43 protein-coding genes, 1 tRNA gene and 3 pseudogenes (1 of these 47 running past the window's edge) are annotated in these 57,671 nt (G+C 66.3%); 11 read left to right on the top strand and 36 right to left on the bottom strand.

The window, feature by feature from the left end; genetic code table 11:
- Nucleotides 1–155 precede the first annotated feature (155 nt).
- The gene (locus ACWA15_RS09300) at nucleotides 156–401 is read right to left on the bottom strand and encodes a hypothetical protein (RefSeq protein ID WP_464054777.1); all 246 of its coding nucleotides are present in this window, start codon (nucleotides 399–401) and stop codon (nucleotides 156–158) included.
- Nucleotides 402–596: 195 nt separating this feature from the next.
- On the opposite strand from ACWA15_RS09300, the gene mobF reads away from it, so the two are divergent.
- The 3 genes from mobF to ACWA15_RS09285 all read left to right on the top strand — a co-directional run bounded on the left by mobF (nucleotide 597) and on the right by ACWA15_RS09285 (nucleotide 6,411).
- Nucleotides 597–4,142: a MobF family relaxase gene (gene mobF / locus ACWA15_RS09295; RefSeq protein ID WP_464054776.1), complete on the top strand. Its 3,546-nt coding sequence runs from the start codon at nucleotides 597–599 to the stop codon at nucleotides 4,140–4,142.
- A gap of 17 nt (nucleotides 4,143–4,159) precedes the next feature.
- Complete coding sequence (locus ACWA15_RS09290; protein ID WP_464054775.1) at nucleotides 4,160–4,567, top strand: hypothetical protein; 408 nt, start codon at nucleotides 4,160–4,162, stop codon at nucleotides 4,565–4,567.
- Nucleotides 4,568–5,265: 698 nt separating this feature from the next.
- A complete protein-coding gene (locus ACWA15_RS09285; RefSeq protein WP_464059353.1) occupies nucleotides 5,266–6,411 on the top strand; it encodes a hypothetical protein in 1,146 nt (381 codons plus the stop codon).
- Between the two features lie 1,128 nt (nucleotides 6,412–7,539).
- On the opposite strand, the gene ACWA15_RS09280 is transcribed toward ACWA15_RS09285, so the two are convergent.
- From ACWA15_RS09280 to ACWA15_RS09235, 10 genes are all read right to left on the bottom strand, one after another.
- Nucleotides 7,540–7,911, bottom strand: a complete 372-nt coding sequence (locus tag ACWA15_RS09280) for a hypothetical protein (RefSeq protein ID WP_464059352.1) — start codon at nucleotides 7,909–7,911, stop codon at nucleotides 7,540–7,542.
- 365 nt (nucleotides 7,912–8,276) lie between these two features.
- Nucleotides 8,277–10,196, bottom strand: coding sequence for a DUF4365 domain-containing protein (locus ACWA15_RS09275; protein ID WP_464059351.1), 1,920 nt, complete (start codon nucleotides 10,194–10,196; stop codon nucleotides 8,277–8,279).
- A gap of 197 nt (nucleotides 10,197–10,393) precedes the next feature.
- The gene (locus tag ACWA15_RS09270) at nucleotides 10,394–11,326 is read right to left on the bottom strand and encodes an ArdC-like ssDNA-binding domain-containing protein (RefSeq protein WP_464059350.1); all 933 of its coding nucleotides are present in this window, start codon (nucleotides 11,324–11,326) and stop codon (nucleotides 10,394–10,396) included.
- Nucleotides 11,327–11,447: 121 nt separating this feature from the next.
- Nucleotides 11,448–12,782 (bottom strand): transglycosylase SLT domain-containing protein, encoded by a 1,335-nt coding sequence (locus ACWA15_RS09265; protein WP_464059349.1) that lies wholly within the window; start codon nucleotides 12,780–12,782, stop codon nucleotides 11,448–11,450.
- Entirely contained in the window at nucleotides 12,770–14,656 is a 1,887-nt protein-coding gene (locus tag ACWA15_RS09260) for a type IV secretory system conjugative DNA transfer family protein (RefSeq protein ID WP_464059348.1), read from the bottom strand. The genes ACWA15_RS09265 and ACWA15_RS09260 overlap by 13 nt, the downstream gene beginning before the upstream one ends.
- Nucleotides 14,653–15,789, bottom strand: coding sequence for a DnaB-like helicase N-terminal domain-containing protein (locus ACWA15_RS09255; RefSeq protein WP_464059346.1), 1,137 nt, complete (start codon nucleotides 15,787–15,789; stop codon nucleotides 14,653–14,655). Before ACWA15_RS09255 ends, ACWA15_RS09260 begins: the two co-directional genes overlap by 4 nt.
- Nucleotides 15,790–15,794: 5 nt before the next feature.
- Nucleotides 15,795–17,135: an ATP-binding protein gene (locus tag ACWA15_RS09250; protein ID WP_464059344.1), complete on the bottom strand. Its 1,341-nt coding sequence runs from the start codon at nucleotides 17,133–17,135 to the stop codon at nucleotides 15,795–15,797.
- Nucleotides 17,132–18,568: an SCO6880 family protein gene (locus tag ACWA15_RS09245; RefSeq protein WP_464059343.1), complete on the bottom strand. Its 1,437-nt coding sequence runs from the start codon at nucleotides 18,566–18,568 to the stop codon at nucleotides 17,132–17,134. The genes ACWA15_RS09250 and ACWA15_RS09245 overlap by 4 nt, the downstream gene beginning before the upstream one ends.
- Nucleotides 18,565–19,749: a type IV secretion system protein gene (locus ACWA15_RS09240; protein ID WP_464059342.1), complete on the bottom strand. Its 1,185-nt coding sequence runs from the start codon at nucleotides 19,747–19,749 to the stop codon at nucleotides 18,565–18,567. The genes ACWA15_RS09245 and ACWA15_RS09240 overlap by 4 nt, the downstream gene beginning before the upstream one ends.
- Nucleotide 19,750: 1 nt before the next feature.
- Nucleotides 19,751–20,068 carry a DUF6112 family protein gene (locus ACWA15_RS09235; protein WP_464059341.1) on the bottom strand — a complete coding sequence of 106 codons (318 nt, stop codon included), beginning with the start codon at nucleotides 20,066–20,068 and terminating at the stop codon, nucleotides 19,751–19,753.
- A 594-nt stretch (nucleotides 20,069–20,662) separates the two neighbouring features.
- Between ACWA15_RS09235 and ACWA15_RS09230 the strand changes: the two genes are divergently transcribed.
- Nucleotides 20,663–20,788: a hypothetical protein gene (locus tag ACWA15_RS09230; protein ID WP_464059340.1), complete on the top strand. Its 126-nt coding sequence runs from the start codon at nucleotides 20,663–20,665 to the stop codon at nucleotides 20,786–20,788.
- 202 nt (nucleotides 20,789–20,990) lie between these two features.
- Nucleotides 20,991–21,257, top strand: a complete 267-nt coding sequence (locus ACWA15_RS09225; RefSeq protein ID WP_464059339.1) for a hypothetical protein — start codon at nucleotides 20,991–20,993, stop codon at nucleotides 21,255–21,257.
- Between the two features lie 276 nt (nucleotides 21,258–21,533).
- Here the strand turns inward: ACWA15_RS09225 and ACWA15_RS09220 are convergent, their stop codons facing one another.
- From ACWA15_RS09220 to ACWA15_RS09130, 19 genes and pseudogenes are all read right to left on the bottom strand, one after another.
- Nucleotides 21,534–25,244, bottom strand: coding sequence for an NACHT domain-containing protein (locus ACWA15_RS09220; protein WP_464059338.1), 3,711 nt, complete (start codon nucleotides 25,242–25,244; stop codon nucleotides 21,534–21,536).
- A 411-nt stretch (nucleotides 25,245–25,655) separates the two neighbouring features.
- Nucleotides 25,656–28,382 (bottom strand): LysM peptidoglycan-binding domain-containing protein, encoded by a 2,727-nt coding sequence (locus tag ACWA15_RS09215; RefSeq protein ID WP_464059337.1) that lies wholly within the window; start codon nucleotides 28,380–28,382, stop codon nucleotides 25,656–25,658.
- A gap of 380 nt (nucleotides 28,383–28,762) precedes the next feature.
- Entirely contained in the window at nucleotides 28,763–29,209 is a 447-nt protein-coding gene (locus ACWA15_RS09210; RefSeq protein WP_464059336.1) for a pilus assembly protein TadG-related protein, read from the bottom strand.
- Complete coding sequence (locus ACWA15_RS09205; protein ID WP_464059335.1) at nucleotides 29,206–29,658, bottom strand: TadE family protein; 453 nt, start codon at nucleotides 29,656–29,658, stop codon at nucleotides 29,206–29,208. The genes ACWA15_RS09210 and ACWA15_RS09205 overlap by 4 nt, the downstream gene beginning before the upstream one ends.
- Nucleotides 29,655–30,074 carry a TadE/TadG family type IV pilus assembly protein gene (locus ACWA15_RS09200; protein WP_464059334.1) on the bottom strand — a complete coding sequence of 140 codons (420 nt, stop codon included), beginning with the start codon at nucleotides 30,072–30,074 and terminating at the stop codon, nucleotides 29,655–29,657. Before ACWA15_RS09200 ends, ACWA15_RS09205 begins: the two co-directional genes overlap by 4 nt.
- A gap of 18 nt (nucleotides 30,075–30,092) precedes the next feature.
- Nucleotides 30,093–30,302, bottom strand: a complete 210-nt coding sequence (locus ACWA15_RS09195; protein WP_464059333.1) for a hypothetical protein — start codon at nucleotides 30,300–30,302, stop codon at nucleotides 30,093–30,095.
- Nucleotides 30,303–30,340: 38 nt separating this feature from the next.
- Nucleotides 30,341–31,255: a hypothetical protein gene (locus ACWA15_RS09190; protein WP_464059332.1), complete on the bottom strand. Its 915-nt coding sequence runs from the start codon at nucleotides 31,253–31,255 to the stop codon at nucleotides 30,341–30,343.
- Nucleotides 31,252–32,160 carry a type II secretion system F family protein gene (locus ACWA15_RS09185; RefSeq protein ID WP_464059330.1) on the bottom strand — a complete coding sequence of 303 codons (909 nt, stop codon included), beginning with the start codon at nucleotides 32,158–32,160 and terminating at the stop codon, nucleotides 31,252–31,254. The genes ACWA15_RS09190 and ACWA15_RS09185 overlap by 4 nt, the downstream gene beginning before the upstream one ends.
- Nucleotides 32,160–33,614 carry a CpaF family protein gene (locus tag ACWA15_RS09180; protein WP_464059329.1) on the bottom strand — a complete coding sequence of 485 codons (1,455 nt, stop codon included), beginning with the start codon at nucleotides 33,612–33,614 and terminating at the stop codon, nucleotides 32,160–32,162. The genes ACWA15_RS09185 and ACWA15_RS09180 overlap by 1 nt, the downstream gene beginning before the upstream one ends.
- Nucleotides 33,611–34,387 carry a hypothetical protein gene (locus tag ACWA15_RS09175; protein WP_464059328.1) on the bottom strand — a complete coding sequence of 259 codons (777 nt, stop codon included), beginning with the start codon at nucleotides 34,385–34,387 and terminating at the stop codon, nucleotides 33,611–33,613. The genes ACWA15_RS09180 and ACWA15_RS09175 overlap by 4 nt, the downstream gene beginning before the upstream one ends.
- Nucleotides 34,384–35,073, bottom strand: a complete 690-nt coding sequence (locus ACWA15_RS09170) for an SAF domain-containing protein (protein ID WP_464059326.1) — start codon at nucleotides 35,071–35,073, stop codon at nucleotides 34,384–34,386. Before ACWA15_RS09170 ends, ACWA15_RS09175 begins: the two co-directional genes overlap by 4 nt.
- Nucleotides 35,074–35,103: 30 nt before the next feature.
- Nucleotides 35,104–35,619: a hypothetical protein gene (locus tag ACWA15_RS09165; RefSeq protein ID WP_464059325.1), complete on the bottom strand. Its 516-nt coding sequence runs from the start codon at nucleotides 35,617–35,619 to the stop codon at nucleotides 35,104–35,106.
- A 389-nt stretch (nucleotides 35,620–36,008) separates the two neighbouring features.
- Nucleotides 36,009–36,638 (bottom strand): hypothetical protein, encoded by a 630-nt coding sequence (locus ACWA15_RS09160; protein ID WP_464059324.1) that lies wholly within the window; start codon nucleotides 36,636–36,638, stop codon nucleotides 36,009–36,011.
- Nucleotides 36,639–36,924: 286 nt separating this feature from the next.
- A complete protein-coding gene (locus ACWA15_RS09155) occupies nucleotides 36,925–37,812 on the bottom strand; it encodes a hypothetical protein (RefSeq protein ID WP_464059323.1) in 888 nt (295 codons plus the stop codon).
- Between the two features lie 838 nt (nucleotides 37,813–38,650).
- Nucleotides 38,651–40,306, bottom strand: coding sequence for a hypothetical protein (locus ACWA15_RS09150; RefSeq protein WP_464059322.1), 1,656 nt, complete (start codon nucleotides 40,304–40,306; stop codon nucleotides 38,651–38,653).
- Nucleotides 40,303–40,797 (bottom strand): hypothetical protein, encoded by a 495-nt coding sequence (locus ACWA15_RS09145; protein WP_464059320.1) that lies wholly within the window; start codon nucleotides 40,795–40,797, stop codon nucleotides 40,303–40,305. Before ACWA15_RS09145 ends, ACWA15_RS09150 begins: the two co-directional genes overlap by 4 nt.
- Nucleotides 40,794–40,970 carry a hypothetical protein gene (locus tag ACWA15_RS09140; RefSeq protein ID WP_464059318.1) on the bottom strand — a complete coding sequence of 59 codons (177 nt, stop codon included), beginning with the start codon at nucleotides 40,968–40,970 and terminating at the stop codon, nucleotides 40,794–40,796. Before ACWA15_RS09140 ends, ACWA15_RS09145 begins: the two co-directional genes overlap by 4 nt.
- A 106-nt stretch (nucleotides 40,971–41,076) precedes the next feature.
- Nucleotides 41,077–41,389, bottom strand: a pseudogene (locus ACWA15_RS09135) (integrase core domain-containing protein); the annotation flags it as partial.
- A 7-nt stretch (nucleotides 41,390–41,396) separates the two neighbouring features.
- A pseudogene (locus ACWA15_RS09130) lies at nucleotides 41,397–42,750 on the bottom strand (IS30 family transposase).
- Nucleotides 42,751–43,143: 393 nt separating this feature from the next.
- On the opposite strand from ACWA15_RS09130, the gene ACWA15_RS09125 reads away from it, so the two are divergent.
- Nucleotides 43,144–43,428, top strand: a complete 285-nt coding sequence (locus tag ACWA15_RS09125; protein WP_464059317.1) for a helix-turn-helix domain-containing protein — start codon at nucleotides 43,144–43,146, stop codon at nucleotides 43,426–43,428.
- A 224-nt stretch (nucleotides 43,429–43,652) separates the two neighbouring features.
- Here the strand turns inward: ACWA15_RS09125 and ACWA15_RS09120 are convergent, their stop codons facing one another.
- Entirely contained in the window at nucleotides 43,653–44,531 is an 879-nt protein-coding gene (locus ACWA15_RS09120) for a helicase associated domain-containing protein (protein WP_464059316.1), read from the bottom strand.
- Between the two features lie 243 nt (nucleotides 44,532–44,774).
- On the opposite strand from ACWA15_RS09120, the gene ACWA15_RS09115 reads away from it, so the two are divergent.
- The 4 genes and pseudogenes from ACWA15_RS09115 (at nucleotide 44,775) to ACWA15_RS09100 (ending at nucleotide 49,803) form a co-directional block, all read left to right on the top strand.
- Nucleotides 44,775–45,170 carry a hypothetical protein gene (locus tag ACWA15_RS09115; RefSeq protein ID WP_464059314.1) on the top strand — a complete coding sequence of 132 codons (396 nt, stop codon included), beginning with the start codon at nucleotides 44,775–44,777 and terminating at the stop codon, nucleotides 45,168–45,170.
- A complete protein-coding gene (locus ACWA15_RS09110; RefSeq protein WP_464059313.1) occupies nucleotides 45,167–46,546 on the top strand; it encodes a hypothetical protein in 1,380 nt (459 codons plus the stop codon). Before ACWA15_RS09115 ends, ACWA15_RS09110 begins: the two co-directional genes overlap by 4 nt.
- 395 nt (nucleotides 46,547–46,941) lie before the next feature.
- Nucleotides 46,942–47,097 (top strand): annotated as a pseudogene (locus tag ACWA15_RS09105) (hypothetical protein); the annotation flags it as partial.
- A 213-nt stretch (nucleotides 47,098–47,310) separates the two neighbouring features.
- On the top strand, nucleotides 47,311–49,803 hold the full coding sequence (locus ACWA15_RS09100) for a helicase C-terminal domain-containing protein (RefSeq protein WP_464059311.1): 2,493 nt from the start codon (nucleotides 47,311–47,313) through the stop codon (nucleotides 49,801–49,803).
- Between the two features lie 636 nt (nucleotides 49,804–50,439).
- Here the strand turns inward: ACWA15_RS09100 and ACWA15_RS09095 are convergent.
- Together ACWA15_RS09095 and ACWA15_RS09090 are read right to left on the bottom strand one after the other, a co-directional pair.
- Nucleotides 50,440–51,666 carry a PIN domain-containing protein gene (locus tag ACWA15_RS09095; RefSeq protein ID WP_464059309.1) on the bottom strand — a complete coding sequence of 409 codons (1,227 nt, stop codon included), beginning with the start codon at nucleotides 51,664–51,666 and terminating at the stop codon, nucleotides 50,440–50,442.
- Nucleotides 51,667–52,384: 718 nt separating this feature from the next.
- Nucleotides 52,385–53,020 carry a DUF6338 family protein gene (locus ACWA15_RS09090; RefSeq protein WP_464059307.1) on the bottom strand — a complete coding sequence of 212 codons (636 nt, stop codon included), beginning with the start codon at nucleotides 53,018–53,020 and terminating at the stop codon, nucleotides 52,385–52,387.
- A gap of 831 nt (nucleotides 53,021–53,851) precedes the next feature.
- On the opposite strand from ACWA15_RS09090, the gene ACWA15_RS09085 reads away from it, so the two are divergent.
- Nucleotides 53,852–53,995, top strand: coding sequence for a hypothetical protein (locus ACWA15_RS09085; RefSeq protein WP_464059305.1), 144 nt, complete (start codon nucleotides 53,852–53,854; stop codon nucleotides 53,993–53,995).
- 491 nt (nucleotides 53,996–54,486) lie between these two features.
- On the opposite strand, the gene ACWA15_RS09080 is transcribed toward ACWA15_RS09085, so the two are convergent.
- The 3 genes from ACWA15_RS09080 to der form a co-directional block, all read right to left on the bottom strand.
- Nucleotides 54,487–54,563 (bottom strand) — tRNA-Pro (locus ACWA15_RS09080).
- Nucleotides 54,564–54,653: 90 nt separating this feature from the next.
- Nucleotides 54,654–56,051, bottom strand: a complete 1,398-nt coding sequence (locus ACWA15_RS09075) for a UTP--glucose-1-phosphate uridylyltransferase (RefSeq protein WP_464059304.1) — start codon at nucleotides 56,049–56,051, stop codon at nucleotides 54,654–54,656.
- Nucleotides 56,052–56,154: 103 nt separating this feature from the next.
- Nucleotides 56,155–57,671, bottom strand: the 3' portion of a protein-coding gene (der, locus tag ACWA15_RS09070) for a ribosome biogenesis GTPase Der (protein ID WP_464059303.1). Its footprint extends 37 nt past the window's final position; 1,517 of the gene's 1,554 nt are visible here — the last part of the coding sequence; its start codon lies off the right edge, out of view; it ends in the stop codon at nucleotides 56,155–56,157.

The following is a 57,671-nucleotide window of genomic DNA, read 5'->3' as shown; positions in this document are numbered from 1 at the left end:
GGCGTTCAAGAATCCATGACACGTCTGGCATCTCACCTTCCCGCCGGAGCGTCATGACCGCTGTGGCGCGCCAGACACCAAACCCCGACCCGATTCGCCGGACCTAGTCGTCGGCCGGAACCAGCCCATCGAACGTGTCTCGCGGTCGTTCATGGTCACAGCGGCTGGACGTCACCGGCTGGGACCCAGGCGAGCCACGCAGGCCATCCCGTCGCGCTCTGGCGGACACAGACGTAGCCGCGCACGGTACTGACCGCCTCGAGCACGAGAGATTCGATGGTTCCGCCATAGGTGCGTGTCGTGACCAGCACCGGGCGAGGTGGATCGAGGCCCTTCTGGTGGCTGAACTCACCGCAGTTGACGACGAGCATCGAATAGTCGGGCGTCAGGGGTCGCTCCATGCCGTCCACACTGGCACGAGCAACTGACAACCCGAGCCCACGTGCCCTCCGGAACCGGGCCGCTCCCCGGTGTCCCGTGCCCATCGGCATACCTCCAGGCATGAGCACTGCCCACGTCACCGAGACCTCCCAGATCGCGCCAACGCTCGATGAACTTGCGGTCTCGTCTCCCCTACCCGGCGGGTTGCCATGGTGATGACCCTGCACCGCCTGTCCTCCGGCGCTGGTTACCAGTACCTGCTCAAGCACACAGCGGCCGGGGACTGCGACCGTGCCGGCGTCGCGCCGTTGACGGACTACTACACCGAGTCCGGCAATCCGCCCGGGCGCTGGCTCGGGAAAGGACTTCTCGGAGTGGACCTATCCTCAGATGCTCTGGTGACCGAGGCGACGATGGCGAACCTGTTCGGCGCCGGGCGCCACCCCCTCACCGGTCAGCCCCTCGGCATGGCGTACTACGTCTACGCCCCACCCGCCGAGCGCATCGCCGCCCAAGCCGCGAGCCTTCCCGCAGAGCTGGGCGCAGCTGAGCGGGAGGCTGCGGTCGCGACGATCACCCGGGTGGAACTTGCCCGCAACCGCCCGACGGCGGTGGCGGGGTTCGACCTGACGTTCACCCCGACCAAGTCCGTCTCCACCCTGTGGGCGGTGGCTGACCCGGGTACACAGCAGGCGATCTTGGATGCTCACCGGGCCGCCGTTCGGGACACGCTCGACTTCGCCGAAGAGACCGCCCTGTTCACCCGGACTGGTGCGCGCGGGTGCATGCAGGTCCCCGTCCGCGGGATGCTCGCCACCGCGTTCGACCACTGGGATTCCCGCGCCGGTGACCCCAACCTGCACACCCACGTCGTCATCGCGAACAAGGTCCAGGCATTGGATGGCCGGTGGCGGTCCCTGGATTCGCGGGCTTTGCATCATGCGGTGGTGGCGTTGTCGGAGATCTACGACGACCACCTCGCCGACCACCTCAGCGCCGCTGCCCCTGTCACCTGGAGCTGGCGCGACCTGGGACCGCGCCGCTCCCCCGGATTCGAGCTCGATGGCGTCGACGATGCCTTGATGCGGGAGTTCTCTACCCGCACCACCCAGATCGACGAAGCCATGACCGCGACCCTGGCCGAGTTCCACGCCTCCCACGGCCGCGCACCCAACCCGGTGGAGATCACGAGGCTGCGCCAGCAGGTCACCCGCGCCACCCGCCCCGCCAAACACGTCCACCCCATCGCCGAGCTGTTCGCCCGCTGGCGCACCCGTGCCACCCGTTGCACCGGCCGCACCCCCGAGCAGCTCACCGCCGCCGCTCTCGCCCGGTCCCAGACGCGTCCGGTGACGGCGGCGATGGTGGGGCCCGACGTCGTCGCCCACCTCGCGGATCAGGTGATTGGTGAGGTGATGGCTCGGAGGTCGACGTGGACGAGGTGGAACCTGCTCGCCGAGGCCGCCCGCCTCACCCGCGGCCTACGCATGGCCACCCCTGTTGAGCGACGGAAGGTCTTGGACCGGGTCAGCGACCAGGCGTTGGCCCGATGCGTGAACCTGGAAGCGCCTCAGCTGTTCACCGTGCCACCGGACTATCAGCGCCCCGACGGCACGAGCCTGTTCGACCGCCCCGGGGAGGCCAAGTTCACCGACGAACGCATCCTCGCCGCCGAACACCGCCTCCTGAACGCCACCACCGACACCTCCGCCCCCAAGGTCACCCCCGCCGCTGCGACCTTGGCCACAGAGCTGCCGGTGACCCGCGCTGGCGGTGTGCCGGTGCGCTTGACCGCTGATCAGGTGGCCGCGACCATCACGGTGACCACGTCCGGCCGGCGCTTGGAAGCGCTCGTCGGGCCGGCGGGGACGGGGAAGACCACGACGCTGGCCGCGATCAAGACCGCCTGGGAACGCGACTACGGACGTGGATCCGTCCGCGGCCTCGCCCCCTCCGCAGCCGCCGCCGGCGAACTGTCCAAGGCGCTGGGCATCGCGTGTGAGAACACCGCGAAATGGCTCTATGAGACCACCGGAGGCGGTGCCGCCAGGAGGGCTGCCCTGCTCGAGACGCTCGGGGCCAAGCGCACGGCTGCGGCCGGGGACCGGATCCGTCAGGCCACCATCGACACTGCCGCCGCCAGCCTGCAGGCCGAGGCCGCCCGGTGGGCGCTGCGCCGCGGTGAGCTGCTCATCATCGACGAAGCGTCGCTGGCCGGGACGCTCACGCTCGACGCCATCACTATTCAAGCGGCCGCGGCCGGTGCGAAGGTGCTGCTGGTGGGCGACCACGCCCAGCTGTGCGCGATCGACGCCGGGGGTGCGTTCAACCTCATCGCCGACCGCACCCACCCCGCCACGCTGTCGTCCCTGTGGCGGTTCACCCACCCCTGGGAAGCGGCCGCGACCCTCCAGCTGCGTACCGGCCAGGCGACCGTCATCGACACCTACACCGACCACGACCGGATCAGTGCCGGCCCACCCGAAGTCATGCTCGAAGAGGCCTACACCGCCTGGGCCCACGACACCGCCGAAGGGCGGTCGGCGATCCTCATCGCCCCCGACTCCCACACCGTCACCGCCCTCAACCACCGCGCCCACAACGACCTCGTCACCGACGGCACCGTCGCCCCCGACGGCATCACCACCACCACCGGGACCGTCATCGCCCGCGGCGACCGGATCCTCACCCGCGCCAACGACCGGCGCCTTCGCTTCACCGGACGACACGTCCGCAACGGCGACCTCTGGACCGTCACCGCCACCCACGACGACGGCTCCCTCACCGTCACCCCGGTCACCGACCCCAGTGCCACGGCTACCCAGGGCGGCCAGGCACTTCGCCTGCCAGCCGCCTATGTCGCCGAGCACGTCGACCTCGGCTACGCCACCACCACCCACCGCGCCCAAGGCATCACCACCGACCACGCCCACGTCCTGGCCGCCGCCGGCATGACCCGGGAGAACCTCTACGTCGCCATGACTCGAGGACGCGAGACCAACCACGCCTACGTCGCCACCGACGGCGTCGACCCCGACTGCGACCACCTCCCAAACCCGCCATCCCCCGCCGCAGGCACTGCGATCCTCGAGCAGATCCTGGCCACCAGCGGCGCGGAGCTCTCCGCCACCCAGACCATCACCGCCAACCACAACGCCGCCGAGTCCCTCACCCACCTCGAACCCATCCGCCAAGCCCTCCTGACCGACGCCGGCCACCGGCACTGGGACAGAACCCTGGCCGCCACACAGCTCGAGCCCGGGGTCGTCGACGCGATCATGGCTTCCCCGAACCGTGACGCGCTCTACACGGCCCTCAACCGCGGCACCGCCCACGGCTACGCGATGGACACGGTCATCGCCTCCGTCCTTGTGCCGGAACCTGAGGCCGTTGGTACCTGGATCCAGGCGCCCGACGCTGCAGCCGGGTTGGCCACTCGTCTCACCGAATGGCTCGCCACCCACACCGAAGACCCCTACAGCGCTCCGACGTCCGTCGACGGGCTGATCGACCCGGCCGACCCAGCCGACCCGATCATCGACGAGCTCGAAGGCCTGATCCGGACCCGCGTCGTCACCCTCGCCGACCTCGCCATCGCCACCCGCCCCTCATGGACCCACGCGCACGGCCCCGAACCAGACGACGCCGATGCTCACGGTGGTTGGCGAGCTGAGATCGAAGCCCACGCGGCCCGCATCGACTACACCCAAGGCCCCACCCACGCACCGCGACCGGCACCATCGCCGGTCATCGAGATATAGACGAAGGAGCGACGGCCATGAGCCCCCGGCGAGCCGAGTACGAACCCGAAGACCTCGACGACGACCCCTTCTTTCCACCACCGGTCTGGTCCCCGCCCCTTGGACCCTCGGGGCCCGTGCTGTGGTCGGCTCACCTCCCCCAGCACGCCCGGCTCCTTCTCGAAGACCTCGAACCCTGGGTCGACTGGCTCGCCGATCATTACGCCCTCGACCACCGGATCATCCCGCCCTGCTGGGCACAGCACTGGGAACTCATCGAAGAACTCTCAGCCCTACACACCGCCTGGCAGGACGCCTACGCCGAAACGTCCCACGGCGACGCACCCCTGACCTGGCACGAACGCTTCACCCCCGCACGACAGCGACTCACCGACTGGGTCGCCCGAACAGGCTGCCGGGCCACCGAGCACCGACAGCAGAGCTGAGGTCCGACCAGCCGCATTCGGATGGTCAGAGACTCGAGGAATCACAGTGCTGCCAGGGTCCCAGGTCGACGCCCCCGACACCTAAGGTGGTCGATCTGACCTGACGACGATCCGACGACAAGAACACCGCTGACCAACCTTCACGGGATGCTGGCAGGAGAGGGCTACGAGGTACCCGTCCGAATCGTGCTAAGACGACAACGCAGTCTCAAGAAGCCAGACTCAAGCGATGATGTCGACCGAGGCCGCCTCGCATATCCCGCCGGCGCCCGGCCCTTCCCCGCCATCCCGCCGGGAGATCGCCGGGTTGCGCGATCGACTGAGCCGCACTCACAGTCGCTCGACGTCGACCTCAACCAGCCACGCCCCGAGCGTGATCCGACCGCGGCTCGGCGCCGGCAAATTGCACCAGGACGAACGGGGCGAAGTCCCGTGCCCGACGGTGGCCACAACGACGCCGGCCTTCGTCTCCCCGCCGTCATGTTCCCACACGACGAGAGCTCACCCCGGGGACGGAGATCGCGAGGTCGTGCTGGGCGGTGCGCTCGGGCACACCTCGGCCGTTGAGGTCACGAGCCCCGAGGAGGGCTAGACGGTATGAGGGTAGGTGGCTGGGGCCTCGTTCCCACCCGTCAAATCACCCGCTCGTGCCATCCCGGATCGTGCAGCATCGGAGTCAGCTGTGGCAGTCTTCCTCCGTGGACGAACCTCAGATCGACGACGCAACGCCCGCCCCACGGAGCCGTCTGCGGGTGCGCATATGGCGTAGCGGCATCACTCACTGGGTGGCAGTCCTGATCGGCTTCGCCGTCATCGACCTGGCTGGTCGAGTGGCGATCGCCTATCTCACATCCGATCCAGCAAGTGAGGGCATCCGGTCCTTCGCCAAGAGCCCCGGTATGGGAGGGGTGTCAGCGGTGTTCGCCGCGAGCATCGCGTTTGCTGCAGTCCACTACCAGGTTAGGCACCATAGGACGGTGGCGCGGGCGGAAGAATGGTGGAAGTCCTTCGAGTGGGCAACCGACCGCGCTCTCCCCATGGACACCACCATGGCCCACATGCCACGCGAATGGTCACTGGAACTGCTCTCGCCGATGGGACAAGAAGCCACGAGTGACTTCCAGGGCAGAGCAGCCGCAGGAGTCGCCAGCAGGCTCATTGAGTTGATATTTGCAGAGACGGAAGAACCTGCAACGAATGCGAGCGAGGCAGCCGAGAGGCCGATCAGCGCACCTGGGGGGCCGATGAGCCAGGCTGAGGTGGATAGCGCCCATGCCGCCTACCTCCAAAACGAGCTCCAAGAGGCCACAAATATCGAGGCGTCAAATTTCTATAGCACTTCCCACACTTTGAGGGAGCCTACCCTGGAGCAGCGAGAGAGCATGAAGCGGTACGTCAATGCCACTCGAGACACCTCAGCCCGATCGCCCAGCGCCGAGAGGGCGGTGGCCGCGTCTGAAGCGCGCGCGGCCCTACGGTCGATCGTGGAAGGAACTGGACTGTGGATGCAACTCGGGGGGAGCCCCATGGGCACGATCTGGGCCGAGTTCAGAAGCAGCACGGGCGCGGCCCTGGTAGTCACGGGACGACCCACGCACGCTGCGCTCAGGCCCTGGAAAGAGCGGCTGAAGGATCCAAGCAACCCGCCCGCAGTCATCTACGTGGGAACTGTCGAATCGGCAGCAATAGAATGGGAAAAGGCCGGTTTCCGTGTCGAGCAGGTACCGGTGTCCGAGTGGAATGAGGAAGCTCGATACCGAGTCAGGCGGGCGGTTCGAGCGCAGATCGGCAAGTCGAACTCGACGGCCTCGCTCCTGCCCTGGACCGAACCGCACCGCGGCTGACAGCCACGGTCCTCGACTGCCCTAAGGTAGCGCGGCTCCCTCAAGCGCTACTCCCGACGTCGGGTGTCCTGTGGGTAGAGCCACGTCTCGCGCCTCGCGCGCCGTCCGTCGTCGAGGGTGACGCGGGTGAGCCCGTGGGCATTCTCCAACGCCCTGGCCTCTAGACCAGACGCGCGGGGACGGGGACGTCGAGGGCCCGCCGTGGGTCCTCGGGGAGGGGCGACGCCGTCGCGTTGGTTGACGTCCTCCACCAAGGCTCGTCAGGGAGATCACTGAGCGGACACGGCCATGGACGACCAGCTCTGCGCCCTGCGACTCGCCACAGCCCATACTCACGCAGGCGCGGCCTTCGGTCCCGGCGACCATCAGCGCGCACCGGCCGGTGCCACGGTGCCCTCTTCACATCGCCCGACGCAGCGAGACGTCAAGGCCTGGATCAGCCTGCGCTGGACCGCGCGGAGCACCCCCTCAATATCGAGTGACGACCGTCGCAGCAGGGCAGGTTCCAGCGACAACGTGCAGGCCTAGCAGACCGCCGCGGCGCAGCTGCCAGAAGGCTCACAGGTGCGTGTGCTCCTGGACGCGCTGGCTCGTGCCTTGCCCGGAGGGTCGGCGCAGCTCTGCTGGAACACGACCGCCAAGTGACACCGAATGAGGCCATAGACATGCTGGTGATGAGCCAGCCCCATCTTCGGAGCCTCATGGACGCCGGGACACTCGCCTTCACGGGTGTGGGCTCGCATCGCCGCTTCGCCGGGCAACAGACAAGTTCGTCGTCGAGGCCAGGACGGTTGCGGATTAGTCCGACGCGCGCGTCCTTTCCAGGGCGGCACCGATGTGGCGGAGTTCGACGGCCTCTGAGCAGCGGGAAGACGCTGCCCATGCAGCGTGCGTCGGGGACCAAATACGGCGAGGGCGAGGGGCTGGGACGCCTCGCACGCCGCACACGGGCAGTTCGCACGTGGCGTCGAAGCGGGGCACGAACCACGTCGAGTAGCGACTGTTGGCAGCTGACTCGGCTGGGCTGCTACGCCGGCTCTCCGCTTTCCTACTGATATTTCATAGCACTTGGCATGCGCGGCCGCTGCGCTCGGACGCAGGCTTGACAACAGTTCGCGAGATCTGAATCTACGAATACGCGCGCGAGGCCTGGACGACGGCGTACACGCCCGAGATCTGGGTCGCCGTCGACACGGGGATCTGCGTCAGATGGATCAACCCGCGCGTTAGGACGGTCACCTCGACGTATCCGGCCACGGCCATGGTCTGGGACATCATCACCGGGATCGCGAGGATCCAACCGATGAAAGGTATGCAGAGCAGGAGCAGTCCGAGGATGACGCTGCTGGTGGGCAGGTACGTGTAGGTCCAGGTCCGGTCGACCACGATCCACTGGGCGCCTTGGAGTGGTGCGGTGCCGTTGGGGGTGACGATCCAGCCGTTGATGATGCCGATGTCGCCGAGGACCGCGTCGTAGGGGTAGCTCTGGATGGTGTCCATGCCCTGATGCTCACCCCGCACCGGTCGTGACCGAAGGCCAAAAACTGAGTTCTGTGGATGAGTTGGCGCTTCCGCGACGTGTGGAAAGTGAACTAAAGCCGTCGCCGGAGCCGCGCACGGAGTCACCGCTGGCGGCCGACTCTCGCTCCCCTCGCCGCCTCGAGGTGCGTCGCGCGCGTGGGTGAGAGGTGGCGATCGACTCTCCATCGACTTCGGCCCTCGGCGTCGAGAAAGCCATCGAAGAGGCGTCCCGATCAACGTGGCGGCCACTCGCGGGAAGCAACCGGGCCCCCGTCAAACGCTTCACACTGCAGCGGATGTCGCGCGCACGGAGCCACTCGCGACTACGCGTGGCGTCACCTACGTCATTCGGTCTCAACTGAGGCCACGAACGATCTCACGTCATCGATTTGCAGTGCCACATACTCGCCCGAACCCTGCTGAGAAAGTCTCAAAACCGTAGGTGAGACCGCATCCTCTGGCAACTGCGCGTAAATGTCCTCTAGTCCGTCAGCAGATTCACCTTGCCCTTCTGACCAAAGGTGATCAATAATCGACCCCCCTGCCATACGACGGCTGCAATATAGCACATTGCCTACGACCTCGGGATCCGCTTCTGGTAACGCTTCAAATACTCTCAACCAGAGGATTGCGTCATCAACCTCTACGAGCGCTGCACACAGAAGGAGACCAAAACGAAGGTCACTGTTCGTTTCTGGAGCGTCTGCCAATGACATTAGGGCAGGACCGCACAAGGCGTCGATCGAGAGTATCGTTTGCAGCTCTTCGTACGAAAGACCTGGCACCCAGTCTGCGGCTTCGGGACGACGCACTTGCGCTCGGATGTCAGTCGCGGTAACAAGTGCGGATAGGGCAATTTTCTTCAACGACCATTCACTATCCCCTAGCTCAATACCAGCCTGTTGAAACTCATTCAAAGCACTCTCGTATTCACCATCAAATAGAAGCGAATCCGCTAAGAGAGAACGGCAATTGAGTTCACCGAGTTTGACCGCCTTGCCATAGGCATCAACTGCCGACCGAAATTGACCGGAGAAGAAGTACGCCGCGCCGAGATCGCGCCACCAGTAACTCCGTTCGAAGTAGCCGGAATCCATCGATCCAGCTTGGAGCAATAGATCTACCGCTAGCCCGGGCTGAGACTGTCGTGCAGAATTCCCGGAATTGTAATAGAAAGTCGCCGCATCATAACTACTACCTTCACCATCGTCCCGAATCGCCCATTCGTGCATCTTGGCCGCCACGGCAGCACGCTCTTCCGCCGAACTAGATTCTCCTAGCATCAGCGCCCCGACTGTCGCTCGCCAGCCAGCGTGGCGTCTACCTCGGTCTAGCATCCTCAAAGCCACCGGGAATTTCCCTGCATCTTTGAGAACTGTCATAGCAATCAATAGTGCCGAAGAGAGGCCAATCATTGTATCGTCCGCCGCGGATGACACCAACTCCGCACCTTCGCCCCCCATGCCCATGCGCCAAAGCTGAATGCCCGCAAGTAGGACTGCATCGGCTGCGAGAACTTCATCAATCGCGATGTCGCCATCTAGATCGTTAGCAACCCCAGTGTAGTGGAAATATGATGAACGAGCCCCGGTGCCTGCAGCAATGATCGCATCATCGACGACTGATATCTTCAACTCAAGGAGTGTTGACGGTCCCGTTAGCTGGAGTATTTTCGGGAGTTCCCTTGCGCGGCGGCGTACAGCCTGGACAACATTCCCTGCGCTTACCGAGCCGATTGAACCTCGCCCCGAACAACTAAAGGCGATGGGAAACACCGACCTTCCAGTACTCATTGCATATACAGCACGCGCAACCCGCTCTATTTGTGACCACGAATCCGGGCCAAGCCGGTCCGCTTCATCAAATGAAACGGTAAGTGATTTCGCCGTGTCTTTTGATGCATAGTCATCGATATCATTCGCGAACTTTACCCACGCTTGGCCGGTCTCAGCTTCCCAGAAGTAGAGCACTACTGGGAACGCTTGATCATGCCAATAGTGCAGCGTGCTGAGCTTAATTGCCCGCTTCGCCTTGCCTTGCACTTTCTCGGCGCTCTTGAGTTGTACCCCAAAGGTAATGCCAGTCGCCTGGTCATTGTCGAAGACGTTCACGAACACATCGATGCCATAGTCATGTGTTGAACGACTTGCGGTCCAATTTTCTGGAATAGAGCCTAGGAAGGCGGCGAAAGAGCGTTCTTCTAGTACGTGCGCGCGCCCACGCTGGGGGCGCCGGTACTCTGCTTCACGTCTGGAAGTTGCCATACCTGATCGTAGTGGTTCAGGCAGGTCTCTCAAGGCATAAGGCTTGACGAATACGCTCGCGCGTTGCGGGAGGCGTGGCTGCGCTGTATGCAGGAGCTCACGCCCGGGTGAAGTCCGGGCCTCAAGTCCGCCAAGTAGCGCATGACATATTTCGATCGCGCTCTCAATCTATCTAGCCCGATGTCAGTTCTTACCGGTCACCGACGGCCGATGTTCGCCTTCTGTGGATGAACTGTTGCTTCGGCGACGTGTGGATGGTGAGTTGAAGTCGTCACCGGTGTCACCGACAGAGTCACTGCCTGCGCCCGCTCCCCCACGCTCGATGCCGCCTCGAGGCCTGCCACGATCCCTCGGGCGACGGTTAGAACCTGCGTGGCGCTCTCGCGGAGCATCTGGGCGTCGCCGCCGGCCCACCCTGCGACGTAAGGCACCGTGTACCCCGTGGTGTCCATCCCTGCGCCGGTGGCCACGAGGTAGGCAATCGACTCCGCCTCGACCTCGGCGCGGCCCCGGCACAAGGCGTCCTGGTGGTAGTCGAGGAGGCGGTGTTCGTGGTCGGCGCGGATGTGGCCGAGCTCGTGGGCGAGGGTCCTGACCGCTTGGGCGGGCGCGACGTCGGCGCGGACCCTGACAGTCCGGGTGGCGAAGCTCGTAGAACCGTTGGCGCCAGCGCAGTCACCGCGTTCGAGCCGGCACCCGGCATCGCCAGTGAGGCCGGCGAGCGTGTTCCAAAGGTGGGCCGGTGCCGCTCCCTGGAGCAGGGAAGGTATGACGTCGGGCAGGGGTTTGCCGTCGGTCTGGGACAGGTCGAAGACGTGCACGATCCGGAACCCGGCCAGAACCCTGCGGGGACCCTGGTCGGTGTCCCCAGGGCCAAGTCCATCAGCGCCCACCCCACCCGAGTCCCGCACAGACGTCGGTGGTGCGTTCTCGGCCGGGGTGGTGCGGGGCCCGTAGGTGCACGGGGCGAGGATGGCGATGCCCTTCTCACCTTTGACCACGTGCCGCCCGAGTTGGTTCCAGGTCCGTAGACCGGCGACGCGGGTCGCCTCGGGTCGTTGGGCGTTGATCAGCAGGACGTTGGACGGTGAGTAGGTGGGGAACCGCGCCGCGGTGCGCAGCATCTGCATCCACGCATCCGAGGATGCCAGTTCCTCGACCGCTGACATGAGCTGGGCGTGCAAGGCTGTGAGCTTATCCTCGGCAGATGGACCGTCCCGTCTCGTGCCGGTCCCCGGAGCCATAGCCGGTTCACGTCCCTGAGGGTGCCGGGTGGCCGGTTCCGGCTGCCAGGACGGCGCCCTTGCACAGGGGGTCCGACCATCCCAGGTACCCGTCTCCGCTGAGGTATCCGGCGTTGATCTGGGCGAAGCTGACCAGGTAAACGCCGCCGTGGTTGCCGGTGGCGGAGTCGAAGATTTCGTTGGCGATGACCATGATCTTGGCCGGGTCACAGCCCGGGTCGGTTTGGACGACCATGGAGACGTGCCCGTAGGGTTGCCCGGTGTTCCAGTACACGAAGGACCCGAGCGGTGGGCATACGTCTCCGTGGCGAGCGTTGCCGACGGCGACCATCGCGTCCCACTCGGCCTTCGCGGAGGTGTACCCGGCGGATTCGTACCCGTAGGCCCGGCAGGCCAGGCGCGCGCAGAGCTGGGCCCAGCCGGAGGGCACGCCGACGTAGGACATGGCGGTGCGCACGGCCTGTTCGACGTCGTGCGGTGTGCCAGGTGGGACAGTGACCTGCCCGGTGGTCCCCAGCGTCGGCATGCACCCGAGACCATACACCGGGGCGCCCGTTGCCGGCGCTGACGGCGCAGGGGCGGCCGGAACCGAGGCCTCGGTTCCTGGTGTCACCCAGACGTCGTCCCCGAGCGAGTAGGACTCCTGAGTCGCCGCCGGGCTCGGCGCCGCACCCTGGCCCTGCTCAGGGGTGACCTCAGCTTGAGCCCCAGGTGCGGCGTCGTCGCTCCACTGGGTGACCCGGAAGTTGACGGTCGTGATGAACTTCGCGGTGACCTCGGGGATGGCGGGGTAGGTCTCCAGACGCGACTCCCCTGCGTTGTGAGCGATGATCAGCGCATCCAGGACCGGGATGGCCGACGACGCCCAGTCCGGATGAGCCACTCGGATCGTGCGGACCCCCTCCAGGCGGGAGCACAAATACCGGCCACCGGTGGCTGCAGCGATGTCGCCTTCCTTGACGTCCCAGGTGCCGTTGTTGTTGAGGTCCGCTGACCAGGGGTGGCCGTAGGCGGTGGTCCAGATGGAGTTGTTCATCTGGAACAAACCCCAGGTGCCGCCGTTGGAGTCGACGGCGTAGGCCTCGGGGTTGAAGCCGGACTCCTGCATCATCACTGCGGCGATCCACGCCTCGGGCAGGTCCGGGCACGCCGCCTTAGTCGCCGCGACCCATGCCCGTGCCTGCGCCGGAACCGGGGCGGATGCCGACAGAGGTCCCCCGGCGGACGTTTCGATGCACGCCAGCGCGGATCCCATCGTCCCGGCCGTGGCAAGCAGCGCGATCAGTGGGAAGGCCAGTACCCCCATGCCCAGTGCGCCGAGGATCGCGATCAGCTTGCCCATGAGGTGTCCCCCAGGTCCGTCAGCCCCGGCACCGGTAGATCGGTCGCCGCGGGTGCGGGTGGTGTGTGCCCGACGGCGGCGGCCGCGGTGGCCTTCTCCACCGCCTTCTGCCCGGCGATCAGCTCGCGGGCATCGGGCCGCGACGGCCAGGGCATGAGGTCGATGACGGCGGGCTTGGTCTGCCGCAGTAACAGGACCCCGGTGCCGAAGGGCAGGGTGCGCAGCACCGCCGGGGGCATGACCGGCACCATCCGTAATGAGGTGGAGGTGGACCGTTCCCCTGCGCTGCCTCGTGAGCGGGTCTCGGTGACTTCGTCGATCTCCCCGAGGAGCCGGGAGACGTCGTCGAGGTCGCGGTACTTCGCCAGGCCGCCCAGGACGATCTTGACGGTGGCGGAGTCCCAGATGGCGTCTGCGGCGTGCTCACCCCACCGGTGGCGAGCCTGGGCCAGGGACTGCAGCACCGCGAGCGTGGTGATCCCGGTGCCGCCGCCCTCGGCCATGAGCTGGGGCAGCGACGGCAAGGGCGTGAGGTTCGCGATCTCATCCAGGGCCAGCAGCAGCGGTGGGTCGAGGCGTGCCCCGGGTGAGCGGGCGGCGACGACGCGGGCGGTCTCGGTGATGTCTTCCACGAACGCCGCGACCAGCGGCGCGCACGACGCCGATGTCGCCGCGGCGGCGAGCAAGTACAAGGTTCCCGACTCGCGTAGGAAGACTGTGGGGTCGAAGCCGTCGTCGGCGGCCGGGTCGACGGCCTCGAGCACGTCCGGGTCGGCCAGCGCGGCCAGGGATTGGCGGACGCCGAGCCAGACGGAGTCTCGGGTGCGGGGGTCGGAGTGGATGGCGGCCTCGAGGGCGTCGGCCCAGCCGTCAGCGGCGCGGGGGTCGCGGTTGAGGATGGTCACGGCGTCTTCGGCCAGGACGGGATTGAGGGACCAGCGGTAGACGTCGACGGCGCGCCGCCCGTCCAGGGCAGCGGCGTGCAGCAGGCACCGCAAGGCGGTTTCGGTCTGCCCGGACCAGAAGTCCGAGTCAGAGACGCTCTTGCCGAACCCGGCCCCGGCCGCCAGTCCCCGGGCGCGCACCAGCGCGGTGCGCGGCGTCTCGCACCCACGCACCGGTGACCACCGCAACCCACCCGGCAGGCCGGCCAGGCGTTGGGGGTCGAAGATCGCCACCGGTCCCCGGCGCCCGCGGGCACCCATGGTGACCGCGAGCGTGTCGGGGCGGGTCGAGGTCGCCACGACCGCACCGGGTGCATCGAGCACCCAGGGGATGACCACATGCAGGCCCTTACCCATCCGGGGCGGGCCGACCAGGAGGGCCGAATCCTCCAGGGAGCACCACAGCTCACGCCCGTGCATCCGCCCCAGCCGGTATCCGACGTCAGTGGCCTGGGGGTGGTCGGTCGCGGAGGGGCGCACGACGGGCGCGCGGCGCAGCAGCGCGCGCTTGCCGGCGGCGTCCTGCATCTGCGCCGGGGTGGCTTGCCCAGGCAGGGACCGGATCAAGTCCGCTGGGCGGCCGGTGCCGGTCATGGCCCGGTACCCGCGCACTGCGAGTAGCGCGAGGGCGGCGACTGCCGCGATGACGACGGCGGTCACCAGCCAGTAGGCGACCGGGCCGGGCAGGTCTTGGGTGGGTCCCCACGCCTGCCCCGGTGCGCCAGGATCGGCGAGGGCGGTGATGGCAGCCAGCACCCCGCCGTCGGGCACCACGCGCCCGGTGACCAGGCACGAGGCCGCTGCCCCCAGCCACAAGACCGCACCGAGCACGAACAACCCCATCAGGGCGCCGAGCCCGAGGTTGGTGAGGTCGTACCCGGCCCCGCTCGCCCCGCGGGCCCGCTGCCGGGACGGGCGCCGGGCGGTCATCGGGACATCACCGCCGCACTGGCGCGACCCGCCGCGGCGTCAAGGGCCAGGGTGGGGACGAGGGCAAGGTGACGGTCACCGGCATCCAGGCGTTCGTGCGGCAGCGCGGTGGTGACTCGGCGCAGGGTTGTGGTGAAGGCGCGCCCGACGCGGATCACCTCCCCGACGTCGAGGATTGGGTTGCTGGCCTGGGTGCGGATGTGGAAGGTCGCGTTCTCGGCGATGCGGCGCAGCTGATCCCCGGCGACGTTCGCCGCCAGGCGGTCGGGGGCTTCCCCGTGCAGGCGCACCTCCTCCACCGCCGCGCGCACCACCGTCAGGTCCACGGGTTCCTGAGAGATGTGCACCAGCGCCTGGGTCTCCCACATCACGGTCACCGGGTCCACGCGGGTGCCGGTGCGGGTCAGGTCGAGCATCGCGGTGAACTGGGCCCGGCACGCCAGGTCGGTGAGGTTGGGCGGCGTCAACCATGCAGCCACACCGCTGATCGCACTGGGGTGGAGCATGAGGGACGCCATCAGGCGGCGTTCGTTCACCCGTTCGGCGCCGACGTCGCGCCGGGGCCCGGCGGTCACGTGGCGGTCGGCGCGTAGGAACCGGGCGGGGTCCTGCGCCAGGGCGCGCAACCGCACCGGCCCCAATCCCGGCGTTGAGGTGCGGCCGCGGGATCGGTCCCAGCGTTCCTGCACGGTGTCCAGGGCGGCGTCGACCAGGTCGCAGGTGCCGGTCATGGTGCGCGACTCCCCCGCCTGGGCGGCCCCGAGCGCGCCGGCTTCCAGGAGCACCCCTTGCAGGCCGAGTTCTCGGCGCATCCCGGTCTCGGCGATGCGGCGGGTGTAGGTGAGGGTGTCGGGGCGCTCGGGGGTGGCGTCGAGGACCTCGTGGATCCTGGGCAGGTCGGCCAGGCGCGGCTGGATCCGCTCTGCCAACGCGACGCCCAGGGCTTGGGGGGCGGTGGGGTGTCCGGCGCGGTGGAGCTCGAGCAGGGTCTTGAAGACTTCGCCGTGCCAGGGGTCGGCGAAGTCCGTGGCCCGCAGCCACCGGCTCACCTGGGTGAGGTGGTCGCCGTCGAGCATGAGCGCCCCGAGGGTGGCGCGTTCCGTGTAGGCGATGATGTCGTCTTGGAGCTGCATGCCGATCACCTCAGTCGTTCCTGGTCGCCACTGTGCTGGCGGGTGTCGTCGCGCATCGCGGCGTCGGTGTCGAAGACGGTGAGTTCGTCAGGGTGCATCCGGTGGTGGACCACCCAGGAGCGGTTCGCGAGCTTCCACAGCCCGGTCCCCCGAGGCAGGGCCGGGAGCAGGTCCCGCTCGGTCTGCCCCAGGCCGAGCGCGGTCGCGGTGGCGGCGAGCTGGTCAGATTCTTGGCGGTAGATGACGCGGGTGGAGCAGTCCGCCAGCAGCCCCTCGGCGATCATCCGGGCTTGCGACCCGGCGTTACCCACGGCGTCGAGGTCGCTGAGGCGGTGCAGGACGAGCAGGTTCGCGATGCCGTAGGCGCGCGAGAGCTTCCACTGGGCCTGCATCCGCCGGATCAGCGGGACCGAGCGCAGCACCCGCCACGCCTCGTCGTAGATGATCCACCGCTGCCCACCACCCGGTGCCCGCAGCGCCCCCTCCAGCCACGCCGACGCGCAGGTCATGGCCAAGGTGAGGGCATCGTCGTCGGACCCCAGCGCGGACAGGTCCAGCACGACCATCGGCGCGGAGGCGTCGAGCACCTGGGTGGAGGGTCCGTCGAACATGCCGGCCAGGTCCCCGCGCACCAGACGCCGCAGTCCGTGGGCGAGGTCGCGCCCATCCTCCGCACGCACCCGCGCGGAGGTGCCGTCGGCGATGGCGGCGCGCTCGTCGGGGTGGATCAGCGCATCCACGACGCCGGGGATCGAGGGTTCTGGGGCGGCCTCGGCCAGGGTGAGCGCGGCATCGAGGGCACCGTGCTCGACGGCGCGCACGTCCCGCCGCAACGTTGTCTCCGCCAGCGCGGCCAGCAGGTGCAGGCGCAGCCCGTGGCGAGCACCGGCGTCACCGGTCCCGGCGTCCAGCGGGTTGAGCCGGGTGGCCAGGCCCGGTCCCAGACGCACCACGACGCCGCCGACCGCCTCGGCGACCACCGCCCATTCCCCCTTCGGGTCGCCGGGCACGTACACGCGCCGGCCGGTGGCGATGGACCGAACAGCCAGGGACTTGGCCAGCGCGGACTTGCCCTGCCCGATCACCCCGGCCAGGAGCACGTTGGGGTTGGTGAGCAGGCCGGAGGCGTAGTGGGTCCACGGGTCGAAGCAGAACAATGCCCCGGTCAGCGCGTCGGTGCCGACGTAGACCCCGGTGTCCAGGGCCTGGGCCGCCAGGAACGGGTACGCCCCGGCCAGGGTGGCTGAGGAGGCCCGGTGGGCGGGCACCCGCAACCGCAGCCCCGGTGTGAAGTGTCCGCGACCGGTCACGAACCGTGTCTTCGTGGTCTTGGCTTGGGTTGTCATAGCAGTCCCCTGGCGAGTGGGAGCGCGGCGGCCAGGTGGGCTTGACCCTGCTGGCCGACGAGTCGGCGTAGCTCGCACATGGCCTGCGCCGCGGCCGTCTCCGTCGCTCCGCACGCAGCCTCCAGCTCGGCGACCGTCGGTGCGGCGACGGTGATCAGGCCGGTGAAGCGGTAGTCGCCGTGCCCACTGATGAGGTCCTGCTCGCGGCGCAGCACCTCCGCATAGGCCGCGTTCGCCGTCTCGTCCTCGATCTGGCCGACCTTGGCCCGGTGGCCGACATCGGCCAGGTACTCGACCTTCGCCCGGCGGATCTCACGCAACGCCCGGGCAGCCGGCATCGGCTCGGCCATCAGCGTCACCGTCCGGTGCGCACCGGGGGCGAGGATCAGGGGCTGCAGGAAGGTCTGGTGCATCGGGCTGCGAGGCCACTGCGCCACCCAATACGTCGCGTGCACCGCGGTGTCGGTGACCAGGTGATCCCAGTGCTCCTGCACGCCCATCGGGCCCTGCAGGCGGTGCGTCAACGTGGGGTCGGTGTCGTCCGCGGTGGCCATGCCGGTGGGGTCGTAGGCGCGGCGGACGATCGCGCCGAGGCCGGCCGGGGTGACCCAGGCCGTCACGTGCAGGTCCGCGGCGCCCAACGCGCTGGACAGCGACGTAGTCAGCTGGTCGAGTGCCGCCCCCTGGTCGATCGTCCGGGTGCGGCCGATGGCGTTTCGGGTGGCCTTGGTGCTGATCGCGATGAGGCACTCGTTCGCGTCACAATCTTCGCCGGCGTGGTCCATGAGGTCCGCGAGGAGGCGGGCCGCCCACGGCGCGGTCTCGGACGCGTGAGCGCGCCACCAAGCCCGCGCGGTTCCTGCACCCCCGGGTGCGGTGCGGTTGAGCACCTGAACCCGGACCACCTGGGGCTGCTGGCACATGATCCCCAGTACCCGGCCCCAGCCGGTGGACTTACGGTCCTGGGTCTGCGGGTCGTCCAAGACGAACCCGGTCGAGGACACCCGTGCGATCACGGTCACCGTGCCCGATCGGCAGTCCTCGATCATGGCCGTTCCGGCGGGCGAGCTGAGGACCTTTAATCGCCCGGCGATGCCCGGGAGCACCAGCTGGCCCGGGCCCGCGGCACTGGTGGGTTGGGTGAGGGCTCGGGTGCGCCCGGACAGGGAGCGGACCTGCCAGGCGGCGACCAGCGGGATCCACTCCACGACCGGGCGGCCCTTGACGCTGATCGTCCCCACAGCCAGCAGCGGTCCCCACAGCAGGGCGCTGGCCGCGAAGCCCGCCGCGCCTGTGGTGTAGACGGCACTCACCGCGATCAGGACGGCGACGCCGACGAACCCGACCTGCACCGGGCCCAGCCCGAGCAGAACTGTGGGCCGGTCCAGGGCACCAAACTGGGCTGCGGTAGAGGTCTGCTCGACGGCGCTCATCGCCCAGCCCCCTGCCCGGGCGACTTCGGCGCAGGGCTCCCGGCCGGCTTCGGGGGCGAGATCGGCGGAGTCGCCGCGACGGCCTTGCCGCTCTCCCCTGCGCCACCGCTTGCTCCGTTCGCCGCCCCTGTGGCGCTTGCGCTGCCCTTCCCGGCGAAGGCGCCCATGCCCTTGGTGAGCAGGACCTGCTGCCCGGCGCTCATCACGACTCGGCCGCCCTTGCGCGCGGTGGAGCTCACCGGGTTGGCTGCCATCGAGGACTGCATCACTGCGGCAGCTTCGATGCCTGACCAGTGCACGAACCGCCAGGTCAGCCAGGGCGTGAAGATGGAGATCGACAACAGCAGGATCCCCACCAGCACGTTCGAGATCCCCTGCGCGAGGCCGGGTGACTGGGCCTCGATCAGCGCACCGTCAGGTACCTGGGGCCCGGTGCCGCTGAACGCGGAGGCGCCCACGACGAACACGACGACGATGACGACCTTGCAGAACACCAGGGCCGCGACGATCTCCAGCCACCGTCGCGTCCACACCTTCGTCTGGTCCCAGGCCGACCCCGCGAACGCGATCGGCGCGAACACCGCGATCAAGATCAGCGCCGCCTTGCGGAACAGCAGCACGCCCCACAGCAGGAAGAACCCCAGCAGCAGGATCGAGCCCAGGACGAGGCTCATCGCGGGGTTGTTCGCCGTCGCGATCTGCGTCAGCGTGAAGAACGTGGCGGCAGACTCACCGATCGATGTGCCGGCCGAGGCTGCGATGTAGTTGCAGATCTCATCGACCGCCGTCAGCGCGACCTGCGTGGCTGCCAGCGCGATCGCCGACCCGACAAATGCCTTGGCCACCCCGGTCAGCGCCCGGACGAGACCGCCGGGTTCGCGGCGGATCACCGAGGAGATGACCTGGACGGTGAACAGCCCCACCACGATCGGCAGGGTCACCGACATGATCACGGCGATGTTCGCCCGCAACCAGGACACCGACAGGTCAATAGCCGTCGTGGAATCGAGCGCAGCCAACGTCAGCTCACCGATCTGCGCGGCGGCGCCAATGAACGCCTGGCCGAGCCCGCTCAGTATCGAGTCCGACGCCGCGGTCGTCGCCGAGCCGACCAGGTTGCCAGCGGCGTCGCACAGCAAGTTGATCGGACCGACACAGGGGTCAAAGGTGGGCAGGACCATGTCAGATCCCCGCGCCCACGCCGGAGAAGAACGCGATGATCGCGTTCGCCCCACCGATCAGCAACGCGCCCCCGGCGGAGACCAGGACCCCGGACTTACCGCCCGACGCCGCGGAGTAGTTGCCCTGCTGGTGACCCAGCGCCCAAATGATCACCGACACAACGAGGCCCGCGACGCACGCGACCAGACCCCAGGTCAGAAGGGCGCCGACAATGCCCTTGACGACGGTGAGCCCAGGAAGACCATCCTGATTGGGCGTCACACCTGGGTCTTGGGCCCACAGGGACCTTGCCAGTTGGCTGGCTGCTGAGATGAACATGGATCGCTCCTCCTGGCCCGGCGACCACGGAGCGTGGGCGCCTCATCAGGATGGTGTGCGGTCGAGTGCGGGAGACACGGAACAGCCTGCCTCGGCCATTTGCAAAAGGTCCTATGGACCTCCAGCCGGACTGCTTGCCCAAGGACCACAGAAAACTGGCTCATCAGAGTTGCGGTGGGAGGAGCGGGACACGTCGATGCCTACAGGATCGTTGGTGACGCAGGTCGAGGCCCTCAAGACCAGAGCAACTAAGCCACTGCTCCATACGCCCGATTCGTGCTGTTCACGCATCGACACCCTCGTCGACCTGGACGGCGTCCATGTGGTCGCCGTCGTTCGCTCGGGAGGCCGAGTGACGTTGACGCGAGAGATACCCAGGGGGGAGCCCAAGGGTGCCAGCGGTGACGGTGGCCCTCAGTCAAGAGCGCCGATTCCGGCTCTTGCGGGATATCCCACAATGTTGACGGGGATCGTGGAGCTGACCCGTGACCGGCCAGGACGCACTCGCGCCCGGCTCCTGGACCTGGTCCCCAGGCGCACCGGGAAGGCGTGCGGGGCTGGCTTGCGGGGCGCGGTGAGGAGTTCTGCGCTGGGGTGAAGGTGGTCACGCTGGACCCGTTCCGCGTCTACGCCAACCACATCAACGACCACCTCGCCGAAGCCACCCCCGCCCTTGCTGCGTTCCACGTCATCAGGCTCGGCGGGCAGGCACTGGACTAGACCCGCCGCCGAGTTCTGTGAGCCCCATGGGCCGCCGCGGCCACAAGACCCGCTCTACTCGCATCGCAACATCCCTTTCCGCGGCTTCGAGGACCCCACCCCACACCGGAGCGAACACCTCGACTGGCGCCTCGCCGATGGTGACCCCGACGATGAACCGCACGTCATCGGGCGGTGCACCTAAAAGCTGCGGGCGGCCTCCTTGGTCAAGGACACTGCCGAGGGCAAGCAGTTAGCCGGCCACACTCTGGAGTCGTTTCACACCTGCCCGATCCCCGAGCTCGCCCGCCTGGGCAAGACCATGCGACGCTGGTGCGAGCAGTTCCGCGGCAGCTTCACCAATGACCGCGCCAACAACGGAATCCTCGAGTTGCACCGGCGGATCGCCTGCAACTATCGCAACGGCGACCATCACCGACTATGCATGCTCCCGGTCGCCGGCGGACTTCTCCTCCCGCCGCAACTCTGATGAACCAGAAGACTGCAAGTCTCTCACTCTACCGACATGTCCCAGTGCGACTTGGGACACGATCGCTGCCGAACGTATCGCAGATCGCGCATCGCAACCGACTAACTTCGAAGAGTCGAGCAAAGAACAAGCCTGCATCGAGAGCCGCCAAGCATCCGAACAACCTCTCAACCAGAATGGATTTTTTACGACTAGCCCCAACACTAATCCAACGAGATTAATCGCGAGACGCAGGCAGCGTGCTGTTTGACCTACGAAATCCTGATCGCCTCGAGGCTAAGCAAATACCCACCGCTGCTCGGCCGACACCGCCGACAGAGTCTTCGGTCGGTACCGACGCTGCGCTTCAATTAGCGCGCGAGAAACCAACTCCAGCGGGTAATCTGTTGGCTCAGATAACAACGCGTCAATCAAATCAGCTTGCAGACGACCTTCGTACATGTGGCGGAGGACCCTGTGGATCCCCAGTGTCCCAAGATTCCGGAGATGATTTACCTTGCTCGCCCACAATAGAGTCTCATCCACATTCTTCCACGGAGGAGGGCTCTCAATCTCCTCAGACTTCTCTTGAAGAGACAAGAAGGCACGGAGCGGCTCCGTTCGACCCTGCCTACTCCCATAAAGAAGGCTCGACAGTGGAGCTCGGAAGGCATGTGCCACCAGGACAGCAGTCTTAGCAGAGAAAGGCTGTAGATCGATCCTCGACAGACTCTTACGATCCGCCCGAAGTTCGCGCCCAGCGGATGCAAGCGAAAGCGTGTCGCAAAGCGCGCCAAACTCGTGATCGCCTAGTGATCCAACAATGGCGTCAATCTCGCCTGAAAGACTGTATAGATTGCTTACGCTTGACCACATCACAGCAAGCCCAACCCACAGCCTGCGGTCGAGGTCCGTCGATGCTTGCTCCAGTTGCTCGAGCCACCACTTCACGCCGCCTCGGCGCAGTCTAGCCGCACGCGCACGGTCGCACAGCGGCACCGTTGTGTCGAAGAGTCGGTCAACCCCTTCCGGTGAATCAATTGGCCTCCGAATTCCCGCAATTCGTATGGCCATAGACATCGTGGACCACGTTTCCCCGAAGGTAGACCTTGCACACTCAACAATCGGACCCCAAGCCTCAGATGCCGTCCGATCGTCCAGAGGTATATCTCCGCCACGGAACGCAGAACCGGAGATAACCGACAAAAACTCCCTGACGGACTCCGGGGCTAGATCCCAGTCTTCGGTGTGCGAATTCACAAATTCGAGGTGTCTAAGGCCTCCATACCTACCCAGCGAACTCCCAAGAATGTCGGCAAACGCTCCCAGTGGAGAGAGCTGATGAATCCCATCGATGATTCCGCCATCGAGAACGCCAGCGACGAACTCGGTCACCAATTCGGGAATCCGCAGCGCGAGTGCAGATTCCATCTGAACCAGTACTGTGATTCGCCGCAACAATTGCGCACGATCAGGCTGGTCCTCAACGACGAGGTTCCACAAACGCTCGGGAACCATGCTCATGGCGGCACCGGACCTAAACATCCGGATCAACTGATACGTGCGCTGCTCTCCCGCGGTGCCGGCAAGAAGATCACAGAATTGCTCACCGAGATCCGCACCACCGTTGATGCGCAGCACATTGCACAAAAGAGATGTCCGAATATCTACAGGCCACGTCTTAAGTTCCTCGAATACGACGTCTCGGAGAGTATTGCGCCCACACGCAACATCAAGCCGTAACTCTTCAGTTGATCTCTCGCCGAGCAACAGCATCTGCGTTCCGGTTCCGGCGAGGACCGCTCGTATTAACTTGTCTTGAGTCCACTTAACATTACTAAAGACCCAGTCTTGGAGCAGGGCTAGCCCAACCCGTCTGGCGTGATTGGAGACGGTCAAATCGCCAGTCTGTATCATTTCCTCGAGACTCGCAACAAGTGTCGCCGCCTCGCCACGCTCGCATGAGCCTGCATAGAATCGACACACGTTCAGCCAGAAAGGACTTGCCGCCAGCGCCTCGAAGCGCTGCGCCCTGTCCCCGCAGAGTTCCTTGTGGCGGTACGTTCCGACTGGAGCACTAGTGTACAGATATTGGGCACAATAGAATTCACGTAGGGGCTGGACCTCGAATTCATAGAGTCCCTCGATTCGTTCGACGAGCACGAATATCCGTTCGAGGCCACCTCCAAATAGGTCGTCGGCAATAGTGACTGACTGGTCACCAGCGCGAAGATATTCTCGTGCCAAATCCTGCAACTCAATCTCCGAGATGCTCCCCGCTGACTTGGATGATTCCGCCTGGACCTGGAGAAACCAAGCCAAGTATTGAATGAATCCCAAGAGAACTTGTCGGTTCTCTCGTACCCGGACAGATTTGTCGGCTTCACGCGTCAAGAACAGATCAACATATCGACTGTACAGGTCAGTGCGCTGATCCGGGAGAGAATGGCCTATCTGATGAATCAGACTCAAGAGAATCGTCAATTGCATTAGGTTACGAGTCAGTTCGCGAATGTGAGCCAACTCGAGCTTCTCGGCGAGGATCTTCTTAACGTCTCTAACCTCGGATTGCCCCAGACCGCGCGCTACCACCCACTTCTCGGCGTACTCGTTGATCCGAGCGGAATCAATGCTCCGCAAGTTGAGAGTGATAAATCCAAACTTACCAAAATTCGGCGCTCCTCCAAATACGGATGGTCGACTTGTTACGACGACCTGGAGATCAGCTTCGAATTCCTGCCACCGGGCGAGGGCCTCTCTGATCGACGCCACGAGTGTCTTTCGTGATGCTAGGTCCGCCACCTCATCAAGGCCATCCAGGAACAACAATACCGGCGCCTCTTTGAGCACCGAAAGTACATCGAGCGGCTTAAACTCTAGTCCGCCAGAAATGTATGCTATCTGTTGCGCCAAAAATACATCAAGGGATCGCGGTTCCGATGAAGCCGCGTTCGATGAGAACGGTGAGTTCCCGTCCAGAAACGCCGCATAGTCTCGGAGGTCAACTTTGATTGGAACCCTGAGCGCTGTCTGCTTATAGAGATCCGGAATGCGTTCAATTAGGTCAGTCTTCTTCAAATACCGCACGCGATGAACCTGGCAAACATACTGAGCTAGTGTGGACTTTCCTTGCCCAGGGGCACCCTCAAGCATTACGAGCTTTATGTGATTCTGGGCGGCGTCGCTGAGCAGCAGCTCGGCCGCGCCGACCTTCAACGGTCGCGTCTCGCCGGACGCACGACCGATATACGTCTCGCCGCCGTCAGTCTCTTCGTTCACGTAGAAAGCATGATCTGACCCCAAGAAGGCGGAACGAATCTTGCGGTACTCGTCTTGAGTCGATGAGGACTGCCGCCCGACACTGTCAACCGTCTTGTGTACAAATCCTACAGGAACATCTATGAATAGATCCAAGAGATCATTGGAGAGGCTGACTTGCTTGAATTTGACGGTCTGGTCCGCATCAAACTGCGCGGCAATGAACGCTTGCATGACATCCCGCTTGCGCTCGTTGCCCATTCCGAGCACAGCGGCCAGCGCGACCTCAATTCCATCATCTAGGCTGAAGAGTTCAGAGTACTTGAGCTTCAGAGAAGCCGAGGCATCAACAAGTCGCCGATCGACGTCATCACGCCAAAGACACGTCGCAGGTATCGGAACGTTTGCACTGAGCCAAGTCTGAACTTTGTCAATCCTGCCACCGTCGAGATGCGCCGTCCCCCGCGCATTGGTGGCGATGATGTAGTTCTCGGCTCCTCGTTCCGCCAGTCGAATGATCTTTGGTAGTTCCTTCTCCAGGGCGCCGATAATCCACTCTGCGCTCTCGTCTTCATCCGAACGCCGAAACTTGACCTGGAGGACGGTTTTGGTTTCGGGGTCCCAACCATCTCGGCCGCCATCGGGCTGGCCGATAGGATAACACTGGAGTTTGGGGAAGCTCGACGTAAGCAATGACTGACAGAATTGCTGAAACCGCTCAGGATTGCTGTTCTCGTAGAGGTATCCCATGAGTCCTTAGTTTCCCCGTCAGTGATCCACGCTGGTCACTGGACGTTCGTCGCCGCCAGAATCGCGCAGGGTGCGCACAACGCATCATAGTGGTAGTGACGGGGTGCTATGACCCAATCTGAGCCTCGGGGCTCGTTTTGCGGGAGGTCGGAGGTTGGTTCGACAGGCGCCCATACGACGTAGGAGTGGAAGGCAACCGAGCCGGCGCAGCGCTCCATCGTGGATCGCTGGGCTGTGTAGTCCGTCATGACCGGTCACATCATCGGCCAACACAAGGTCGCTGTTCACCACGATCCAGCCACCCAGTACGAACTGCGGACTGAACTCGCGAGTCTCGCCCCAGGTCCGAAGATCAGTCCCCTCCGCGCCTTGGACATCGTGGGTTGGCACCTGGGAGGGCAGGTCCCAGGGTCAACCGACTCGCTCGATTCGTAAACTCGCGTCGATCTCCTTTCGCGTGCACTCTGGGTCAAGTTGACGAACCCGTTCATACAGCGCGTCGGCCACCTCCATTGCGCGGGCGGCTTCGCCGTTGGCTTTGAGCGCTTGGATGGCGTCTCGGTGCAGCGTCTCCGAGCAGGGCTCGGCGCGGATCCCGATCATGGCGGTCTCAACAGCGGCCCGGTTCTGCCCCCTTCGGAGCTGGATCTCGGCCAGTAGGTGGGCGGTGTCGGCGATGAGTCCGATCATCGCTTGTATCTCGGTCTCGGCCCAGATGAACTCTGTTCCCCCGATTCCGAAGAACGGGCGGTCTCGTACGAGGCGCAGTGCCGCAGCAAGGTCGACTGATCCATCCGCACCTGCGGTGAGGCCGCGACGGGCAAACTTTTGGAAGTCGGTCCAGTCGCAGGTCACATCGTCACCGAGGCGGTACAGCCCGCCCTCTGCGACGACGGGGAGGTGCTCTCGGCCGAACCACTGGCGTGCCCGGTAGATCAGGCTTGCCCGGGCGCGAGTATCGACGCGTTCACCGCCCCAGAGAATCTCATCGAGTTCTGGGCCGGTCGCCGGTCCGTGCAGGGCGAGGTAGACGATCAGTTCCCGCGCCCTCTTGCCTCCACCACGGGGTGCACCGTCGATCTCCACCCGGCCGAGCACCTTCACCCGTGGCGCCACTGAATCTCGACTCTCAAAGACACCGGCATGGGAGGCGAGCACGGGTATCTCGGGCGATACCACGGCGAGTGCAGATGCGAACTCCTCCTCAAGGTCTCGCGACCCATCCCGCACCTCTTCTTCGTCCTCTGTGATCGGCTCGCTCCCCAGACGCAGGAGGTTGACGAGTTCGCAGTAGTTCTCCACGGTCAGGCGTTGCGGGCGGAAGGGGATCCCGAGCGGTTCCAGCTGCGCTCGCCCATCGGGACCGATGCGCACCTCGAAGCCTTGGTCTTGCGCGGTTGCGGTGATATGGACGGAGCCGCTCCACGGTGCGACCCCAGACGGAACCTCCCTACCAAAGGTTCCGACCCCGTCGGACTCCGGTCTCGTGACCATGAAGATGACGGGGAGCCACACGTCCGGGGATGTCCCCGTGGATCGCGCCGCGAGTGTGTCGTGGATGCCCTCTGCTTTCAGCACCCGTGCGACGTCCGCGTTCCGGCCAGTGAGTTGGTCTGCGCGGCCCTCCTCGTCGTCGACGATCTGGAGCCGGACCCGATCGCTGACCGCGGCGAGGTCCGCGATCTCCTTGCCCGCGACGAGCCCGATGCTGCCGGTGAGTTCGCTTGTGAGGAGTTCGGTGGCAATGGCGCGGGCGACCTCAACCGGAGCGTTGCCGGGGCCGGTGATGCTCAGTGTGCCGGCTGCTTCGAGGTTGAGGATGAGCACCGCGTCTGCCTCGATGCCGATCGTCACCAGTGCTGGGTAGGGCTCGGCGACGTCGACGGCGGTGACTGCCTCTGCGGTGAGCAGGTCGCTGGTCGATGCGGTCCAGGTGCGGCCGTCGGTGGTGTGGAAGGGAGCGATCGGATCGTCCTCAGGGTTCGCGAGCACGAGTTCGATGTCAGTCTCGGTGAGTCGGATCAGCTGGACGCGTGGCAGCGGTCGAGCCGCCGCTCGGCATCGGGCTGCGAGGGCCAGCAGGGAGTCCTTGAGCTCGGTCAGCGTCAAGGGCTGGGGGGCTCGTCGCAACGTGGTCTCCGCGACCTGCTCCAGCGACCCGGGAGTCGGCATTGGGATGCGTTCACCTGTACGGCGAGCACGCTGACCCAGCAGGCGGCGGCGTGTCATCTCGCCGATCACCCCGGCCGCGGCAAGTGCGGTGAGTCCGAGGAATAACGACGTGGCGAAGGTGGAGGTGGGTTCAGCATTGGTCGCTTCGTCGGGCACTGTCTCGGAGGTGTTGGTGTTCTCGGGCGGCTCGTGTGGTGTGGTCTCAGCGGTCGGCACTGCTTCCGCGGTGGTTGTGGCTTCGGTGGTGGGTGCCCCGGGGGCCTGCGGTATCGGCGGAACCGCGGGGAGGTCCGGGGGGAACTCCGGCACGGGTGTTGATGGGTCGTCCGTCGTTGGCGGGGCGGATGGGGTGCTGCTCGCCGGGCTGGTGGGGATGGCGAGGAGCCACCCCGGTTGAATGAGGTCGGCGACCGCGAGCGCTCGCCCGTCTGCCTGAACACGACCGACGTTGGCGTCGAAGATCTCGACGTAGCGCAGCTCGTCGTCGAGCTCGTCGCCGGCGATCGCCCAGAGGCTCTCCCCTGGCTCGACAACATGAGCGACAGATTCCTGAGGGGCCACGGGCTCCCGCAGACCGGTGTCGGCGGCCTCTTCGACCTGCGTGGGGAGGTTGCTTGCGTCGGGAGGCAGCTGGAGCGTCCATCCGGGGTAGATCCAGTGGTCGTCGCTCAGGGCGCGTCCGTCCGCCTGGGGTGTTCCGAGGTTGAGGTCGCGGATCTCGGCGTACCGGGTTCCGCTGCCCAGGTGGTGCTCGGCCAGGCTCCAGAGAGTGTCCCCGTGGGTGACCGTGACCCGCGGTAGGTCACCCTGACTACCCAATGCCGCGGGGTTCTGGGCCGTGGGACCGGCAGCGTTCCTGCTCACGCTCAGTCCGCCCGGCGTTCCCGCTGCGACGGGCGTGGTCTCCAAGGTCACCGGGAACGGGACGTATCCCACGGCGGCATAGGCCGCGGGTGCCGTCACCACGGGCCCACCCGAGGCCAGCAGCATGGCCGAGGCGGCGACCAGCCCAGCCGCAGCGCGCTGACTCCACCCCAGCAACGGGATCGAAGGCGCGGGCACCCGACGCACGGTCGAGGCAAGTTCGGTCACGACGCTGAGGGTGAAGGCAGCCCAGGCCAGCCACGCAACGACGGTGAGGAGCCCGACGAACAGGGACCCGTCGTCGGGCTGGACAAGGCTCTGCCAGATGCCGTCCCAGTCCGGCAGCGCGGTCGGTACCGGCAGCGGCGCGACGATGACCAAGGCGAACGGAAGCCCCACAACGAGGGCGAGCAGGACCAGGAGCGCGAGGCCGGCGTGGAGCCGGTCACGAGCTCTCGTCGTCTGGCGATCGGGGTGCTGGTTCATGGCCCTTCCCCTGTCGTTGAGTGCACGAGGACCGCGGCGGCGTTGCCGTTCGCGCTGAGAGTGCTGATGCCGATCAGGGACAGGAACACCGTCCGGGAGTGGCTGGTGACGTGGACCTGGATCCGCTTCCCGTCGTCGCTGACGTCTACCGTGCCGTCGACGCCCACGCTGGTCAGGTAGGTCTGTGCGGCGCGGACGGCTTGCTCGACGTCGATGCTCAGGTCCTGTCCGTGGGCGATAGCGCGGGTGTCGATCGCTTGTCCCCCAGCGCGGGCGGCTTCGGCGGCGATGGATTCGGCGCGTTGGGTGCCGCGGAGCTTGGCGCCACCGTCGGCGATGAGGCCGGCGAGGATCATCAGGCCGATTGCGGTGATGGCCACGAAGACGGAGACCGACCCGGTCTCGTCTCCCCATTGGACGCGCAGGCGCCGCTGGCTGGTCATCGTGATCGGTACCGATCAAGGGTCGAGGTCGCCGACGCAGTCATCGTCCGGGACCCGGGCAGTCCGGGGACCGCCAGGTCACTCAGGGCGACGGTGCAGGACACCGTGACTGTGACGGTCGCCGGCTCCCCCAGCGCAGCCGCGAAGCCCGCAGCGTCGACGTCAACGGAACTCGATGCGCACGTGACCCCTTGGGCGGTGAGATCCGCCGCGGCTGTGCTCCTCGCCGCGGCGACGGCTGAGGCGGGGTCGCGGGCCAGTGTTGCCTCGCGTGCTGCCGAGGCGGCCGCATGCTCGACCGTCCCCGCCGCGAGGTCGACCCGCCCGGCCATGACGATCCCTCCCAGGAGGAGGAGCAGTGCTGGGGTGATGATGGCCAGCTCGAGGGTCGCGCTCCCCCGCTCACCATCCCCGCACGCCGAGGCGATGCGATCGGCGAGCCGGCTCATGGCGTCCCCCCAATGAACCGCTCAACGGGCCCCTCCGCGTGCTGGGACACCGCCAGCCCAGAAACACCGGGGAGCACAGACAGGGCTCGCCCGGTGACTTCGATCCGGACCCGCACCGCCGATGAACCATCGTTGACCTGGGCCTCGAGCAGTGTGTCAGAGCCGTGGGCCACGAGGAACGCCGTCGCGCGGTCAACCCCAGCCCCTGGTGTCGCCTGGTAGAGGCGCGCGGCGCTGACGCCTTCTTGCGCGGCGGCGAGGGCGAGTCCGCGGGCGTGGAACCAGAGGCCAAACTGCACCAGCGCGAACACCAGGAGCAGCAGAACCGGGAACAGAATGGTCAGTTCCAGGCTCGTCGACCCGCGCTCGGACCTACCAGAGACCAGCCTCCGGCGGATGCTCTTCACCCAGGTCATAGCAGCCCTTGCGCCGGGTTAGTTGATCTGGTCGACGCGTCGTTGGACGGCGGCGGTGATCGCGACCACGAAGAGTGTGGCGACGGCGATCAGGCCCAGGGTGATCATCACGACCTCCAGGGTCGTGGCCCCGGCTTCGCCGCCGCCTGCGTGGAGGCGCCGGTGGATGGTGGAGCGGGTGGCGGTCATGTATGCGCTGACCAGGGTGAGTGCTGCGTAGAGGTTCATCGTCTTCTCCTTCCAAGGTGTTTCGCGGTGACGTGCGGTTATCCGATGAGGATGCGGATGAAGGCGGGGTAGCCCACCAGGGCCATGAACGCCACCCCGAGCAGGGCCACGGGTACGACCATGTGCTCGGAGGCGGCGTTGGCTTTCGCCGTTGCGCTAGTCAGCAGCTGGGTGCGCAAGGACGCGGCGCGAGCGCGCAGGGTCGCGTAGACGGCGGCACCGTCGGCCCCGGACAGGTGCATGATGTCGGCCAGGTCCCCCAGCTCGGGCACGCCCATGGCGTCGGAGAGTTCACTGAGCCCATACCAGGCCGGCACGCGGGACAGTTCGGCGCGCAGCAGGGCCTCGCGGATCCGGGTGAACGAGCGTGAATCGCCGATGCTCGCCGCCCGGTCTAGGGCCTCGGTCGTGCCCGCGTCGGCCGCCCGCTCCAGCGCGACGAGCTCGAGGTACACGCACGCGGCGCGGCGCATGTCTTCGCGTTCCTCATGTGCCCGACGTCGCACGTCCAGTTCCGGGACGAAGAACAGCCCCGCTCCCAGCACCAGGGCAACGACCGTGGGAGCGGCCACCGGGACTTGCACGCCTACGAGGGCCAGCAGGAGGGCGAAGACGGTGGGGAACGCGACGCCGAGGGTGGCGTAGCCGATCTTGCGCAAGGCGAGATCTTCCGGAGTCCAGCCCACGACCCGCAGGTCAGTGGCGAACCGCTGCAACCCCAACCCCTCGGCGATCCGCGGTAGGTACCGGTCTTGCACCGCATCCACCCGCGCCGGCACAACGAACCTCCCCGTCGACGCGACTCGGGGTGCTTGAGAGGTGTCTTGGGGTCCGGCGTCCAGGCGGCTCAACGCGGCGCGCAGGCTGGGCCGGTTCGGTACCAAGGCCGCCGCGATCGTCGCGACACCGAGCCCGACCATCGCCCCTGCCACCAGAACCATCCATCCGTTCATCGCCCTGCCACCTCCCCCACGACGGGAACTGCGGCGGGTTGGCGTGCAATGAACCGAGGCGCCGGTGGTGAGATCGTCAGCGCCCTCATCCATGCCAAGCACCCGATGAACGCCACGGTGATCAGTGCCAGCACCAGCTGACCCAGCGGGTCACCGTAGGGCTCCAGGTACGTCCCGTTGAGCGCGCCCACCCCGACGACAGCGAAGGTGATGATCGTGATGGCTTTGGCCGTCGCCCTCGGCTTGGCCCGTTCAGCCTCGATCTTGCGGCGCACGCTCACGTCCTCAGCGACGGCGTCGGCCACCGCGACCAGGATCCGGGCGATCCCGGGGCCACGCCGTCGAGAGTTAAGAATCAGGGCGCTGACGATGAGGTCCCCGGACGCGTCGTCCAGGTCGTCGGCGAAAGCCCGCAGCGCGTCCTCGGTCGACCAGCGGGCCGCGAACCGCGCCGCCAACCCGCCCACTTCGCCGGCGATCGGGGGCGGGCAGATGCGCAGCGTCGAGGTGATCGCCTGTTCCAGGCCGATCCCGGCGATGAGGATGTCCGACAGGCGCCGGGTCCACTCCTCCAACGCCTCCACCCGGGCAATCGCCCGACTCTGCACCTTGGCCGTGCCCAACAGGACCGGCAGACCCCGCACCGAGGTGGTGGCGATGAGCCCGACGACCGGCCACCCGGTCACCAACCAACCCGTCATCCCGGCTCCGGCGGCGATGTACCAGCGCCACCGCCGCACATCACGACGGCTCCCGCCGCCACGACCCGGCCCAGTCCGCAGCGCCCCCGCGGTGAAGCGGCGCCATGACGCCCGAGGTGCCGTCGTCCTGCGCAGGCCGGCGAGGGCGACGAGGAGTCCGCCCACGATGAGCGCTCCGGCGAGTGCGGCGATCAGCTGGCTCATCACCGCTCCCCGAGGTCGAGGGGCCGGGTCCATGTGCCGCCCTTGTGGTCGAGGAAGGCTGGGTCGAACCCGGCGTCGGTGTAGTCCTCCAGGAATGCCGGGCGGTGCAGCGGCACCGCGCGCCCGTCCGCGCCGGGCCCGAACACGGTGGTGGTCACCGGGCGTGATCCATCACCGAGGCCGTTGAGCTCCAGGACGTGGGAGACGAACCGGTGCTTGGGTCCGCCAGAGGCTGACCGGTCCACCATCGTCAGGTGCACCACGAGGTCCACCGACCCGGCGACCAGGCGGTAGGCGAAGGCGTCGGTCATGGAGTTCCCCGACGCCAGGCACAGCGTGACTGCCCGGTCGATCGCGTGGTGGGCGGTGCGGGCGTGCAGGGTGCACATCGACCCGTCACCAGTGCTCATCGCGTCGAGCATCGGCAAGATCTCCTCACCGCGCACCTCCCCCACGATGATCCGCCGCAAGTTCATCCGCAGTGCGTCAGTCACCAGGTCCCGCAGCGTCACCTCACCAGCCCGGTCACCGTGCGCGTCCTTCTCACTCGACCCCTCCCGCGCCTCCATCGGCACCACGCGGGGGTGACGCTCGGGCAGGGAGTGCAGGTGCAGCTCGTACTCCTTCTCGATGGTCGCGAAACGTTCCGTCGGATCGAACTCACTCGCCAGCGCCCGCACCAACGTCGTCTTGCCCACGTTCTGCAGGCCCGTGACCACGATGTTCTTCCCTGCCCGCAACCCCGCACCCAAGAACGCCGCCAGCGCCGTGTCGAGTGTCCCCAGGCGCACCATGTCCGCGAGGTTCACGTCCCGCACGCGGTGGCGGCGGATGACGACGTAGGGGCGCGGCGTCGTCCACGCCATCGCCGCAAGGCGAGACCCGTCATCGAGGCGCAGGTGGAGGCGGGGGTTGGCGGAGGAGAAGGTGCGTTCAGCGGACCCGGTGCGCGCTGCCAACAACTGGAGCTGTTCGATCAGCTCGGCGTCGGACTCGGCCACCGCGGGGCCACGTTCATCGCGGCCATCCGCGTAGGAAATCCACACCTGGTCGCATCCATCAACCTCGATGTTCTCCACATCCGGGTCATCGATAAGCGGCTGCAACCGGCCCATCCCGAACAACGCCGCCATCACCGACTGGGCGATCGCCATCTCCTGATCCACCGGCCACGGGCGCTGCCCCGCGCGCACCAATGCGCGGGCCCGGCGTGAGAGGTCTTCGGCGAGCAACGCCCGGCACAGCTCACGACGCGCACTCGGGTCGGCCACCGGATCCTGCTGGAGCCGCTCCGCGAGCTGCTCAGAGACAGCCCTGCGCACCTCACGCACGAGCCCATGATCAGCGGCCACAGCGTCATACCGGGTGGACTCCGGTGGGATGACCCCATCCAGGCTCGCCGGGTCCGCACTGCCAGGGACCGAGGGATGCTCTGTGCGCAGGTCGATGGTCATGATCGCGTTCCCTCCGGCAAGCGAGTGCCCGCCAGCTGGCTGCGGATACCGCCAGCCACGGCCGCGGCGGACCGCATGAGGGAGGACCGGTCAAACCGCCACCCGGTCACCCCGCCGCCGGAGAGCACACTCGCCGCACCGCGGTCCGCGGCCAGCACCAGCAGGTCGTCCACCTCGAGCGCACGGGCCACCTCACCCGCACCGTAAGGCGCCCCATCGCCGACCAGCAGCGCGGTCGTCCGCCGCACCGGACCACGAGACTCCCGCAACGCCGCCAGCGCGGCCCGCGCAGCGACGACCCCGGTGAGGGTAGGGCGCAGCACCAGCAGGACGACGTCAGCCCCGTCGAGCACCGGTGCTGGTTCGTAGCGGTGTCCCAGGCGACCGACGTCGGCGAAGACGTCGACGCCGGCGGGGTCAAGGTCGCGGGCCGCCGAGACGAGCCGCGGCCACAGGCCACCCAGGGACGTCCCCTGGGTCGGGTTGCTGATCCCCGCCAGCAGGAGACGGGTGCCGGTGGAGTCCAGTGCCAGTGCCTCACCGAGCAGGTCATCACCGGTCAGTGGGCCACGTCGTGCGGCGAGGGTGAGCACTCCCCCTCCTGCGGGGATGGCGGCCTGCAGGTACCCGGGCAGGATCCCCGACCCGGCAGGGTCCGCGTCGACCACGAGAGAGCTACGTCCACCATCAAGAGGCCATGCCCAGGCCAGTGCCAGTGCGGCGGTAGTGACCCCGGGTGCGCCGTTCGCCGAGCACAGGGCGATGAGCGTCATGACTGTCCTCCCGCCGGTTGGAGGACGACGGCGATGTCACCGCTCGCCGAGAGCGCCGCGAGCGCTGGGCCGGCGTCCGCGTCGACGACGACGTCGATCACGCTCACCCCGTTCAGGTCAGCCGCGCCCACCCGTACAACCATCACCTGCGTGGTCTCGGTGGCCGTCGCGACCACCTCCTGGCCAGGTTGGGGTGTGGCGACCACAAGCAGGGTGTCACCGGCGTGGAGGCCGCCGACTGGGAGGCGGTTGGCTGCGAGCGCGAGTGGGACGAGGACCTGGCCGTCGCCGGGGGGCATCTGCGCGGTCAGGTGTCCTGGGTTCAGGAGGGTTCCTGCGAGGAGGCTGGTCGTTGCGACCAGGCCCACCAGGTTCGCGGCGTCTGCTGCGGGGACCGTGGTGACCGTGGGGTCGACTGCGACGTCGGTGACGGACAGGTCCGCCTGGGTGATCACCTCGCCGTAAGCGACGTCATGGGCTAGGACGATGACGCTGGTTCGGTCGCTGGCGCCGGTGACGAGCCAGGCTGCGACCAGGGCGCCCAGCGCAGTCAGTGCGATGCCCAGTGCCAGCAGGCCGGGGCGGCGCCGGCCCTGCGGGACAGCGAGCGCCGGCGCGGACAAGGCGCCCGGCCGCGCTGTGGCCGTCTTCGGCATCGGGCCGGGGGTGCGTCTGGTGGTGGTCATCGCGTTCTCCTTTCGGATGCTGCGGATGCGTTACTGGTTGAGGACTTGCAGCTCACCGATCTGCAGCTGCGTCGTCGAATCCCGGGTGGTCGTCAACGTCCCGGACTGTCCGCCGCCGGCCCAGGTGATGGCCCAGGTCGTCGTGGCCGTGACGGTATAGGCGTCGCCGGGTTGGCCTGCGGAGGAGCGCGGGTAGACGTATCCGCAGTCGGGAGAGTCGGTGAACGCGCCACCGCCGTAGGGGGTGCCGGGGCCGCGGCAGGTGACGGCGTGCCCGTCACCCATATCCCAGACGATCTTGGAAGCGTTCGCCGTCGCGGTTACCGATACCCCGGTCACCGACGCGGTCGCGGTGACCGGCCCCCAGGTCGCCGTCGTCGCGTCGGTCCACATCCAGACCGGGATCCCCACGAGCCCGAGAGCGTCAGTCGGTGGTGCCATCGCAATGTCGGGGCCGAGCAGAGTCATCTGCGCGATGGCCTGCAGGGCCACCTGCGCCGGGGTCACGGTGATCACCGTCGCGACAACTGCGTCGTCGAGCGCCACCCACCCCAGGTTGCTCGAACCGCCACTCGCCAGCAGGCACTCACGCTGGTAGACACTCCGGCCCTCTGGGCTCAGCCCGCCCCAGACCGGGTGGCTCGCCGCCGGCGGCCGGTCGATCTGTAGGTAGTAGCAGCCGTCAGCGTTGCTGAATGATCCCCACAGGTCGCTCGAGCACGGCACCGAGCGCGTGGAGTTCGGCACTACGCACCCGGTGCCTGTGGAGCCAGACGCCGATGGAGCTGGCGTCCCAGGGGTACCGGGCTGATCGGCGGTCACGACGCAGTAGGGCACCAAGACAGGACAGTCCACACCTTCAATGACCTGTGCCAAGCTCGGGCCAGCGACATACAGCAGCGTGATCGTCAGCAGCGCCGTGACGCTCATCCGCCTCAGCACGATGACTCCCGGTCCATGGTCGCGTCGCCGATCACCCATCGGTCGGCATAGATGAACGCCGTAGAGACGACCAGAACGCGCGTGGTCTGCTCGGAAGCCAGTGCGGACTCCCCGGTCGCGGCGTAGACCGGCTGCCAGTTGGTGACATCGACGCAGTCGCGGATAGTTGCCGACCCACTCGCCTCGAAGGAGACGTCGGTCACCGACGGAGAGATCACCGGCGAACCGGTGTTGACGATCCCATTGAACGCATAGACGTCCGCTGCGTCGCGGACCGCACTGAGGGCTTTGTCTTGGGAGTTGTGGCTCAACTCCGGGGGCTCGTTCGTGGGATCTGCCATGTACCGAACCCACGCGTCCCACCACGCTTGATACGTCACAAGGATGTCTGCGGTCGCCTGCGCGATCACCGGGTCGATGCTCGGGGTCGGCGGCGACAGCAGATCGGTGGTCGTCGGAAGTGGGGTGGCCGGTTCTGTCGTCGCCGTTGCGGACGGTGAGCTCGACGTCGTCGCGGTCGGTGTGGGCGACGCCGCACCTCCCCCGCAGGCGACGAGCGCCGACGCCAAGGTCGCCGCGAGCGCGGCGACCTTGATTCCTGCGTTCTTCTGTCGGTGTCGCACGGGCGACCACCCGCTCCCATCCGGATCGACGCTGACCCAGCGGTACCCCCTGGGTTGGACCGCTGAGTTCATTGCACACCTCATGCGCGGATTGCGATACCCGAGAGGTTCATCCTCGAGGCACCCGCGCCGGGCACCATGGTCTGGACTGTTCATAACCTCAGGTATGCCATCGAGAGCGGGACATGGCAGTCCTCGGAACGGACTTGTGGATTTAGTCGATGTCCCAGGCCTTGTGGATGCTGACCTCAACACCTTCAGTTCCCCCTCCGTGGCGACACCCCGCTCATGCAGCCCGGGACCTCGGCGGCTCATAGAGTGCCGTGGGCGGCCGGCGGGACTGGAGCACAGTAGAGGCCAGCGCCTTGACCAACACCGGGTCGTCATCGACACTCAGATCGCCGCGTAGGGCCCGATCGAAGAGGCCCTCGTGCTCAGGCGTTCCGCGCACCACCGCCAGAACCCGGTGCGCCTGCCACTGCGGGATCCCCGCATGCAGTGCCAGCCTGCGCCAGCTGCACATCGTGGCCCGCTCGTCCGGGCGGCCGGGGTCGAAACTGAGCAACGCGAGGGTCAGCCGCTGGGCATCCTCACTGATCCACCCGGCACCGATGAGGATCTGCCCGATCCCAACCAGCACGCACCGCTGCAGCTCGCGGTCGATGATCTCGTCGCCGAGGTCACCAGCCTCTGCGCCGCCGCGGGCTACGGCGTCGTGGACGCTGGCGTCAAAGGCCACCGGCCGGGCGAAGGCCACCCCATCAGGTGAGTGCGCCAGCTTCCACGCCTTGCTCGCCGTCGTGGAGTACCGCGCCGTGACCATCTCGGTCGCCACCGCACGGCGGATCACCCGGGCCAAGACACCCCAGGGACTCTCCGCCTGGCGGATCCGAGGAGCGGCCAACTCCTCCCACGCCGCCTCCCACGCGGAGGCCTCCGCCTGACTCGCCTCGACGCCGTGAAGGCCGAGCGCTGCGACCATCGACCGCACCATCGTCGAGCGGACATCGGCGAGGACTCGGGTGGCCGTCGGGCCGTTCCACCCTTCCGCGTCGATACGGACCAGGTCAGCCAACAGGGCGTCGTTGTCGTGCAGTTCGCGCGCCGGGGATCGGCCTCGGTGAGGTGCGTCAGGGATCGCCATGGGTTTTGTCGTCGTCGTCGTGGTGGACATGAGTACCTCCAGGTGTCGTCGGAACACCACTCACGCTCACCGCGTCATATAGACCCACCGATGACGCACTCTGTCGTCGCTGGTCAACCACCTCATGACGGGCGGATGACGCACGCTCGTCATCACCACCAGGCGATCGTCACAGTGATGACGCACCGATGACGGAGGCGATGACGCTGAACCTCATCGCGGCGTCGGACCCCAGCGTCATCACCGCGTCGATATGCCGTGCGGACAGTGGTCTCACCAAGTTCATTCCACGGAGGTCCTCATGATCACCAGAGAGTCCACACTCAGCCTCGTCACCCCCGAAGCACTGACACGCTTCGTCGAGTCACTGCGGGAGCAAAGGGACTGACGACCGTTCGTCATGGGGCCGTGGCCCCACCGGTACGCCGCTATGCCAGTGCCCAGCCGGGCGCCACCTCATCCAAGTAGGCCTGACGCTCGGGCCCGAAGCGCTTGGCTCATCGCAGTTGAGGGTGTAGAGGGAGGCGCGTCGGTGTCCGGGTAGGGGTCGAGGTCTTCCGAGGATGGGAGATCTCACACAGCCCATCGGGAAGACCTCGACACGCCTGACGCTACCTTCGCCAGTCCTTCGCGATCTTGGCGACCGGGTTCCGACCACTACGGGCCAGTTCAACTGCTCGACGTCGGAACTGCGGCGGCTTGGCGGCAGGCATCCAGGACTCATCTCCCGAGGTGATCATCGCCTCAGACTCGGTGTCCGGGAGAGCGGGCCAGGCTCCGCTTGCGTCATCGTGATTGACGGGGCGTGCCGAGACGCCGCAATCCTCAAATCCTGACCCGTCTCTAGCAACACGCTTTACCTGGCGAGTCACTCGGAGGCAGGTTCGAGGCCGCTGGGCGCCCCGCGCCACGGCGACGGCTCCCGTATCTCCGCGCTGAACCAGATGCCGAGAGTGCGCTGCACGAGTGGCGAGAAATCGCACTGAGCCTGCCCTTCGAGATGCTTGACGGCGGCGAGATAGCGGATTAACGCATCCTCGGCGGACCGGTGGCTGACCTCCAGACCGCCAGCGGAGACAGCTTCGAGGTCACTCAATGACCCGAACCACAGCACGGTCTGGTCCGAGGTCAAGAGCAGCGGATAGGCCGGGCTGAGTTGTTCGAACGCCCTGATGACGCCGCGCACCCACGGGTACTGCCACGCCTCCAACGGTGTGTCGATCTGAAACAGAAGCCGGAAGCGCCCGAGAATTTGCATCGTTGTCTCTGTGCTCTTAGAGCCGTCGCCGAGTGCATTGAGCGGCAACTCAGACATCACAGACGCCGCGAGCTTGACGTTCTCCGTGGGGTCGTCAGAATCGACGTCCGCTGGGAAGTCGATTTGGTGCTCTCGCCAGCTGAGCCCGGCCAGCCAGCGGAAACGGGGATGCACATCGACAGGCCGTGAGCTTGAGTAAGTCGCGATGAGTCGCTGCGAGATGCCCATGATGAAGCGTTCACTTTGGTATGCCTTGAAGTCGAGCCCGTAAGGGGTATCACCCGGCCCCCACCCGACCGTTTCATAGAAAGACATTGTCGGGCCGAGCACGACGCCTGACCCGTTCTCTTCGTCCGGTTGATAGAGAGTCGTCGGGCGCATCGAAAGCACCGCATGGACGAGGCCATCCCGAGTCGCGATAAGGCTTTCGACGGTGCTGGCATTGTCGTCCGCGACCTGGAGCACTATTCTGCTCTGCAGCGCGGACGGAAGGTCGCCAGCGCGCGAAAACTCGGCGGCCACGTCGCTTGGCAGGCCGAAGAACTCATCCTCGAAGCCATGTGCTCGGGCTGCGTCGGTCAGCGCCGGAATGCTCAACTGAACCCCCGGGGTGAGCGCGAACGCTGTGAGGTGTTTGACTAACTCCTCGAACACGGCAGCCGGCCGGTAGAAGCAGAACGCACTCGCGACGATTGCCCCAAACCCGGCGAGGGCCTGTTCGTCGCCGAGGTGGGCACGAGTCCAATCGTAGGCGAACCGATATCGTGGCTGGGTGCCGTTGTGGTGGAAGTAGAAGGAAAGATCCTTGGTGGTGTTCTGTCCGAGGACGCTCAGCTGCCCGTACAGCGCGTGAGATTCGAGCAGGTCGAGCACTGAGAATCCCGCTTCGCCCGTGCCATCGAGCAGTGCAAGGAGCTCTTTGGTCTCCTGAGCGTGGTGGGGCGAGAGGATTTTGAGAAGGCCGCCGAGAGTCCCCCACTTGAGCCCGTTCGGCATCTGCTCGGCGCGGACGTCCAAAACGTGCTTGCGCCAGGACAAACAGAAATGCATCATCCACGGCAGCGCCGCGGCCTGAAGCACATGGACACTCTCGTGAATGGCTGCGACATGTTGCGATGCTAAGTGAACGCGCTCGCCGACCACCTCGACGTCGAACTCCGGCAGACGAGGCTCATTGATACCGACGATGCAGGTTGCGTAGTCGAACCACGCGTCGTGAGTGCCGTCTGGGAAATACAGCCACCCCCGGCCGAGACCGTTGCTCACTGGGAGGGAACGCTCAGCACTAGCCCGGCGGCAATCAGGATAGCCGAGACCATCAGCGCTGCCGTGCACGCACGAATCCAACGGATCTTCACTCGGACCGATCTCGCCAGTCCCTCTCGGATTTCCTCCGGCGAGCGCAGATCCACGTTGAGCATGTTCGGCATTTGGGCGGCGAGCGCGAAAAGGTAGGCTGCGAGAATGGTCACGACCGGCAAGGCGAGCAGAAATCGCGGCGCAAGGCCAGTCGGCACGACGAGCGCACCACCCACGACGACGGCGGTCGAGTAGAGCGTCCAGAACCACCCGGCAGCCGTGCCGAGCGTGCTGCCCGCCGCTGTCAGCGCCGGGCCGGTCCCGGTGAGGGTCGACTTGCCGAGCTCGATCCAGGTCGCGTCGTCGACGTAGGCCTTAGCGAGCCGCAAACGGTACTCGGTCGCGACCGCGTCACCCGACACGGAACTGCCGAAACCAGTCTCCGCCGGCTCGATCATGAGGCCTTCACCGTGTACTTGCCGACGTGTCCCTGCTCGCAAATCAGGTAGACGCTGAAGCCGCCGTCACGAGTGTTCGGCATCGCAGCGACCACCGTACGCACCGGACCATCCCACGTCACTATCTCGGTGCACTCCTCGGTGCCGCATGGGAACTGCTGAAACTTCGCCAACGCTGCTCCTTTCGGTCCAGCGGCCCTGGTCGACGACGCCGCTGCGGGTAGGTGAGCTCTTCGACGTTCGTTGTGGACGTGAAGCGCCCCAGGTTTCGTGCCGCTTCTATGCGGGTTGAAACTGCTCGGTGAGTGAAGCGTAGTGGATGTGCTCGTACTCGATGGGTGGGACGTTGCCCAGACTGCCGTGCAGGCGCCGGTTGTTGTACCAGTCGACCCATCCGGCGGTCGCGTATTCGACGTCGGCGATGGTCTTGTAGGGGCCGCTCTGGAAGACTGTGGTGCGGATGCATTCGGCCTTGTAGAGCCCGTTGATCGTCTCCGCCAGGGCGTTGTCGTAGGCAGTCGCCCACGGTCCCGATGGAGGGGCGAATGTCCTCCAGGGCGAGGTGCTCGGTGAGCTTGATCGAGGTGTACTGGGCGAGTTCAATCGGTCGACGCAACACCGGGCTGTTGAAGCGAGCGTAGTTGCTCGTCGAACACCTCGGCGGGAGTCTTCCAGCCGAGGATCTTGCGGGGCCTGTTGTTGAGCGCCGAGGGGACGGCTTCGAGGTCCTCGGCAGACCAACGAGATAAGTCGGTGCCCTTCGGAAAGTACTGCCGGAGTAGCCCGTTCGTGTTCTCATTCGTCGGCCGCTGCCACGGCGAGTGCGGGTCGGCGAAGAACACCTTCGTGCCGGTGTCGAGGTTGAACTGGGCGTGCCCGGAGAGTTCCTTGCCGCGGTCCCAGGTGAGGGTCTTTCGCAGTTGCTCGGGCAGGCGCGCCACCGACGCTGTGAGCGCGGCGTTCATCGCAATGGCGCCGTAGCCGCCCAGCGATGGACCATTCTTCACGGGTGGCTTCTCGCCCCAGCCCTCCAATCGCGGCAGATGCACCAGGATCGTGGAGCGGCTGCTGCGTTCGACGAGCGTGCCGATCGCGGACCGGCCCGTCCCGTCCCGATGATCAAATCTCCTTCCCAGTGCCCGCCGAGCGTGCGGTCGGCGGCCCCGGCGGGCCGCTCGGAGAGGACGACATCCGCGGTGACATGCCCCTGCGGCTTGTTCCGCGACCGCGCCCGAGGTTCCCGCAGTGCCCGGCCGGTGCGCAAGCATGCGACCAGTTCCCTCTTGAGCGCGCCGCGCCCCTCGATGAACAGCGACTGGTAGATCGCCTCATGGCTGATACGCATGGACTGATCATCGGGGAAGTCGACCCTGAGGCGGTGGGAGATCTGTTCCGGGCTCCACGCCGATGCCCAACGGCGGTCCTGGCGGTGCGGTTTGTTCAGCCCCTTCCACGCTGGTGGCTCAGGGCCGGTGACGACCGTGCCATCGGGTCGGCACACGCTTCCGGCGAGCCTGTCTTGCACGTAGTCACGCAACCTGTCGTTGCCCACGAGCTTCGCGGTCTTCGGGAGCTTCGCGGCTGCTGCGCCTTCCACTGCGCCACCAGGGCGCGGTAGACCTGCGTGCCGCCCCTGGTTGCCGCGTTGCGGCGAAGTTCGCGTGAGATCGTTCCCGGGGCGCGTCCAATCCAGCGGGCGATCGCGCGCACCCCGACCTCCTGAGCGTGCAGCAACGCGATCTCCTCACGCTCGGCGAACGACAGGTAGCGGCCCGTGGGCTCGGCCAGGCTGATCGGCGGCATGCCGCCAGCGTGACGGAACCAACGAGACCCGACCGGCCACGACACACCCACCGCTTCCGCGGCCTCGACCGTCGTCACGCCCGACGCAATCCGCCGCCAGAAATCGCGCTGCACCGCTCGAGACGGCTCAGGCCGGCCCGGTGAACGCATCGCTGGCCTCAACGCCCGATCGGCCGCCCACTGCCGCCGCGCGCCCGAACAAGGCTCGGGCCTCTGCTGCCTGCCACGTCCCATCGCACACCTCCGTGATCGAGGTGTTGCGACGATCAGTTGAATCCGCCCATGAGTACCTCCAGGTGTCGTCGGAACACCACTCACGCTCACCGCGTCATATAGACCCACCGATGACGCACTCTGTCGTCGCTGGTCAACCACCTCATGACGGGCGGATGACGCACGCTCGTCATCACCGCCAGCCGATCGTCACGGTGATGACGCACCGATGACGCTGAACCTCATCGCGGCGTCGGACCCCAGCGTCATCGCCGCGTCTATATGCCGTGCGGACAGTGGTCTCACCATGTTCATTCCACGGAGGTCCTCATGATTACCAGCAAGTCCACACTCCGCCTCGTCACCCCCGAGACCGCCCCGCGGGCGCGGCCTGCCCACCGGGGAGCCGAGGTCGTCACCATCAATATCCAACCCGACGACCAAGTCCTCCTGACCGTCCCCGAAGCCGCACGCCGCCTCGGAATCAGCCGCGCACTGCTCTACCAAATGATCGCCACCCGCGAGATCGAATCCGTCCACGTCCACACCCTGCGAAAGATCACCCCCGAAGCCCTCACCCGGTTCGTCGAGTCACTCCGGGAGCAGGGGGACTGACGACCGTTCGTCATGGGGCTGGGGCTGGGGCGGTGACCGTGAAACGAGTCGACTGCGTTCTCGTTCTCCACGAGCACCCGTGTTGGCCTATCCCGGCATGAGCAAAGAACAGTCGCTCCGCGGCAGGGCTCGTGCTGTTGATCCGCTCGAGAGTCCGTGAGTTCATATCCCAAACTGGTGGCTGGGGTGCCAGACAGCTCCCCCGTGGCTCCACCGGCACGCCGCTATGCCAGTGCCCAGCCGGGCGCCACCTCATCCAAGTAGGCCTGACGCTCGGGCCCGAAGCGCTTGGCCCCGTTCCGGGCGTGCTGGCGCTGATTGACCAGCCACCGGCCGAGCTTGCGTTCAGCAGCGTCGACCGACCGGAGCGAAGGCCAGTGCCCAGTCTGGGCACGGTGCGCGGATACGGCATCGGCATTGGCTGTCCACGGCTCCCCCATAGGCTCGAGCCACCCCGGGGCCACCAGGTCCAGGTGCGCCCGGCGTGCAGGGGTCAGGCAGGAATTGCCGCTCGCTGCGGCCGATCGCTGACGTTTGAACCACATTGCTAGTTGGCGCTCGGCCCGGGTATCACCCACTTGGGATGGCCACCGACCGGCAGCCAATCGATGAGCCACCAGCGCGGCGGCCGCAGCGCCCCACGCATCGCCGCGTGGATCCGCCCACTCGGGAGCCGCAGCGTCCAGGTGAGCTCGGCGCTGCGGCGTGAGCTCTAGCGAGCCGGTCTTGGCGAGGGATCTCTGATGGCTGAGCCACTCTCCAAGTTGCCTCTCGCCTGGATCCTGCGTCGCCGTCGACGGCCAGTGCCCCGTTGCCACGTGGAACGCGAGCGTCGCCTCAGCCTGGGTGATCCACGCGGGAGTGCGAGCGTCAGACCATCCGGGGGCCGTGGCATCCAGGTGGGCTCGGCGCTCCGATGTGATCACCTCAGCCTTCGCTGCCTTGCGCTGCTGGCCGAGCCACTGACCAAGCAACCTGGTCTCGCGGTGAGGCGAGGACGCGGGCGGCCACGTGCTGGTCTCCGCACGATAGGCAGCAAGCGCATGGGCTTTGGACAGCCACCGGCTCTCGCGGGTCTCGGGCAGGCCAAGCGCGCGGCTCACGGCTGGTCCCACGCGGGACTCACACGCCCACGGGCCATTTTGCTTTCACTCGCCGATCGTAGGGCCCGAGCCACCAACCTGCCGGTCAGCGGACGACGGTGCCTTCGAGAGGTGTCCCGCGAGCAAACGCACACTCCTTGAAGTGAGGGGTCCATCCACACCCGGGAGCTCCGTTCGCACGCTACGACAGAGGCACCGTGAAGGTGAGATGACCACGCAAGCATCGACTGTGAGGAGACCGTGATGACGACGCACACGTGGATCGAGGAAGCCCAAAGGCTCCTCACGACCACCGAGACCACAAGCCGAGGGATCTGGACCCTACTCGCCGTCGCCGGCCAAGCCGCCATGAACCTCGCCCTCGCCCTCCCACTGACCGAAGCCGCAGGGGTCACGATGCTGGCGATGGACATCCGCCAAGTCCAAGGCGAGATCGAATGGATCTACCCCGATCTCATGACCCAACGCCCACCGATCACAGTCGGCATGGTCGCCGACCACGAGCAGAACGCCGTCAAGGCGCTGATCACCGACCTGGTCGCAGCAGCCACCGCCCGCGGACTCCAGATCGACCCGACGCTCAGCACAGCACTCGGCTTGGGCCCGGGGCACTACCTAGGCCGCGGTTCGACGCGATGAACAGCCACCCCACCGTCGGCGACCTCATGAACACCGCCACCGTCCACCTCACCCGCGCCACCACCTCCCTGGCCGTCGCGCCCTTCGACACCCTCCCCCAAGCGCGCGCTACCATCGTTGCGTTCCACCAGATCCTGGATGCCCTCGCCAAGCACAGCCAGGTGCTTCTGGGGACCGGACGGCACGAGGGCCTCAGGTCCAGCACAACGACCGACGTGCGCGAGATCGCCTCCCTGCACCTGAGCGAAGACATCCGCACCTACCTCGACACCCAGTCCCGCACCGCCCAGCCCGTCACGCTCGACCCCACGCAGCCGTGGTCGGCAGCCGCCCGCTGCGTACGCGGAGCCACGGACCTGCTCCTCATGCACGCCGACAACACCACCGGCACATTCCAACCGCTCTCCGCTAGCGCCGCCCTCTTCGTCGACCAAGACGTCCGACTGGCGGGCCTGAAGCGTGCCGCGACCATGACGACCACCGTCCTAGGCGGCCGAGACCGGCTCGCCCTCCGCGCAGGACAGGCCGGTGTCCCATGGGCTGCTGTGCGCACGATCATGACCGGCCTCGATGAGATGCACGACGCCGCCACAGCGCTCACCCTTGGCGTACCGGTGCCCTCGCGCCGTCTCGACAGCACCGGGCCGATCCACCCCGTAGTGCGGACCTTCGACCCGCTCGTCGAGCTCACCGACAACATGCGCGCACTGCGCCAACGGGCCTGGGAACTCGTTGCGACCCCGAGCTACGAAATCGCACCGCTGCAACGCTTCGCCGCCCTCGGCCTCGCAGTCCACGTGCGCGCTGCTCAGTTCTACGCAGGCACTGACCTGCCCGTGCCGGGCGAGGACCACCAGCACGTCGTTGACGTCCTCATGCACCGGGCCGCCGCGTGGAGAGACCTCGCGGCCACGCTGTACCCCGTGCGCAGCATCGACCCCCGCGACTCCCTCGGCGGCAAGGGCATCTCCCGCGCAGCGACTCTCCTGGCTCAGTACGCCGACCTCCACAGCACGCCCGCCCCAGGCGGACACGTCACAGCACGTCAGCAGCGGACGAAGCAGGCAGTCAACGGGGTACTTTCCCTTATGGGCGACATCACGGCATGGAACACACGCACGTTCAACGCCCTGGCCCGGTCGAATCAGCTCTTCCTACCAGCCCGAGAACTCAGCCGCGACGACCTCAGCCAGGACAGCACCGCCGCAGCAGCCAAACTAGCCGGCGGCTACACCGCACTCCCCGAGCATCACGCCGCGCAGATCTCCGATCACTACACCGCCCTGATGCGAGTACGCAATGGGCCCCTCGAGCGCAACCCAGCAGTGACACCAACCGCTTCGCAAAACGCGGAGCCGGCACCGAGAGCCTTCTAACCTCTTCTGCTCTGTCTCCGCGGGTCTACGGACACCTTGGTCGACGGAGTGGACCGCGGCCGCCTCAGTGAAGAACGAACGGGACTCGGCATGGCCATGGCACCACTCGGCGTCGTCCTCGCGCGACACGTGGTTCATCTCCCGCTCGTCGCTCGCTTCAACTGCGGGACCCTGGTTGCACCGCGCCCGCCGTCCGGCAGCAACTGATGGCAGCCGACGACTGAGCCGAGATGGTGAGAGCACTGATCGGCATCGCCTCCCGAGAACGACGAGAGCCGTCTAGGTCCTGTAACCCAAGGGTTACGACACGCTGAGGTTATGGGACGACTCACCATTGCAGGAGCGACACCTACAAGAACCTCCACCGCGGCGCTCGATCGTTCACCGAAGGACTCGATGCCGCGATCCGCAACCCCGGCATGTACCAGGGCACGCAGGTCACTGACGAGCACATCGCACTCGAGCAACTGGTCGCATTCAGCGTCCGCGCCCGGTGGGTCGACCAGGCAACCGTCATAGGCACAGTAGACCAACCGATCCTGACGAAATGACCGCACGTCCTGAAGAATCGCTCAGGGCGCATCAAGGTCGATCCCGGGTGAAGTTAGGCCCCCGTTCGTTTGAGGCCCGCGACATTTCGCGGGCCCGGTGTATGTGGGGCCGAAGTGTCCTGTTCCAAGCGGTCCCGAACCACTATCTTGATGCCCAGAGTCCGTGCGGCCCGCCCGGGCATAGCTCGGTGATTCGATGGAGCGGGAGCGATAATGCCAGTTGACTTCAGCGTGTTTGAACAGGCTGATGTGCCTACCAATGAGGTGCGCCATCCCCGTGACGTCTTCGCCGCACTACCTCGAGTACCTGGATACGAGTACCTTCGAGGCCCGCAGGACCAGGTCCTCGATCAGTGGGACGCCCGCCGCTCAGAGAGCGACCTCGTTGTCAAGCTGAATACCGGCGGTGGTAAGACCGTCGTGGGCCTCTTGATCGCACAGTGTTCACTCGCTGAGGAATCAGGGCCCGTCGCCTACCTCGTTCCAGACCACTACCTCGCTGAGCAAGTTCGCAACGAGGCTGCAGCGCTGGGCATCCCCGTGACCGACGATCCAGCATCGTATGAATACCAGCACCAGAAGGCGATCCTCGTAGATGTCTTCCAGCGCCTCGTCAACGGGATGTCCGTTTTCGGTGTCGGAGGTACCTCTCACAAGGCAGCGCGGTATGGCCTGGGCACCGTCGTTGTCGACGACGCCCACGCGTGCCTGGCGAAGGCCGAGGACGCGTTCCGGTTGCGCCTGCCGTCGGGCACGAACGCATACTTCGAGCTCCTCGAACTGTTCGCAGATGTTCTCGACCAACAGAGCCAGAACTCGCTCTTGGACATCCGTGCGGGACGTCGGTCAGCGCTCCTTCGCGTGCCGTACTGGGCGTGGCAAGACCGCCAACGCGATGTGCTCAGGATCATCCATCCCCTCACAGAGTCCACCCCCTACTCCTTCGTCTGGCCGTTGATCGTTGACGTGCTGCCAATGTGTCGCGCGGCTTTCGCCTCCGAAGCAGTCGAAATCGCTCCCGACCACCTGCCGATCGACGTTCTGACTGGGTTCGCTGGGGCGAAGCGCCGCGTCTACCTGACTGCGACCCTGGCAGACGACAGCGTGCTCGTGAGGGACTTCAATGCCGACCCGAACACGATCGCGCGGCCAATCACGCCAGCCAACGCCGGTGACATAGGGGATCGGCTAGTCGTAATCCCTCAGGAGATCGTCCCAGAGGCGTCAGATAACGATATTCGTGACCTGGTCGTCGGCCTCGCCGCGAAGCGAAACGTCGTCGTGATCGTGCCCAGCAAGGCGCGTTCGGAGATCTGGGAGAAGCTGGGCGCCCGCGTCTTCGACAAGGACTCGATCAAGGAGGGGATCGAGCAGTTGCGCTCCAACCCGCGACTTGGGTTGGTCGCGCTCGTGAACCGCTACGACGGAGTCGACCTCCCAGGGGACTCCTGTCATGTGCTTGTCATCGACGGCTTGCCGGAATCCTTGGGAGCGATTGACCGTCTTGGGGAGGCAGAACTTGCCGGGTCAGACGCGCTCTTGCGCAATCAGATTCAACGCATCGAGCAGGGCATGGGTCGTGCAGTGCGTTCCAACGACGACCACAGTGTTGTCCTACTCATGGGTGCGCGGATGATTGAACGACTCCTGCGTCCAGGTGCCGAAGATGCCCTCTCTCCGGCCACTCGAGCGCAGATGAAGCTTTCTCGTGAGATCGCGCAGACGATCAAGGGAAATGGCGTACCTGAACTGCTGTCAGTCATCCAGCAGGTCCTGAATCGTGACAAGGGGTGGATCACCGCGAGTCGCTCGCGTCTCGCCACCCTGCGCTACGAGAGCAAGGAGGTTGACCTTGTCACCACCCAACGGCGGGCCGCGTTCAACAGCGCCTCTCATGGTCGGCACGGGGACGCGGTGACTGCCCTGCAGGTGGCACTCGACGCAAGCCAGGATCGGGTGGTTCGAGGACAGCTCCTCCAAGAGACCGCGACGTACCAGCACTCTCTCAACCCGGTCACGGCCCAGGAGACGCAGCGCGCTGCGAATGAGTTGAACCGTTCACTCCTGCGACCCTCGACGGGTGTCGACTACGCGAAACTCGGAACTCCGGTCCAGGAGCAAGGTGCCGGAGCATCAGCGTGGTATCAGAACCGGTACCGAACGGGAGCCGGACTCCGCCTGGGCTTCAACGCGTTGCTCGGAGACCTAGCATTTGGACCGCGTACCAGACAGTTCGAGGCAGCGATGGACGACCTCGCTTCACACCTCGGATTTGCCGGACAGCGACCAGAACACGAGATTGGGCGAGGGCCGGACAACCTGTGGGCGTTGAACGACAATACCTTCCTTGTCATCGAGGCAAAGAGCGGTGCTATGGAGCATCCCGTCGTCAAGGACGATGCGAAGCAGCTGTCCAATTCTATGGACTGGTTTCGAGACCAGTACCCCATGACCTCTGGAACCCCCGTTCTGATCCACCCTTGGGCGTCCTTCGATTCAAAGGCTGCGATCCCACAACGGTGCGTCGTTGTGACGACAGAGAAGCTATTCCTTCTGCGTGATGCCCTAGACCAGTTCGCGACGGCGCTCTCCGACAGCGATACGTTCCGTGACCCGAAGAGGGTAGGCACCTTGCTTGCCCACCACGGGCTGACGGCGCAGCACCTCTTGAGCCGCTACGCGGTTGAGGCGCGAAGCGGCAAGTGACCAGCGCCAGAGGCCCGAAGACGTACAAGCCATGGCGGTGGACGCCGTGTGTCTAGGGTCGTGGGCAGGACGGTCGAGAAGCTCGAGCAGGTCCCTATCAGGTCCACGTTCGAGGACTTCATGGAGGAGTCTGGTGCCCTCATCCAGACCGTCTCGAGGCCGACCACATCCCAGGCGGCCTGGAAGTTAACCGTGAGGGCGGTCCGGCTCGATGTCGCCGCAGGTAGACGGCAATAAATCGTCCGAACGCGTCCACCGGCGACCCCACCGATCCAGCCCTTTCACGGAGTTAGGCTCCCAGAGATTCAAAGGTAGAGCCTCTTTGCCCCTGAAGCACCTGGCCCAGGTCGCAGTGGTGTCGGCCGCCATCAGCGCGGTGTCGATTTCGTCGTTGTAGCGGTCGAGGATCATGCCGTAGACGTCTTCGGGCAGGTAGCCCCGTGCGCGCTGCCCGGTGCACGAGGTCGAAAGATCCGGGAACCTCGCCATTGACGTCGTCGAGCGGTCCGTCAAGCCTGTCGCCCGTCACGTACTACTAGCGCGAGCTCGTCGACGACTTGCTCTCGGCTGATCTCGCCCGCTGATGGCGGCAACAACACTGGCAAGTAGCCGCGACGAGGGGCCTCGCCGAATGCGCTAATGCGTCTCGTCGAAGCTCTCTTCATTGTCCGGATCGTCGGGCTCACGCTCGACGCGCTCGAACTCATCGTGCTCATGATCGTCGTACTCATGGTCGTCACTGTCCCCCAGTTCGTCGGCAAGCAACATTGCCTCCTCTTCTGCCAGGTCCGTCGCGTTTCCCATTGCACCGAGGAACAAGAGGTCGCTTGGGGTGCCCTGAAACGTCGGCATCGAGTCGCGCACTAACTTCTCAAGCGCGCGTCGCATATGCACGTCAGCCGACGAGCCCAGCCAGTGTGCAGGTACTTGCATCAAGTGGCGGTTCCTGCGAACCCACGCCTCACCCTTCGCCACCCGCTGAGCGACTTCTTGCATCTCTTGCTCCTCCTTCAGCACCTCATCGGATACCGCCACCCCGAGGAACTCGTTGGCCTTAGCGAGAAACGTCTTGAGGGTCATCTGGTGGTAAAAGGCGGTGGTGGCGACGGTGCACTCCTTGAACTCAGCGAGCAACTCTGGCCTGGGCTGGTCCGGATGTGCCAAGCTCCCCTTCTGCACCCAGTCCCCTTTTCGGTCGTCGCTTACGAGGAGGACGGAACGATCCTCACGCTTGGCGAGTGAGAGAATTTCGGCCCACAGCAGGTAGTCCCCGGCGGCATGCATGGGGGACTTCTTGGAGGCATCCGCGTAGCCGGGAGGGACTTGATACGGCAGTCGGTAGGTGACGAAGCGACGAACCCGCTTGCGTATCTTCCCAGCGCTTGGTGGCGGGAGGACGCGATCCTCGAGCAGCGCCTCGATCCGCCGAAGCAGTGGATCGGCCAAAGCGTCGATCGAGTGGGGGTCCCCACCCTTGATCTTGGTCAGTTCCGCCCGCAGGCGCTCGGCAGAGGCGGAGCCAGCGCTCGCGACGGCTGCCTGCGACTCTTGGTACTTCGAGCTGCCGAAGTTCTTGAGAGAGTTCTCCATCCGCGAAACGGCGTCGAAAGCGTCGGCGTAGGCCTTCTGAAGTTTCTGCGTCTCGCTCACCCGATTGCGATGAAACTCAATCCCAACCTGGTAGGGGATCCGAAGCCGATCACCCACTTCCTCGAGAGTCTTGAACCGGGCCTCACGGTTCTCTGGAGTCCGGCCATAGAAGTCGAGCAGCACATTAGTGTCCAAGACGACGAGCGCTTCCTTTACTGCTCGCTCGTCGAGGCCAGGATCGTCGCGCAGGAGGTGGCTAAAAGTGTTCTTCACGCCGCAACCCTGACAGACCGAGGCGCATGCCGGCCCGCGACACGGCGGACGCATCGTGCGTCTTATTCGCAGTTCCTCACCTGGGTAGGTACAGCCCACTCCAATGGGTGTGGTGCCACCACCGGGAGCTCGCCATGTCGCGCGAATGCCACACCAGCTCTGGTTTGTCCCACTCGATCGCTGCGGCACTAGCCGTCTTGGGCGCCTGGGTCAGGCTCAAGGTTCAAGGCGTCGACGGCCACACGGTCACCGGGCCCAACCTTCTCCGTCTGTCGCTCGTGTGGATCGTCCAGGCGCACCTAGTCCAGCGCTCCGAGGCCCACGCGGCACTACTGGCGGTCGAGCGCGGCACTGCTGGCGGTCGAGCGCGGCACTGCTGGCGGTCAAGCGCGGCACTGCTGGCGGTCAAGCGCGGCACTGCTGGCGGTCGAGCGCGGCACTGCTGGCGGTCGAGCGCGGCACTGCTGGCGGTCGAGCGCGGCACTGCTGGCGGTCGAGCGCGCCTCACCACGCTCACCACCAGGAACCGTCGTCATCGAGGTTGGTTGGCACTGCCAGACGTTGGCGGGCGCTGTACGGAGGGGCGAGGCGAAAAGGAGGCTGATGGACGAGCAGCTGGGCTCGCTGGCTTGCCAGCAGCATATCCGCCCTTGCGTTCGATCGCTCCGACCTTGCGGCCCCCGGTGGGGCTGGACTTGTCGCTCATGCCGTTCTCCACTCAGAGAGCTGGTACCGCTTGAATGAACTCAGCGTATGCGACCTGGTCCCAGTTCACGAGCGCCGCAACGCCTGTGTGCACCAGGAAACCGTTGCCGTCGACGGACGGAACACCGGTGACCGGGTCAACTTCGCACGTGTCCACGAAGTAGAGGTCTTGAGGGTGAGGGAAACCCGCGGCATAGCTCCCTGGGAGTCCGTTCCCATCGGTCTCTGATGCCCAGTAGCCCACGATCCAGGTTTGGTCTTTAAGTCTCAGGCGCACATAGCCGACCAGGTTCGGCTGCTGGAAGAGCTGGTCCCAGCCGCGCGGATACGGCGCGGGGCCGACAATCGGACGCACCAACTTCCAGTTCCTGTTCGCCCCTGTTCCGACGAGGAACCCGGCGAGTGCCGGAAGAAGGGCAAGTAGTGGCGGTACGGCCCACACCCACCAGGGAAGCGCTCGTCCATCTTCGACTCGCCCCGACACCACCAACTCTCGGTACCCCTGGTAGAGCAAAGGAAGTGCCAACACGCCGAAGACCGCAGAAGCTCCGAGGAACCGAACGAGACGGTCAGACAGGCCTATCCCCCAGGCTCCGGCCTCGCGTTCAAAGGCCCAGGTGTAGAACGCTCCTGGGAGGATGGCAAACACGGCGATGACCAGGGCTTGGAAGGTTGACGGCACACGAAATGATCGCTCACTCAGGCACCCCCATCAAACCTCGCGTCGAGCTTCAGGAGCACCAGCACAAGACTTCACCCGCTCGATCTGCGACCGGGTGAGCACAACTGCAGCCGAAGGTTCTGCCGTGTCGACGCTGGTCACCCCAGCCCCAGGGGCCGATGTAACCGCCCCCACGCCACGGACATAGCTGTCCAGCGCGGAAAACTCGTGTCCGATGAGAGTTCGCCTAGCGGCCTTGTGCTGCCGGAATGCCTTTCGAGAGCACCGAGTCGCCCAAACCTCGGGATTACGCCGGCGCTCTTCGTGCGCAGGCCCTAACAAGAGGGGCTGACTCCCCGCGAGCCGTCACGGCGAACGTCCAACACGGGTCGCGGCGTGCCTGGCATAGAAACGGACAATCTGCTTGTCAGAGGCACCCGCTGCCCGCATCCTGCGCGCGGTGGCTCGCATCTCAAGGTGGTCTGCCCAGAGTCCTATGACCTGACTGAGACCGCAGACCTTCCCGACAACGGAGATGATCGCGAGAACCGAAGCCCCTGCGAGGGGGCCGGCCAGACAATCCATGAGATCCATACCCACTCCATTCCAGGCACGCCAACGGAGGTCTTGGCAGTGCTGCAGTGGAACGGGGTGGCAGATCTCCTCAGGTTTGAATGCGGGGCGCACCCAAGTGCGGATTCGAGTGTGACGGGTGTATAGAGACGGCGTCAACCTAAAGGGCCAGGTTTGATACCGCTCCTGTTTGAGCCTAAGGAGAATCTGCCCCAAGAAGATCATTCGGAGCCGAAGGCTCGTGCCGTGAGGTTGGTCGACGAGCACCTCGGCGAGTATCAGAACGTGACTGCGTCGTCGTTCGCTGCTGCCAAGCAGTTGGGGGTGTCGGTTCACCGGTTGGTCGATCAGGCCGAGGTCGATGCTGCTGGCGTCCTCGGGCGACACTGAAACTTCTACTCGAGTCGACGGTCACGCCTACATCTGCGGCGCCCATCGTGGGGACTCGGGGCCGAGATACGAATGCGCGGTGCCGGGACGCTCACTGCTCGACGTGAGCCGCGATGAGTTCGCGTTGCACGGTCGATAGGTCGAGGCCGCCGCCCAGGCTGGCGTTCAGGGGTTCGGCGGCCGCGGCAGGGGTTCGAGGCGCGGCCGCGACACCGGTCGACCGCGCGCCCACTCTCGCCGCGTACATCGAGCGATAAGCCACCAGCTCCACCGTCGTCGGGCAGATCGCCTTGGACCGTCGGCGCACGAACCCCACCATCCCCGATGGAGCAGGCGCCCTAGCGCTGATGTCCGAGAGGTCATCGTTATCAAACTGTGTCCACACGCGTCCACACCAGACTTAGGCCCCCAGTTAGGCCCCCAGGGCCCCTTCAGACACGAAAAAGGCCACCACCGCTTTCGCGGTGATGGCCTCCGACCTGCGTAAACGCTGGTCGGGATGACAGGATTTGAACCTGCGACCCCTTGACCCCCAGTCAAGTGCGCTACCAAGCTGCGCCACATCCCGAAGGTTCCCACCCTGGGCCCGAAGACCCGTTGTGAGAACCTCACCGACCCCGGAGGGCCGTAGAGAACATTACCCCATCCGGAGAGGTGCTCACGACTCCATGATGCCGTCGGCGCTGATGGTGGCCCCAGCCGGCACCGTCGCCGGAGCACCCGGATCGGCCAGAGACGCAGCGCCCACGGCGGTCACGTCGGCCAAGAACGTCCAGTCCCCCGCGACCGTCAGCGACGTCGCCCCGACCAGTGAAGGTGCCCCGGCCGCGAACCGCGCGTCGAAGGCCCCGATGGTCTTGTAGAACGACGCATCCAGGTCCACCAGCGGCGCGTCGACCACCGCGGTCAGGCGGTAGTCCTCCCCCAGCTCGTACACGTCAGAGCGCAGCACGAGCAGGTCGTTCGTCGTCTTCACCGGCAGGAACCGTCCCCGATCCACCTCGAGCACCACCGCTCCCTCGAACACCTCGATCGCGGCACCCATCGCGGACTCGATCTGGATGACCGGCGTCGACGACGCATCGGCCGGGTCCACCGTCTTGGCGTTGCGGATGAGCGGCAGCGCCAGCACCCCACCGGACCGGGAGAGCTCGTCCGCAAGCGCCGACAGGTCGAACCAGAGGTTGTTCGTGTTGAAGTACCGGTGCTTGGAGATGTCGGCAGCAGCAGCCGCGTCCGCGTCGAGCGTCTGAGCGGTCTCGCGCAGCACGATCCGGCCGTCGCTCTTGCGGACCACCTGGTGGCCGCCCTTGCGGTCGGCCGGGGTGCGCACGGCGACCTCCGCGCCGAAGGGCGCCCCGGAGGAGGCGAACCACCCGGCGAGGGCCGCGTCGGGGGCCGCACCGAGGTTGTCGGAGTTGGACACGTGCGCGTACCGGTAGCCGGCCGCCAGCAACGCCGAGAGCACCCCGGAGGTCTGCAGGGCCGTGTACAGGTCGCCGTGCCCCGGAGGGCACCATTCCAGGCTCGGGTCGGCCTCCCAGGCCACCGGCGTGAGGTCGTCGGCGCGCAGCTTCGGCTCCCGGTTCTGCAGGAAGTCGAGCGGCACCCCGTCCACGGCCACGTCCGGGTGGGCGGCCAGCGCCGCCAGCGTGTCGTCCTGCGTGCGGAAGCTGTTCATGAACACGAGCGGCAGCTTCACGCCAAACGCAGCCCGGGCGTGACGGACCTGCCCGACGATGACGTCGAGGAAGGACTCCTCCCCGCGCACGGTGAGCAGCGACTTCGCCTTGTCCATCCCCATTGACGTGCCGAGCCCGCCGTTGAGCTTGATGACCGCCGTCTGGGCGAGCGCCGCGCGCCCCACCTCCTCGGTGACGTCGAGGTCACTCTGGCGCGGGACGTCGACGAGCGGGTCGACGTCCGCCTCGGCGATGATCCCCGTCTCCCCCGCCTCCAGCAGCCCGTAGAAGTGGGAGAACACGTCGATCGCGGTCGTGTGCACGCCGCCGTCGCGCATCTTGCGCCGTGCCTGGTCCAGTCCGGATTCGCTCATGGCCCGACCCTACCGAGTACACCCCGGGAACGCACAGACCCGGACAGCGGCGACCGAGCCGAGTGGCTCACGTCACAGCTGCCCGGGTCAGGGAGCGGTCCGGTCAGCGCTTGCGCTTCTCGCGCACGCGCACCGAGATGGAGATCGGCGAGCCCTCGAAGCCGAAGGTCTCCCGCAGGCGCCTCTCGATGAAGCGTCGGTAGCCGGCCTCGAGGAACCCGGTCGCGAAGATGACGAAGCGCGGCGGCCGGGTGGACGCCTGCGTCGCGAAGAGGATGCGCGGCTGCTTGCCACCACGCAGCGGGTGCGGGTGCTCGCCGACGAGCTCGCCGAGGAAGGAGTTCAGGCGCCCGGTCGAGATGCGCATGTCCCAGGACTCGAGCGACTTCTCCAGGGCCGGCACGAGCCGGTCGGTGTGCCAGCCGGTCGCCGCGGAGATGTTCACCCGCGGGGCCCACTGCACCTGGACGAGGTCACGCTCGATCTCGCGCTCGAGGAACGGACGACGGTCCTCGTCCATGAGGTCCCACTTGTTGTACGCGATGACCACGGCTCGACCGGAGTCGATGACCTGGGAGATCACGCGGGTGTCCTGCTCGGTGAGCTTCTCGCTCGCGTCGAGGAGCACGACGGCGACCTCGGCCTTCTCGATCGCGGCCTGCGTGCGCAGCGAGGCGTAGAAGTCGGCGCCGGAGGTCTGGTGCACGCGGCGGCGGATACCGGCGGTGTCCACGAACATCCACGGCTTGCCGCGCAGCTCGACGAGCTCGTCGACCGGGTCACGGGTGGTGCCGGCGACGGAGTCGACGACCACACGCTCGGCTCCGGCGACCTTGTTGAGCAGGGAGGACTTGCCCACGTTGGGGCGTCCCACGAGCGCCACGCGGCGCGGACCGTGGACGATCGCCTTGCCGTGGACCGTCTCGGTCGGCAGGGTGCGCATGACGGCGTCGAGCAGGTCGCCGGTGCCACGGCCGTGCAGCGCGGAGACCGGGAAGGGCTCGCCCAGGCCCAGGCTCCACAGCTCGGAGGCGTCGGCCTCGGCGCGCGGGCCGTCGACCTTGTTGGCGCACAGGATCACGGGCTTGCCGGACCGGCGCAGCATCCGGACGACCTGCTCGTCGGTCGAGGTCGGTCCCACGGTCGCGTCGACGACGAACATCACGGCGTCGGCGAGGCTGATCGCGACCTCGGCCTGCTCGGCGACGCGCGCCTCGATGCCGGCGACGTCGACCTCCCAGCCGCCGGTGTCGACGAGCATGAAGCGGCGCCCGGCCCACTCGGCGGGGTAGCTCACACGGTCCCGGGTCACCCCGGGCTTGTCCTCCACGACCGCCTCGCGGCGGCCGATGATGCGGTTGACCAGCGTCGACTTGCCGACGTTGGGTCGCCCGACGACGGCGAGCACGGGCAGTGCGAGGGCTGCGTCCTCGTCGCCGCCCTCCCCGAGCTCTCCACCGAGCAGCGCGAGGTCGTCCTCGGCCAGCTCGTAGTCTTCGAGCCCGGCGCGCAGGGCGCGCTCACGGACCTCGTCGGAGGGCCCTTCGCTGCCGGACGGCACCTGGGAGGCTGCTGCCTCGCTCGCGGTGCTGGGGGTTGCGGGGGACGCCGCGGGCGCGG

It is taken from the genome of Sanguibacter sp. TS_SC_8, assembly GCF_055361235.1.
Note: the sequence above shows the minus strand (reverse complement) of the source record. Positions and strands in the feature narration are given on the sequence as shown.

What these genes read in the sequence shown, in the direction of transcription:
- ACWA15_RS09300 (WP_464054777.1), bottom strand. Translation starts at nt 401, where the DNA reads ATGGAGCGACCCCTGACGCCCGACTATTCGATGCTCGTCGTCAACTGC.
- mobF (WP_464054776.1), top strand. Translation starts at nt 597, where the DNA reads ATGACCCTGCACCGCCTGTCCTCCGGCGCTGGTTACCAGTACCTGCTC.
- ACWA15_RS09290 (WP_464054775.1), top strand. Translation starts at nt 4,160, where the DNA reads ATGAGCCCCCGGCGAGCCGAGTACGAACCCGAAGACCTCGACGACGAC.
- ACWA15_RS09280 (WP_464059352.1), bottom strand. Translation starts at nt 7,911, where the DNA reads ATGGACACCATCCAGAGCTACCCCTACGACGCGGTCCTCGGCGACATC.
- ACWA15_RS09275 (WP_464059351.1), bottom strand. Translation starts at nt 10,196, where the DNA reads ATGGCAACTTCCAGACGTGAAGCAGAGTACCGGCGCCCCCAGCGTGGG.
- ACWA15_RS09270 (WP_464059350.1), bottom strand. Translation starts at nt 11,326, where the DNA reads ATGCAGATGCTGCGCACCGCGGCGCGGTTCCCCACCTACTCACCGTCC.
- ACWA15_RS09265 (WP_464059349.1), bottom strand. Translation starts at nt 12,782, where the DNA reads ATGGGCAAGCTGATCGCGATCCTCGGCGCACTGGGCATGGGGGTACTG.
- ACWA15_RS09260 (WP_464059348.1), bottom strand. Translation starts at nt 14,656, where the DNA reads ATGACCGCCCGGCGCCCGTCCCGGCAGCGGGCCCGCGGGGCGAGCGGG.
- ACWA15_RS09255 (WP_464059346.1), bottom strand. Translation starts at nt 15,789, where the DNA reads ATGCAGCTCCAAGACGACATCATCGCCTACACGGAACGCGCCACCCTC.
- ACWA15_RS09250 (WP_464059344.1), bottom strand. Translation starts at nt 17,135, where the DNA reads ATGACAACCCAAGCCAAGACCACGAAGACACGGTTCGTGACCGGTCGC.
- ACWA15_RS09245 (WP_464059343.1), bottom strand. Translation starts at nt 18,568, where the DNA reads ATGAGCGCCGTCGAGCAGACCTCTACCGCAGCCCAGTTTGGTGCCCTG.
- ACWA15_RS09240 (WP_464059342.1), bottom strand. Translation starts at nt 19,749, where the DNA reads ATGGTCCTGCCCACCTTTGACCCCTGTGTCGGTCCGATCAACTTGCTG.
- ACWA15_RS09235 (WP_464059341.1), bottom strand. Translation starts at nt 20,068, where the DNA reads ATGTTCATCTCAGCAGCCAGCCAACTGGCAAGGTCCCTGTGGGCCCAA.
- ACWA15_RS09220 (WP_464059338.1), bottom strand. Translation starts at nt 25,244, where the DNA reads ATGGGATACCTCTACGAGAACAGCAATCCTGAGCGGTTTCAGCAATTC.
- ACWA15_RS09210 (WP_464059336.1), bottom strand. Translation starts at nt 29,209, where the DNA reads ATGACCAGCCAGCGGCGCCTGCGCGTCCAATGGGGAGACGAGACCGGG.
- ACWA15_RS09205 (WP_464059335.1), bottom strand. Translation starts at nt 29,658, where the DNA reads ATGAGCCGGCTCGCCGATCGCATCGCCTCGGCGTGCGGGGATGGTGAG.
- ACWA15_RS09200 (WP_464059334.1), bottom strand. Translation starts at nt 30,074, where the DNA reads ATGACCTGGGTGAAGAGCATCCGCCGGAGGCTGGTCTCTGGTAGGTCC.
- ACWA15_RS09195 (WP_464059333.1), bottom strand. Translation starts at nt 30,302, where the DNA reads ATGAACCTCTACGCAGCACTCACCCTGGTCAGCGCATACATGACCGCC.
- ACWA15_RS09190 (WP_464059332.1), bottom strand. Translation starts at nt 31,255, where the DNA reads ATGAACGGATGGATGGTTCTGGTGGCAGGGGCGATGGTCGGGCTCGGT.
- ACWA15_RS09185 (WP_464059330.1), bottom strand. Translation starts at nt 32,160, where the DNA reads ATGAGCCAGCTGATCGCCGCACTCGCCGGAGCGCTCATCGTGGGCGGA.
- ACWA15_RS09180 (WP_464059329.1), bottom strand. Translation starts at nt 33,614, where the DNA reads ATGACCATCGACCTGCGCACAGAGCATCCCTCGGTCCCTGGCAGTGCG.
- ACWA15_RS09175 (WP_464059328.1), bottom strand. Translation starts at nt 34,387, where the DNA reads ATGACGCTCATCGCCCTGTGCTCGGCGAACGGCGCACCCGGGGTCACT.
- ACWA15_RS09170 (WP_464059326.1), bottom strand. Translation starts at nt 35,073, where the DNA reads ATGACCACCACCAGACGCACCCCCGGCCCGATGCCGAAGACGGCCACA.
- ACWA15_RS09155 (WP_464059323.1), bottom strand. Translation starts at nt 37,812, where the DNA reads ATGTCCACCACGACGACGACGACAAAACCCATGGCGATCCCTGACGCA.
- ACWA15_RS09145 (WP_464059320.1), bottom strand. Translation starts at nt 40,797, where the DNA reads ATGATCGAGCCGGCGGAGACTGGTTTCGGCAGTTCCGTGTCGGGTGAC.
- ACWA15_RS09125 (WP_464059317.1), top strand. Translation starts at nt 43,144, where the DNA reads ATGATTACCAGCAAGTCCACACTCCGCCTCGTCACCCCCGAGACCGCC.
- ACWA15_RS09115 (WP_464059314.1), top strand. Translation starts at nt 44,775, where the DNA reads ATGACGACGCACACGTGGATCGAGGAAGCCCAAAGGCTCCTCACGACC.
- ACWA15_RS09110 (WP_464059313.1), top strand. Translation starts at nt 45,167, where the DNA reads ATGAACAGCCACCCCACCGTCGGCGACCTCATGAACACCGCCACCGTC.
- ACWA15_RS09100 (WP_464059311.1), top strand. Translation starts at nt 47,311, where the DNA reads ATGCCAGTTGACTTCAGCGTGTTTGAACAGGCTGATGTGCCTACCAAT.
- ACWA15_RS09075 (WP_464059304.1), bottom strand. Translation starts at nt 56,051, where the DNA reads ATGAGCGAATCCGGACTGGACCAGGCACGGCGCAAGATGCGCGACGGC.